Raw genomic sequence first — 57,044 nt, forward strand, 5'->3', positions numbered from 1 at the left:
TCAGGCCACTGGCGAATCCCGGCATGTAGTCCCGGTTGGCGGGGGAGGTCGGGACAGGACCAGGCACCGGACAGTTGGTGGTCAGTGCCCAGCACTGGCCTGAGGCTCGGGAGACAACGTCGAAGAGTGCCTGGTCGGTCAGCCCCAGCTGCTCGGCGAGCACGAAGGCTTCAGCCACTGCAATCTGGCTGATGCCGAGGATCATGTTGTTGCAGATTTTCGCGGCTTGGCCGAGCCCGTTCTCTCCGCAATGGACCACGCGCGCGCCCATGATGTCCAGGAGTGGATGCACCTCATTGAATACTTCAGCTCCAGCGCCCACCATGAATGCCAGCGTGCCGGCTTCAGCGCCGACCACCCCGCCAGAAACGGGTGCATCAGCTGCCCGGAAGCCGGCCTGCTGAGCCAGAGCTGCTGCCTGTTGAGCCTCGGAGATGTTGATCGTGGAGCAGTCCAGAAAAATCGTCCCAGGCTTGGCAGCGGAGAGTAGGCCCGGTGATTCTTCGTAGGCGGAGATCACGTGCCGTCCGGAGGGAAGCATCGTGAGCACGACCTCCGCCTGCACCACGGCGTCCAGGGGGTCGGTGACCACGTGCACACCGTTGCGGCGTGCGGCAGTCATCGCTTCGGGCACAACGTCGAAGCCCAGAACTTGGACTCCGGCTTTCACAAGGTTCGCAGCCATTGGCCCGCCCATATTGCCCAGTCCGATGAACGCCGTGACTGGATACTGGTATGGCTTCTCTACAGTGGTGCTCATGAGGCTTTCTCCTGGGGTGTGGCGCAGTGGGCGAGGGCCGAACGCGGTTCGTGGAGGACGCTCAGCTTCCCTCAGGCATCACGAAGCTCGCGCCCTCTTTGGTGCCTGACGGCCAGCGGGTGCTCACCGTCTTTGTCTTCGTGTAGAACTTCAGGCCGTCTGTACCGTGCTGATTGAGGTCTCCGAATCCAGATCCCTTCCACCCGCCGAAGGTGTAGTAGGCGATCGGGACGGGAATCGGGATGTTGATTCCCACCATGCCGACCTCAACGCGGGCGGTGAAGTCCCGTGCTGTGTCACCATCCCGGGTGAAGATCGCCACCCCATTGCCGTACTCGTGTTCGGTGGGCAGACGCAAGGCTTCCTCATAGTCCGCGGCGCGGACTATTGTCAGCACCGGCCCGAAGATCTCTTCGCGGTAGATTCGCATATCGGGTGTCACCCGATCGAAGAGGGTGGCTCCCACCCAGAAACCGTCCGGGTAACCCTCGACCTCGACGCCGCGGCCGTCAGTGACCAGCTCAGCGCCCTCCTCCACGCCGATGCCGATGTAGTCCTCGATCCGTTTCTTCGCATCAGCGCCCACCACTGGCCCGAAGTCGCTCCCCGGCTCCAGAGACGGGCCTACGGTCAGCGCGCCGATGCGCTCCACCAGCTTCTCCCGCAGCGCCTCTGCAGTGGCCTCGCCGACAGGGACTGCGACTGAGATGGCCATGCACCGCTCTCCAGCAGAGCCGTAGCCGGAGCCGATCAACGCATCGGCAGCCTGGTCAAGATCAGCGTCCGGCATGATCACCATGTGGTTCTTGGCGCCGCCGAAGCACTGAGCGCGTTTGCCCTGCGCTGCCGCAGCCGCGTAGAGAGACTGCGCGATAGGAGTTGAGCCGACGAACCCGATGGCCTTCACCCTGGGGTCAGCAATGAGGGCATCCACGGCCTCCTTGTCCCCGTTGATGACGTTCAGCGTTCCCGGAGGCATTCCGGCCTCGAGCGCCAGTTCGGCTAGTCGCATCGGCACCGACGGGTCGCGTTCGGAGGGTTTGAGTACAAAGGTGTTACCGGCCGCCAGAGCCACACCGGCTTTCCACAGTGGGATCATTGCCGGGAAGTTGAAGGGGGTGATTCCCGCTACCACTCCCAGCGGCTGACGCAGGCTGTGCACATCCACGCCGGTGGCCACATCCTGCGAGAATTCGCCCTTGAGCAGATGCGGTGCCCCGGCGCCGAACTCCACCACCTCAACTCCGCGCTGAATATCACCCTTGGCGTCGTCGAAGGTCTTGCCGTGCTCGTTGGAGAGTGTCTCAGCCAACTCATCGCGGTGGGTCTGGATCAGGTCGACCCACTTCAACAGGATGCGCCCGCGCCGCTGCGGGTTGAGTGCGGACCACTCCGTGAAAGCCCGCTCGGCGGAGTCCACAGCCTGCGCCACTTCACTGCCGGTGGCCAGCGGCACATGAGAGGAGACCTCACCCAGGACTGGATTGAACACTTCGCGGAAACGACCGGAGGTGCCTCTGACATGCTCGCCGTGGATAAAATGGGACAGGTCGGGCATCGTGGGGCTCCTTTGCGCACTGAACGTGATACAGCTCTCATGTGCTAGCCTAGGCTCGAGTCGTTGGACGTGCAACTAATTGCTACACACAGTGAGGTGTCATGGCGGAATCAGTGATCATTGCCGGTGCGCGGACCCCCATGGGGAAGCTGCTGGGAGGGCTTTCCTCTCAGTCGGCTGCTCAGTTGGGCGCAGTTGCGATCAAAGGTGCCTTGGAGCGCGCCGGTTTGGACGCAGACGCCGTGGACTACGTGGTCATGGGCCAAGTCATCCAAGCCGGTGCTGGCCAGAACCCCGCCCGCACCGCCGCTCTGGGGGCCGGCATCCCGGCTTCCGTTCCGTCCATCACCGTCAATAAAGTCTGTCTCTCCGGCCTCAACGCGGTGGCGACGGCCGATCAGATGATCCGTGCCGGAGAGTGCGACGTCCTGATCGCTGGCGGAATGGAGTCCATGTCCCAGGCCCCCCACCTCATGCCGCAGTCCCGGACGGGAATCAAGTACGGTGACGCCACTGTGGTGGACTCCATGGGCCACGATGCGCTTTTCGATCAAGCTACTCAGCAGTCGATGGGGGCCCTCACCGAATCATGCAATACCGACGACGTGCAGGTCAGCCGCCAGGAGCAGGACCAGATCGCGGCGACTTCCCACCAGCGAGCTGCCCATGCCGCTGAGACGGGGCTCTTCGCTGAAGAGATCGTCCCCGTGAGCATCCCGCAGCGTAAAGGTGATGACCTGCTGATCGAAACCGATGAGGGCATCCGGGCCGACGCTACAGCAGAGGCCCTCGGTGGGCTGCGACCAGCTTTCAGTCGTGACGGAACGCTCACCGCCGGTTCAGCCTCACAAATCTCCGATGGAGCATGTGCCATGGTGGTCATGTCTAAGCAGAAGGCCCAAGAGCTGGGACTGAACTGGATTGCTGAGATCGGGGCCCACGGTATGGTTGCCGGTCCCGACTCCAGCCTGCAGCTGCAACCAGCCCGCGCCATCGAGGCTGCCTGCGTGAAAGCTGGCCTTGACCCCAAAGACTTGGACCTGATCGAAATCAACGAGGCCTTCGCTGCGGTTTCTGCGGCATCCATGCGCCAACTCGGTGTCAGCGAGGAGAAGGTCAACGTCAATGGTGGCGCTATCGCTCTGGGCCACCCTGTCGGCATGTCGGGAGCCCGCCTCCTGCTGCACCTGGCCATGGAACTGGGCCGCCGCGGCGGAGGCACGGGCGCGGCCGCACTCTGCGGAGGCGGCGGACAGGGCGATGCCCTGATTCTTCACGTCAACAACTCATGAGCTGAGGGGAACCCGGGATATGGATCTCACCGCCGCTAGCGCCGTTGTCACCGGTGGAGCCTCCGGTCTCGGTTACGCCACCGCCAAGACACTGATCGACGCTGGCGCGAAGGTCGTGGTGGTCGACCTTCCGGACGCGGAGGGCTCCACGGACCGTGCTGACGCGGTAGCGGCACTCGGTGCTTCCGCTCATTTCCACCCCGGTGACGTTACTGACCCCGAAACCAGCGCCGAGGCGGTCGCGTCCGCCACCGCCGAGGCACCGCTGCGTGCGGCCGTCAGCTGCGCGGGCGTGGCGACCCCCGGCAAGCTGCTCGGACGCCGCGGGCCGCTTCCGGCTGAACAATTCATGAAGGTGATGGCCATCAACACCGGTGGCACCGTGAACCTCATGACCGCCGCAGCGCAGGCCATGCAGGGCAATGAGCTGGTAGACGGCGACCGCGGGGTGCTCGTCAACACCGCATCAGTGGCAGCCTTCGACGGCCAGATCGGCCAGATCGCCTACGCCGCATCCAAAGGCGCAATCGCCTCCCTCACCCTGCCGGCCGCCCGCGAGATGGCCCGGCATGCCGTACGCGTGGTGACCATCGCGCCCGGTCTTTTCGAGACACCCATGATGTCCGGCCTTCCGGAGGCCGCCAGAGAGTCATTGCGAGCGAAGGCGCTGCACCCGCCCCGATTGGGCCAACCAGGTGATTACGCCCAACTGGTCATGCAGATCATCGCCAATCCAATGCTCAATGGTGAGACGATTCGATTGGACGGTGCGGTGCGCCTGGAACCCCAGTGACTAGCATGTAGACCATGCTTGCCGGTCGATACGCTCCCAGTCCGTCCGGCGACCTGCACGTGGGGAACCTCCGCACCGCCATGCTGGCCTGGCTCTTCGCACAGGCCACCGATAGGGCGCTGCTGCTGCGCTATGAGGATCTCGATGCCTCCCGAACAGTTGCCGGTTCCGCCGAACGTCAGCGCTCCGATCTGGAGGCCCTCGGGGTCACCTTCCAAGGTGAGACGCTCTTCCAGTCACAGCGCAAACCGATTTACGACGACGCCGTTGCCGCCCTGCGGGATCAGGGTCGAGTCTACGAGTGCTACTGCACCAGGCGGGAGGTTCAGGATGCCCCTCGCGCTCCGCATGCTCCGCCGGGAGCCTACCCGGGCACCTGCCGCGCTCTCAGCGAGGAGGAGCGTCGACGTCGTCGTGTTCAAAGACCCGGGGCGCTGCGGCTGCTCTCTGACGTCGCTCGAACCAGTGTCGAAGACCGACTACTGGGAACCGTCACGGCCCCGGTGGATGACTTTGTGCTGGTGCGCAATGACGGTGCGGCCGCGTACAACCTCGCGGTCGTGGTCGATGATCACCTCACGGGCGTGGACCAGGTGGTCCGCGCCGATGATCTCGCGGATTCTGCGCCCCGCCAACAGCATCTGCGCCGCCTGCTCTATGGGGACGCCGCCGCCGAAGCCGTGGAGTACGCCCATGTTCCGCTGGTGATCAACCACGAGGGCCGTCGACTGGCCAAGCGGGACGGCGCGGTGACCTTGGCTGAGCTCCACGTGCAGGGCGCGGAGCCGGAGCAGGTTCGTGACACCCTGCTGGAGTCGCTGCAGTTGCCGAGAGGTCCGCTGAAGCAGGCCGTGAAGCACTTCGATCCAGAGCGCCTGCCCCGTAAGCCGTGGGAATGGAAGCCCCTGTTGACTGACCACCCCGCCTAGCTTCCTACATTCGCCCCGCTCTGGCAGAGCGTCTCCCGATGTGGGAAACAAGGTCCGAATGCGGCATTGTTTCCAACATCCCGAGACGCTGTGATTCGGGGTGGGAGCCACACAACGGCCAAGATCGCATATGACGGAATGTTGTGCCGCGACTTGCGCCGCGGAGCGACTTTCAGGAAACTTATGACATAGGTCAAGAGTGCCACTGCAAAACCCCGGTTTAGTGGCCGGCAACCCTCCAGTTCGCGGTGGGGTGCCCCGGGTGAGGACCTGGTCGGACGGAACACCCCGCACCGGCAAGCGCGGACCTCACTGGAGTCCAGTGCAGGTCTGGACGACCACTGGAGTGCCTTCAATGACTGACACCAGCACCAACCATCGCGGCGAAAGCCCGCAGCCGCGGTTCGAAACTCGGCAGATTCACGCAGGGGTGGAGCCGGACCCGGGATCAGGTGCCCGAGCCCTGCCCATCCAACAGACCACCAGCTTCGTCTTCCCCAGCACAGAGACTGCCGCCAAGCGGTTCGGGCTCGAAGAGCTGGGACCGATCTACTCGCGGCTGACCAATCCCACAGTAGAGGCTGTCGAAAACAAGATTGCCTCCCTCGAAGGGGGAGTCGGCGCGCTCGCCGTCGGGTCCGGTCAGGCAGCGACCACACTGGCCTTGCTGAATATCGCCCAGGCCGGGCGCCACATAGTGGCCTCGCCCTCGCTCTACGGCGGCACCCAGAACCTGTTTAAGCACACTCTTCCCAAGTTCGGCATTGATGTCAGCTTTGTGGAGGATCTCGATGACCCGGAGTCATGGCGCGCCGAAATCAGGGAAAACACGGTGGGCTTCTTCGCCGAGAGCGTCGCCAACCCGCGCGGAGACGTACTCGACATCGAATCCGTGGCCGGAATCGCCCACGAGTACGGGGCCCCACTCATTGTGGACAACACGCTCCCGACCCCCTACCTGCTGCGTCCCATTGAGTTCGGAGCTGATGTGGTGGTCCACTCCGCCACCAAGTTCCTCGGGGGGCACGGCACAGCGATCGCCGGAGTGATCGTCGATTCGGGCAACTTTGACTACGGCGCCTACCCGGAGCGTTTTCCCGGTTTCAGCCAACCGGATGAGAGCTACAACGGACTGGTCTTCGGCCGGGATTTGGGACCCGGCGGGCTGTTCGGCGTGAACATGTCCTACATCCTCAAGGCGCGGGTGCAGCTGCTTCGCGATCTGGGGCCTGCGCTGTCCCCGCACAACGCCTTTGAGATCAACCTGGGGTTGGAGACGCTGAGCCTGCGCCTGGAGCGCCACGTGGAGAACGCCGAGAAAGTGGCGGCATACCTGGAGGACCATCCCGCGGTGCGTCGCGTGTTCTACTCGGGCCTACCGTCCAGCCCCTGCTACGACCGCGGCAAGAAGTACCTCCCGAAAGGAGTGGGTGCGGTGCTGGCCTTCGAAGTCCACGGCGGAGCCGAGGCCGGGCAGGCGCTCGTGGACGCCCTGGAGCTGCACTCCCTCGTGGCCAACGTAGGGGATGTGCGCTCCCTGGCCATTCATCCGGCTTCCACTACGCACCGTCAGCTCAACGACGCCGATCAGCGCGCCGCCGGCGTCAAGCCCGGCCTGGTGCGGCTCTCGGTAGGACTGGAGCACATCGATGACATCCTCGCCGACCTGGACCAGGGTCTGGCTACGACGGCCTGAGACAGAGAGCACAGTGACCACCACCAGTACCAGTTCCAACGGACGCAGAGCCGCAGTGGAGTCCCCGCTGCGCGCTCCGACCCGTGGTGGGGTCCCTGGGCTGCCTGGTGGCGGTCAGGCGGGGAGTATTGAGAACGACTACGGGACGCGGCCCGATGGAGTGTTGAAAACGCACGACGCCGGCAGCTTCGCCTTTGAAACCGGAGGTTACCTACCTGCGGTCACCCTCGCCTACGAAACGTGGGGCGAACTCAACGCAGCAGGCGACAATGCAGTGCTGGTAGCGCACGCCCTCACCGGGGATACGCACGTCGCATCATCTGAGGCTGACCCGAGCATTGGTTGGTGGGAGGGCCTGCTGGGTCCGGGCCGTCCGATTGACACGGACAAGTGGTTCGTCATTGCCCCAGCCATGGTGGGTGGGTGTTACGGCTCAACTGGGTCGAGCTCAGTGGATGCTGACGGCGTCCCATGGGGTTCCCGCTTCCCCTTTGTGACGATCCGCGACGCGGTGCACCTGGAGAAGCGATTGCTCGATGCCCTCGGAGTCACTGCCCTGCATACCGTCATCGGGGGCTCTATGGGAGGCGCCCGCGCACTGGAATGGGCGGTCAGCTATCCGGACTTCGTCCGTGGGTTCGCAGTCTTCGCATGCGGGGCCGCGTCCACCGCGGAGCAGATCGCATTTGGCCAGACCCAGGTGATGGCGATTCGCAACGACCCACACTTCAACGGGGGCGACTACTACACAGGGCAGCGTCCGGAAGCAGGTTTGGGGTTGGCCCGCAGAATCGCACATGTGACGTATCGGACCGAGGCGGAGCTGCAGCTGCGCTTCGGCCGGGCTGCGCAGGGCGGAGAAGACCCCTTCGGCGGGACCCAGCTGGCTGGTGATCGTCCTCGGGCCGGTCGGTACCAGGTCGAGTCCTATCTGGACCATCAGGCGGCGAAGCTCGCCAAGCGGTTCGACCCCAATGCCTACATCACTATGGCCGAGGCGCTGATGAGCCACGATGTCGGCCGGGGTCGCGGGGGAGTGGAAGCTGCCCTGGCCGGTGTCACGGCCGCCCCGTTCCTAGCAGCGGTTGACACCGACAGGCTCTACTTCCCCGAACAGTCCCAGCAGATTGCGGACCTGATCCCAGGCGATCACCAGGTGCACACCATCACCTCGCACATCGGTCATGACGGTTTCCTCACCTCTGCCGAGCAGCTCGGCGACGCCATGCGTGGACGTCTCAGCCTATAGGGTGAGGACAATGACCAATAACCTCTCGACCGGTGAATGCCTCACCGATCGGAGCGTCCCTGCTTTCCCCAGTGGTCCAAGACGCTTTTGGGTCTCCAAGCGGAAAGCCGACTTCAGGAGTCCTGCCACATGAAGCCAGCTGACAGCATGACCGCCGTTTGGCGCACCAAGGCGACCCCATTAGTGCCAGGTGCGGGGCGCGGGCCCCTGCGTGGTGAGAGTGCGGCTGTCAAAGACCTCTTTGCGGTGGCAGGGGAGCCCATCGGTGCGGGCAACCCGCTGCGATTGGCACAGCAGCCAGTACAACCCCGGCACGCAGCTGTAGTTCAGGCGTTGATCGACGCCGGAGCGGACATTGCGGGCATCTCTCAGACGGACGAGTTCGCGTGGTCCTTGGCAGGCACCAACGCGCACTATGGGACCCCTCCCAATCCCGGCGCTCCCGGGCGGATCTCCGGGGGCTCCTCAAACGGTTCCGCCTCCGCGGTAGCGCTGGGTGAGGTGAGCATTGGGTTAGGCACGGACACCGGTGGCTCCATCAGAGTCCCCGCGGCCTACCAAGGGCTCTGGGGTATCCGCACCACGCAGGATCTGCTCCCGCTCACTGGAGTCCAGCCCCTGGCGCAGAGCTTCGACACGGTCGGATGGGTCACCAGGACTCATGAGCTGCTTGCCAGGGTGACCCAGACAGTGACGCCCACGCCGAAGAAGGTCGCACCCACCGCACCCTCCGCGTTGGGCGGCATGGGGACCGGATCAATTCCCACCGTCCCCAAGGGGCCCGTTGCGTGGGAGGCGGATCGTCCCCTCGGCGAGCTCCGTATGGTCCCGGACCTTTTCTCACTGGCTGACGAGGATGTCGCTGCAGCGTGCCGAGACCTGCTCATCCGGTTGGAGGCGCAGGCAGGCGGCAGCGTTGCTGTCCATGGGCCTGGCCTGGAGGCGCTCCGCGACTGGAGGCAGGCCTTCACCGTCATCCTGTCCCGGGAAGCGTGGGCGAACCACGGCGAGTGGGTCGCAGCTCACTGGGAGGACATGACTCCGGAGGTAGGCGCTCGGTTCCGCGCCGCAAGCGAATACACCAGCGAAGACGAAGCCGCCGCCCGCAAACAGCACTCCCGCATCCGCGAGATCGTCCGTGGATGGGTAGGCGACGGTGTGCTCGCGCTGCCGTCTGCGACTACGGTGGCGCCGCTGCTTGATTCCTCCGGGGAAGCAAGCAACGGCACTGACAGTCTGCGCCAACGCCATCTGCTGCTGACCACCCTCGGTTCGCTGGCGGGCCTTCCAGTGGTAAGCGTCCCCACTGTCACCGCAGGGGGCCTGCCCACGGGGCTGAGTCTCATGGGGCCCGCGGGAAGTGACAAAGCACTCATCGCCTATGCCGCACAGCTGGCCTGAGCCAGCACGCGGGGCCACAGTGGTGCAGTAGGGTCAGCCGCCAGCAAAGGGCGGCAGAACGTCGACGACGTCGCCGATCGTCACCTGCCCCCGGCTCACCGGGGCTCGGGTCCCGTTGATCAAGAAGCTCGACTGCGCGCACACCCGCTCCAGGCTGGGGACGCGGCCCGCGTCCGCCACTGGCGCTCTCCCCACGGAAGCGGTCTCGTTAAGCTCGGTGAGCAGCTGCTGCAGCGCCATCGGAGAACTGCTCAGCTCCACGCTCAGCTGATGCGTCCCAGCAGCTTCAGCAGCTGCTGCGTAGAGTCGCACGGTCACGGCGCCCATCTCAGCCTCCGATTGCCGACATAGAACGGTCCGGGCGTTCGAAGCCCGGTAGATCAAACCCTGGACGGTCAGTGCCGTGGGCGGCCGGTTTGGCCCACATGGCATCGGCCCAGCGTTGGGCGAGGGCCACGTCATCAGCCCCAGAGCGCAGCAGGTCCATCAGATCCACTTCGTCGCGGGAGAACAGGCAACTCATCACCCGTCCCTCGGCGGTGATTCTCGTGCGGGTGCAGGCGGCGCAGAAGGGCTCAGTCACACTAGCGATGATCCCCACCGTGCCCAGGGCGGGGGCTGCGGCTTCGTTCTGTGTCCACACATTGAAACGTTCAGCGGGTGCCCCTCCGCGTTCCTCCTCCGAAGGCTCCAGCCGGAACTGGTTCCCCAGAATTCGACGCGTCTCAGCGGCGGTGACAGTTGCTTCACGCTCCCAGGTGCGGTCTGCTTCCAATGGCATCTGTTCAATGAACCGCAGCTCGAAACCTGCCTCGAGCGCCCAGCTGAGCAGCTCCGGAGCCTGGTGGTCGTTCACCCCGCGGACCAGCACGGCGTTGATCTTCAACGGTGTCAAACCCGCTTCAGCCGCCGCGTGAACGCCTGTCAGCACAGCATCCAGCGAATCCCGACGGGTCAGCTGGGCAAAGGTCTCTCGGTGCACCGAGTCCATAGATATGTTCACGCGGGTCAACCCAGCGCGCCGCAGGTCCGCCGCCCTCCGCTCGAGTCCTATGGCATTCGTTGTCAGACCAATGGGCAGCTCGGGGTGATCAGCTCGGATCCCGGCAATGATCTCTTCGAGGTCTTTGCGCACCAATGGCTCCCCACCGGTCAGCCGCAACTCCCGTATCCCCAGCTGCTCCACGCCGATGCGCACCAGGCGGCGGACCTCGTGAGCAGCGAGCAGTCGCTCTTTGGCGAGCCAGGGGAGACCCTGGGCAGGCATGCAGTAGGTGCAACGCAGATTGCACTTGTCTATCAGGGAGAGCCTGAGGTCAGTTGCACGCCGGCCGAACCTGTCTATCAGCCCGGACGCCGGGTCACCGCCCTGGGGGACCGCACCACGGGCTGCCGTGGGGGTCGGGAGCGCTACCCTTGAACTCATGGCTGGTCATTCTACGTCCCCGACCTCCTCAGTCCCTGATCGGGTGAGCGTCGAGACTCACATTGAGCGCCTGCGCAAGGTCCTGGAGCCAGCCCTCAGGACGCGACAGACCGAGCACCTGCCACTGGACCCACAGTCGGGGAACGGCGATCAGGCGGTGACCGCCGGACGCATCAGCGCATCTGAGGTGATCGCACCCGTGCCGCTTCCCGGGTTCGACAATTCCCAGATGGACGGTTTCGCGCTGCGCTGCGAAGACGTCGTGGACCTGGGCCACTCCTTCTCGCTGCCCCTGGCTGGGACCGTCCCCGCCGGCACCGCCGCGCCGAACCTCCCTGCAGGGCACTGCGTGGCAATAATGACCGGTGCACCGATCCCCAGCGGAGCAGATGTGGTCGTCCCTGTGGAGAAGACCGCGCGGGGCTTCGACGTGCTGGATGCCATGGAGCGCGGTGGCGAGGTGCCGGTGCACTTCACCGGGATCGGCGCGGAGGATCTGCTCCCGGGTCGGTTCATCCGCCGTGCGGGCTCGGACGTCGCCGTCGGTGAGGTGGTGCTGCAGTCGCAGGAGGAGCTGACGGCCGCCAAGATGGGCCTCTTGGCGGCCTGCGGAATCGCCCAGGTGGACGTGTTGGAACGGGTGCGCACGCTGGTCATGGCCACGGGGCGGGAGCTTCGCCGGCCCGGGGAGCCACTGGGTTCTGGCGGACTCTATGACGCCAACGCCCCCCTGATCCGTGCGGTGTGCCAAGGGTTCGGGCACACTGTCCGCACTGCGATGATCGCCTCTGATGTCTCAGCCGATTTTCAGGCTGCGCTGGAGGGACTCCTGGTCGAGCACCATCCTCACCTGATCATCACCGCTGGAGGCATCAGCGCAGGCGCCTATGAGGTGGTGCGTCAGGCGCTCGCTGAACGCGGGGTGCAGTTCGGCTCCGTTACTCAGCAGCCCGGAGGTCCGCAAGGGTGGGGCAAACTGGAACACCCCGGCGGCTCCGCGGCAGTGGTGGCCCTTCCCGGTAACCCGGTGAGCTGCGCGGTGAGTTTGGAGACACTGCTGCGCCCGGCTCTGGTCAGCTTGGACCCGGGGTGTCCGGCGCAGCGCAGAATCTGGGTAGATGTAGGTGAGGATCTGAGCTCCCCGCTGGGAGTCCGCCAGTTCCGCCGCGTAGAGTTGAGAGCCCACGACGACGCCGTGCCCACAGCGGTGCCCATAGGGGGCGCCAGCTCGCACCTGCTCGGACACCTCGCCCGGGCACAGGCCCTCCTGGAACTCCGCGAAGAAGACACCGAGGTCCCCCAGGGGACCCGACGAGAGGCGATCCTGCTATGACAGAGCCCGAATCCGGTACTCAGCTGACCCACGTTCAGTCCGACGGCAGCGCCCAGATGGTCGACGTCTCCGGCAAACCCTCCACTGCGAGGACCGCACGCGCAGTGTCCACGGTTCAGACCACCCCTGAGGTGACGGAGCTGCTGGCGCAGAACGGCCTGGCCAAGGGTGATGCCCTGGGAACAGCCCGGATCGCGGGGATTATGGCTGCCAAGCGGACTCCCGACCTGATACCGCTGTGCCACCCGCTGCCGGTATCCAAGGTCACGGTAGACCTGCAGCTCAACGATCCTGCACCCGGAAATGTGCTCATCAGCGCCGAGGTCAAGACCAGCGGCCCCACCGGAGTGGAGATGGAAGCCCTGACGGCGGTATCGGTGGCCGCACTGACGCTCTACGACATGATCAAAGGGGTCGACCGGTCCGCAGTCATTGCTGAGACCAAAGTGATCACCAAATCCGGGGGCGCCTCCGGCGACTGGAGTCGCGCCTGATGAGGGTCGTGCACGCAGCCGTGTCCTCCCATCCGCTCAAACCCGCTCAGGCTGAGGCCGAGGTGTGGTCACGTGAGTGTGGCGGCGTCGTCGTGTTCTCCGGCATTGTGCGCGATCACGATGGGGGCAAGTCGGTGGCTGCGCTGAACTACACCGCTCATCCCACTGCGGAGCAGACAGTGGAGCAGGTGTGTCATGACTTGGCTGAGAACCATCCAGGAGTCCGTTTCTGGGCGGCTCACCGGGTAGGCCCGCTGCAGATCGGAGATCATGCACTGGTAGCTGCCTGCGCTTCAGCGCACCGTGCCGAGGCCTTTGCCGCCTGCGCGGACCTGGTGGAGACGATCAAGGCTCAGGTGCCCATCTGGAAAGAGCAGATCTACACCGACGGCACCAAGGACTGGGTCGGCATCGCCTGAGCTGCGCAGCCCCGCTCAGGTTTGGTCAGCCTCGGTCGCATCTCCACCGGGAGGCATGGAACCACCGAACAACGGTTCGAAGTCAGGGCGTTTGGCGGTGATGCCGTCGCCGGAGGAGCGGCCCCGCAGTCGGCGTATAACCCAGGGAAACAGGTGCTGCCTGGCCCAGATGGCATCGTCCACGCGAGCCTCACGCCAGGTGCGCTCAGCCGGAAGTTCTGGCTCCACTGGATCCAACTGGTGGGGGATGTTCAGAGTGTCCAGCATCATACGGGCGATCGTGTGATGCCCTAAGGGTGAGAAGTGCAGCCGATCCTTGTCCCACATTTTCTTTGCGGTGAGTTCGCGCAGGCTCCACATGTCGGCGACGACCGCATCATGCCGTTTGGCGACTGTGCGCACATTCTCGTTGAAGATCGCTACCTTGGCGCGGATGGAGCCCATGACTGGGGTATCGCGCACATCGGGGCCGTTGAACAGGACGATCGTCGCTCCGGTGGTGCTCAGCAGCTGCACCATGGTGTCAAGGATCCGTGCCGTCTCATCTGGGTCCGAGCCGGGCCGGATCACGTCATTACCGCCAGCGCAGAGGGTGATGAGATCGGGCCGCAACTCCAACGCGGGGGCCACCTGTCCGTCCCGAATCTGTTCGATCAGCCTGCCCCGAACCGCGAGGTTCGCATAGGCGAAGTTCTCTGTGCCGTTTGCGAGTTCCTGCGCCACCCGGTCGGCCCATCCGCGATGGGACCCGGGCCGGTCCGGGTCAGGATCGCCGATGCCCTCAGTGAACGAGTCTCCCAGTGCCACATACCTCAGCCAAGGGTGCTGAACCGTCGCCGGGGTGAGGCTCTCCGGAATGCCGGGTTCAGGCGTTTCCTCGCTGTGGGGTCCACTGGGGTTCACTCTGGCCATTGTTCACCACACCCTCAGCAACGTCCATCATCCTCTGGGATGATCCTGGCGTCTGCGGGGTCTCGGGTGGCACCGCACAATTCTGTTCCGGCAGCTACGTAGGATGTCCTTATGACTGCTGACTACACGGTGGAATGGACACGGCGGGAATCGGAGCGTGAGGGCACCCCGTTAGCGGTGTTGCTGCACGGCCATGGTGCCAACGAGCGTGACCTGCTCGGTATGGTTCCGGGGCTGCCCGATGAGCTGACCTATGCGTCAGTGCGCGCTCCGGTATCTATGGGTTTCGGCGCCTACACATGGTTCGACTTGGATGTGGAGCGGCTGGCGTACTCCTCGGCCGCCGCGCGCCAGGCTGTGGAGGACCTGTGGGAGTGGCTCGACTCGGTGCGCGGCCAGCACAGCTCGGTGACGCTGATCGGCTTCTCCATGGGCATGGCGCTGGCCACCAGTCTGCTGCGGATCAGACCGGAGGCGTTCCAAGCCGCAGTGGGGCTCTCTGGCTTCGCTGTGGACCCTCAGCGTGGAGAGGGGATCGAAGATTTCTTCAACGACGAGGCCCTCAGCAGCCACAAGATTCCGTTCTTCTGGGGGCGGGACCAAGCTGACCCCATCATCCCTGAGGAGATGGTCGAATACACCCACAAGTGGGCCAACTCAACGGTCAACTTGACGAAGGTGCTTTACGCAGGTGCGGGTCACGGCGTCGTGCCGCAGGAGATTTCCCATGTCGGCGAGTTCCTGCGGATGGAGGTTCTTGGGCGCCGAGTCAGTGCTCAGCGGTGACGCTGAGCACCGCCTGAGGAAGCCCGTAGTCCTCGCCGTGGAACTCCACCGTCTGGCCAGGGCGGATCTGAGCGCCGCGTCGGGTCTCCACCTCACCGTCCACCAGGACGGCGCCTTCGGCAATCAGCTCCCGGGCGACAACCCCGTTCTCGACCACTCCAGCCAGCTTCAGCAGCTGGCCAAGGCGGATCATACTGTCCCGGATCGGCACCTCTATGTTCTCGCGCATGGTTCCATCCTTCCACGAGGCCCGGTCTACGCTTAATTCCATGTCCTTCGACCGCTCCACGACGCCGCCGGCGCGCTCACCCTTGGCATGGTTGGGTCTGCTGTCTGCCATGATTCTGGCAGGGATGGCTATACCGGGGCAGGGACGTGTCAACGCGGCGTTGTCGGCCGAAACCGGGGACCCATACCTGGCGGCCCTGCTCAGCTTCTCCATCGGCTTCGTGGTGATGTGCGCAATCGCTTTCCTCACACCTGGCGGGCGGCGCACTATGGCCCGGGTGCGCCCGGCCATGCGCAGCGGTGCCGTCAAATGGTGGTACTTGCTAGCCGGGTGCGTGGGTGGGTACTTCGTGCTGACTCAGACGCTGACCATCGGGATGATCGGGGTGGCGGTGTTCACCGTAGCCGTGGTGACCGGCCAGACCGTCGGGGGTCTGGTCTGGGACCGGGTGGGACTCGGACCCACGGGGCGCAGACGAATCAGCCCCATGCGATTTCTTGGTGCCATTCTCACGGTTATCGCTGTGGCCTGGGCCGTGTCACCGCAGCTTTCCGGGACCGACCGTGAACTGGTCTGGCTGCTGCTGGTGATCCTCCCGTTCTCCGGAGGGTTTCTCAACGCTGGGCAGCAGGCTGTCAACGGTCGGCAGTCCGCGGCGTACCGCAGTCCCATTCCGGCCACCTTCTTCAACTTTGGGGCGGGGTCAGTGCTGCTGCTCCTTGTCTGGAGTGGCAAGTTGCTGTTCGCCGGTGGGGCACCCGGATCGTTGCCCACAGCCTGGTGGTACTACATCGGGGGACCGCTGGGTATTGTGTTCATCGCGGTAGGTGCCCTCCTGGTGACGCAGGTCGGGGTGCTGGTCGCGGCGATGGGCATGATCGCCGGTCAGCTCCTGGGGTCCCTCCTGCTTGATGTGGTGGTTCCCGCCCCTGGCTCAGTGGTGACAACCGCCACAGTGCTGGGCACTCTCATGACCCTCGTCGCCGTCGTCGTGGCCTCACTGCCGGATCTGATGCGCGGTCGCGGCAGATGACTGGGCACCCTTTCAACGCCCATCGGCGGTAAGCTGGCCTGCGTCGTCCCGATCACGTGTCCCTCAGGTTCCTGAGGCCAGAGCTCAACCACGAGGAGTTTCTCCCCACCATGGCCAAAGAGTCCACGCTCGACAAAGTCACCAACCTGGCCAAGCGCCGCGGTTTCGTCTTCCAGTCGGGAGAGATCTACGGCGGCTCCCGCTCCGCATGGGACTACGGTCCGCTCGGCACAGAGCTGAAGGAGAACATCAAGGCCGAATGGTGGCAGACGTTCGTTCGTGGACGCGGGGATATGGTCGGCCTCGACTCAGCAATCATCCTGCCAGCGGCAGTGTGGAAGGCCTCCGGGCACCTGGAGACCTTCACCGACCCGCTGGTCGAATCCCTGCACACACACCGGCGCTATCGCGCCGACCACCTCATTGAGGCCTACGAGGCTAAACACGGTCACCCCCCTGAGAACGGACTCGCCGACATCCGCGACCCGGAGACTGGGCAGCCCGGCAAATGGACTGAGCCGCAGCAGTTCTCTGGCCTGATGAAGACCTACCTGGGACCGGTGGACAATCAGGAGGGTCTGCACTATCTGCGCCCCGAGACTGCGCAGGGCATCTTCGTGAACTTCGCCAATGTGGTCACCTCCGCGCGCCGTAAGCCCCCGTTCGGCATCGGCCAAATCGGCAAGGCGTTCCGCAATGAGATTACCCCCGGCAACTTCATTTTTCGCACCCGTGAGTTCGAGCAGATGGAGATTGAGTACTTCGTTCCGCCGCAGGAGGCTGGCAAGTGGTTCGATCAGTGGGTGGAGGCCTGCGAAGCCTGGTTCACAAACCTGGGTCTGAACCCGGAGAATCTGCGCCGATTCGACGTGCCTGATGACGAGCGCGCCCACTACTCAGCCAGCACTATCGACTTGGAGTACCGGTTCGGTTTCCAGGGTTCGGAGTGGGGTGAGCTGATGGGCATCGCCAACCGCACCGACTATGACTTGGGCACACACATCAAGAACTCCGGCAAGGAGCTCAGTTACTTCGATCAGGCCAGCGGAGAGCGCTATGTGCCCTATGTGATTGAACCCAGCTTCGGTCTGACCCGGTCCATGATGGCCTTCTTGGTCGACGCCTACACCGAAGACGAAGCTCCTAACACCAAAGGCGGCACCGATGTCCGCACGGTGCTGAAGCTGCACCCCAAGCTGGCGCCGGTGAAGGCCGCCGTGCTTCCACTGTCGAAGAAACCCGCTCTGGGTGAACCTGCCCAACGCCTTGCCGATTCACTTCGCAGGCACTGGAACATCGACTACGACGACGCCGGGGCCATCGGTCGGCGGTATCGCCGTCAGGACGAGATCGGCACGCCGTTCTGCATCACCGTAGACTTCGACACCCTGGAGGACCAGGCGGTGACCATCCGCGATCGGGACGCGATGACCCAGGAGCGTGTCGCGCTGGATCAGGTCCAGCGCTACCTCGCGGACCGGCTGCTGATCTGATCCTGCTACCCGGCTCCACGGGTGCACATTGCGTTGCACGCTGAAACGGGTCTACGCTAGCTGGCGATGTTGCCGAACGCGCCCTCGGGCCAGCCCACACTGACTCTCGACTCAGGCCTCACCGTCCGGCCCTGGGCCGAAGGGGATGACTTGAAGCTCCTAGAAGTGTGGGGCGATCCTGAGAATCCCATGCACCACCGTGACCGGAGCTTGCTGCGGCCGTCCTCCAACGAGCCCTGGTCGCGGTGCATCGTGGCTGAGGACAACGGCGTGCCCCTGGCCGCGGCCACCATCTTCCGCTCTGCACTGCACCCGGACCGATTGTCCTTCTACGCTGAAGTCGCGCCCGAATACCGGCGCCGAGGAATCGCGGTGCAGCTGCTGCAGATTCTTGAGGCCGAGATCCCCAACTGTGAAGTCCAGAGCCTCAAAGCCCGTTGCGCCAAAGGCTCAGCGGCCCAGTGCTTCCTGAAGGACAACGGCTTTCGCAAGGTGCAGCACTCGCGGGAGGTCATCATCCAGCCCGGGAGCCTGCCCGTTCCGGACGTGGAGAACCTGGCGATTGACCTGGAGGAGATCGCCACCGGCTCCGTGGAGCTGACCCAGCTAGTGACCGATTTCTACAACGCGGTTCACGGGTGGGACCGCGCCGAGATGACCATAGGCCGGGCCCAGCAGATGCTGTTGGCACCCGAGTCCGGAGCGACGGGCGCCGTCGTGCTCCGCTCCACCGCTGATGAGCAGAAGAAGCCGATCCTCGCCTTCGCCATCAGCTACACGCCCGAGCGCACCGAGGATCCCGCTGACGTGCTGCTGGGCTGGGACCCGCAGCTGGGTCAGGAGCAGGCGGAGTACGCGGTGCGGCAGCTGTTGGGTCTGGTGGCCGCACGCTACCCGGTCTCAGTAGAAGTCGACGACTCGATGGTGCCGCTGAAGCGCGTCACCGACGAGCTCGCCGCCGACGATGAGGTCGAGGTGGACTTTGAAGCCCTCATCTACGCCAGGGACGCCAGCTGAGCCTGGACACCTGCACTGGCTGAATGAAGGTGCGGCGCGGGGTCATGCCGTCCTGGTGTCTCAGGGGTGGCACCGGCGCCCCGCCCCGATAGCCACGTGACATCGGCGCCCCGCCCCGATAGCCACGTGACATCGGCGCCCCGCCCCCATATTTTTACCCCGCCTTCCCGGTCTTACACCGCGCTGTAGGGTTTACACCGCGCTGTAGGGAAGGGGCAAGACCGGCAATGCGTGGTCATTCGAGACGATTGGAGATTTGCGGCGGAGGAGGCCGCGGTCTCCAACCCCCGGCCCGCTGCTCCAGGATCGGGCGCTTCACCACGCCACATGCGGTGGCTTGACCAGATACGGACAATGGAAACGTGACAGAGACTCTCAACAACCCCACGCGTCAGGCTCTGCTGCCAGCGCTCAAGCTGGGGCCAATCACCGTGGACACTCCGGTAGTCCTCGCCCCGATGGCCGGCATCACTAACACTGCTTTCCGCCGTCTGTGCCGGGAGTACGGTGGGGGACTGTACGTCAATGAGATGGTGACAGCCCGCGCCCTGGTGGAGCGCCGACCCGAGTCACTGCGCATCATCAAACATGAGCCCGATGAGGTTCCCCGGTCCGTCCAGCTCTACTCCGTGGACCCCGTGACCACCGGGCATGCGGTGCGGATGCTGGTAGAAGAGGACCGAGCCGATCACATTGACCTCAACTTCGGCTGCCCCGTCCCGAAAGTCACCCGCAAAGGCGGCGGCTCAGCACTGCCGTGGAAGATCCGGCTTTTCGAATCGATCGTTGCCACCGCTGTGCGCGAGGCTTCCCGGGCCAACATTCCGGTCACAGTCAAGATGCGCAAAGGGGTCGACGACGATCACCTCACTTATCGTGAGGCAGGTCGAGTGGCTCGTGATTCAGGTGTGGCGGCGGTGGCTCTTCATGGGCGCACGGCACGCCAGCACTACTCCGGGCAGGCGGATTGGGACGCCATCAGACGTCTTCGGGATTCTCTGCCGGACCTGCCGGTGCTCGGCAACGGTGACATCTGGTGTGCCGAGGACGCGGTGCGGATGGTGGAGCAGACCGGGGTGGACGGCGTCGTCGTGGGCCGTGGCTGCCAGGGCCGCCCGTGGCTGTTCGGTGATCTGCAGGCGGCGTTCGAGGGTCGCGAGGACCGGTACCGCCCCGGCGTTGAGATGGTCTGCCGCACCCTGCTCCACCACGCCCAACTGCTCATCCCGTACTTCGACGGTGACGAGCGCAAAGCGATGCAGGACATTCGTAAGCATGTGGCCTGGTACTTCAAGGGATACCCGGTGGGGTCAGCCTTGCGCACCCAGCTGGTCACGGTGGAGTCGCTGCAGCAGCTGCAGGACCTGCTCGGCCAGCTTGACCAGAGTCTGGGGTACCCGGGAGAGGCCGCGGAAGGTCCCCGCGGCCGCGCAGGGTCGCCCAAGAAGGTGCACCTGCCCCAGGATTGGCTGGCGTCCCAGGAGCTCAACGCCGACCAGCAGGAGATGATTCAGGCCGCGGAGGTGGACATCTCCGGGGGATAGGCTTGACGTCATGAGCGTGCGGAACGTAGAGCGTATCGAGGGTCAGTATTCGGCACTTGCCCCCGGATACTCCGAGGCCGATGAGGACCGCTGGGTCCCTGAGCACGGGAAATCGGTGTACCGCTCCAGCTTCGAACGGGACCGCGCGCGCCTTCTGCACTCCTCGGCCCTGCGCCGCCTGGGTGCGAAGACCCAGGTGGTCTCACCCAGCAGCGATGACTTCTCCCGCACCCGGCTGACACATTCGCTGGAAGTCGCTCAAGTGGGTCGCGAGTTGGGGCGGATGCTCGGGTGTGATCCGGATGTGGTCGACGCTGCCTGCTTGTCCCATGACTTGGGCCACCCGCCTTTCGGCCACCACGGAGAGAAGGTGCTCAATGGGCTGGCCGGTCACATCGGCGGTTTCGAGGGCAATGCGCAGACTCTGCGGATCCTCTGCCGACTTGAGACCAAACGCTTTCATCCGGACGGCAGGTCGGCGGGATTGAACCTCACCAGGGCCAGCCTGGACGCCGCGGTGAAGTACCCCTGGCGGGCCCATGAGGCGCCGCTGGCCCCAGATGGCACCCGCAGCCAGAAGTTCGGGGCCTACGAGGACGACCTGGACGCCTTCACCTGGATGCGCGCCGGGGTGGTGGGCACGCGCAAGTCCATGGAGGCCCAGGTGATGGATGCCGCTGATGACATCGCCTATTCGGTGCATGACGTCGAGGACGGCATCGTCAACGGACGCTTCCAACTGAAGTTTCTCCAGGACCGGGTCCAACGGGCTCGCGTCATCCAGACCGTGCAGGAGTGGTACCTGCCCGGGACCCCGGAGGACCAGGTCGACGCCGCCATCGGCCGCCTGGAGGCCAACGAGAACTGGGTGAGGGAGTCCGACGGATCCCGGCGCGCCCTCGCAGCGCTGAAGAATATGACCTCAGAGCTGATCGGGAGGTTCTGCCACGACTTCTGGTCAGCCACTCGCAACATTCACGGGGAGAAACCCCTGGTGCGGCACGAGGCCGATCTGGTGCTCCCCGATCAGACACTGCAGGAGATCTGCGTGATGAAGGGGATCGCCGCACACTACATCATGGCCTCCCGTGAGCAGCTGCCGGTGTACAAGCGGCAGACCGATGTGCTGGAGGCCCTTCATGGGCTCCTGATGGAGACGGGGGACCGGTTCCTGGAGCCGCCCTTTCAGGCAGACTTCCGTTCCGCGGTCGACGACGCCGGCAGGCACCGCGCCATCATCGACCAGATCGCCTCGCTCACCGACGGAGCGTGTCTGGAATGGTATGCGACTCTGGTGAAGGGGCAGCCTGTCACCAATGCACTGTTCGTCTGAATTCGTAAGCGTGAGCTGTTTCATGCTCGAAACACGCTGCAGGGTAGTCTTGGGTTTGGTCGCCACAACGGGGTGGTGACTGTTGAGACAACCTCGGAAGGCATTGATTGATGTTCTCAAAGATCCTGGTGGCCAACCGCGGCGAGATCGCCATCCGCGCACTGCGCGCAGGTGTGGAGTTGGGGGCTCGCACTGTCGCCGTCTATCCGCATGAGGACCGCAACTCTCTGCATCGGCAGAAAGCTGACGAGTCCTACAGAATAGGCGACGAGGGCCACCCGGTGCGCGCGTATTTGGATGTCGAGGAGATCATACGCGTGGCCCAGCATTCCGGTGCTGAGGCCATCTACCCCGGGTACGGTTTTCTCTCCGAGAACCCCGATTTGGCGCGTGCAGCAGAACGGGCCGGAATCACCTTCGTGGGACCGCCAGCTGATGTGTTGGAGTCCACCGGAGACAAAGTGAGGGCGCTCAGGGCCGCCAAAGCCGCAGGGATCCCGGTCCTGGAGAGCTCCGAGCCGTCCAAAGATGTCGACGAACTTACTGCCGAGGCCGAACGGATCGGTTTCCCGGTGTTCGTCAAAGCCGTCGCAGGCGGCGGTGGTCGCGGTATGCGCCGCGTCGAGCGCCGTGAAGACCTTACCGATGCGTTGAAGGCGGCTATGCATGAGGCGGATACCGCATTCGGCAACCCCACTGTTTTCATCGAGATGGCAGTGGGTCGGCCCAGGCACATCGAAGTGCAGGTGCTGGCTGATGCGCAGGGTAACGTCGTCCACCTCTTCGAACGAGACTGCTCGCTGCAGCGCCGCCACCAGAAGGTGGTGGAGATAGCTCCGGCGCCGAACCTCGATGAGGAGGTGCGGCAGGCTCTGCACCGTGATGCTGTCGCGTTCGCCAAAGCTATGAATTACCGCAACGCTGGCACTGTGGAGTTCCTGCTGGAGACCGTCGGTGAGCGTGCGGGACAGCATGTTTTCATCGAGATGAACCCGCGGATCCAGGTGGAGCATACGGTCACTGAAGAGATCACCGATGTGGATCTTGTTGCTTCCCAGATGCGCATCGCTGCCGGTGAGTCCCTGGAGGATTTGGGGATCCGGCAGGAGGGGCTGCGAGTACGCGGTTCGGCTCTCCAGTGCCGAATCACCACCGAGGACCCGGCCAACGGCTTCCGGCCCGACGTCGGCACGATCACGGCTTACCGGTCCGCCGGTGGTTCAGGAATTCGGCTCGACGGCGGCACCGCGTATGCGGGGGCGGAGATCAGTCCGCACTTTGACTCGATGTTGGTGAAGCTCACCTGCCGCGGCCGGGACTACCTCACTGCGGTGGCACGGTCCCGCCGGGCACTGGCCGAGTTTCGGATCCGCGGAGTCGCCACCAATATCCCGTTCCTACTCAATGTGCTCAGCTCTGAGGAGTTCTTGGCGGGTGACACTGCCACCGACTTCATCGACAAGCACCCTGAACTTGCGAGAGCCAACCGCTCTCAGGACCGTGGTTCCAAGGCGCTCCAGTACCTCTCGGACATTACGGTGAACCAACCTCACGGGCCCCGGGTCCATGGCTTGGACCCGCGCGACAAGCTCCCAAAGTTCCCCGGCGACAAGCAGGAGGAGCCAGACCGCTCACCCTTCGACGGGCCTTCGGAGCAACCGAAGCCGCACGGGTGGAGAGACGTGCTGCTGGCCGAGGGACCGGAAGGTTTCGCCAAGACGTTGCGCGGGACCAAGGCTCTGGCCGTGACCGACACTACCTTCCGCGACGCCCACCAGTCGTTGTTGGCCACCCGGGTACGCACCCGTGATCTGCTGGCCGCGGCACCGGCTGTGGCTCACGTGACGCCGGGCCTCTTCTCCGCGGAGGTCTGGGGCGGTGCCACCTACGATGTCGCTCTGCGGTTCCTCTCCGAAGACCCCTGGGATCGGCTGGCCTGGTTGCGCGATGAGATGCCGAACATCCCTCTGCAGATGCTGCTGCGTGGTCGCAATACCGTCGGTTACACCCCGTACCCGCTGAAGGTTACGGAGGCGTTCGTCGAAGAGGCCGCCGCCACGGGTGTGGATATTTTCCGCATCTTTGACGCGCTCAATGACGTGAACCAGGTCATACCAGCCATCGAGGCGGTTCGGTCCACCGGCACCGCAGTGGCAGAAGCCGCTCTGTGTTACACCGGTAACCTGGCTGATCCGCAGGAGACTCTCTACACACTGGACTACTACCTGCAGCTGGCGCAGCGGATGGTCGACGCCGGTGCCCACATCTTGGCCATTAAGGACATGGCAGGACTGCTGCGCCCACAAGCGGCGAAGACCCTTGTCACCGCGCTGCGGGACGAGTTCGACCTCCCAGTTCACCTGCACACTCACGACACGGCTGGGGGCCAACTGGCAACCCTGCTCGCTGCCGCTGAAGTGGGAGTCGATGCAGTCGACGTGGCGACAGCGTCGATGGCTTCGACCACCTCGCAGCCTCCGGCGTCAGCGCTGGTGGCGGCCCTGGAGAACACTGAACGAGACACTGGCCTGGGATTGGACGCAGTGGCGTCCCTGGAGCCGTATTGGGAAGCGGTGCGGGGCATCTATGCGCCGTTCGAATCCGGTCTTCCCGGGCCCACAGGTCGGGTGTACCGGCACGAGATTCCCGGAGGGCAGCTTTCCAACCTGCGTCAGCAGGCGATGGCGCTGGGCCTGGGGGAGCGTTTCGAGCAGATCGAGGATATGTACTACGCCGCGGATAAAATGCTCGGCAGACTCGTGAAGGTGACCCCGAGCTCGAAGGTGGTGGGTGACCTCGCCCTGCAGCTGGTAGGCCTGGGAGCAGATCCAGCAGAGTTTGAGCAGAGCCCCGGCGAATATGACCTGCCCGATTCGGTGATCCAGTTCCTGGCCGGACAGTTGGGAGACCCACCGGGCGGCTGGCCGGAACCATTCCGCACCAAGGCGTTGGAGGGCCGGACCCTCAAGCCGCTGGCCGAGGATCTCGCCGAGGGCGACGCCGCGGCACTGGACTCCGATTCGGCGACCCGACGAGCTGCTCTGAACCGGCTGCTCTTCCCCGGCCCCGCAGATGATTTCTTGGCGGCTCGGGAGAAGTACGGCGATATCCATGTCCTGCACACTCGTGACTACCTCTATGGGATGACTCCTGGACATGAGCACGTGATCTCCCTGGGCAAGGGTGTCCGTCTCCTGGTGACCCTGCAAACAATCTCGGAGCCGGACGAGAAGGGAATGCGTACGGTGATGTGCACCCTCAACGGTCAAGCCCGTCAGGTGATGGTCCGGGATGAGTCTGTGGAGTCTAAGGTCGCTGCCGCTGAGAAAGCGGATCCGAAGAACCCATCTCATGTGGCGGCACCCTTCGCAGGTGCAGTCTCAGTTCAGGTGGATGAGGGCGATGCGGTGGAGGCCGGTCAGACGATCGCCAGTATTGAGGCGATGAAGATGGAGTCCGGCATCACCGCACCCTCGGCCGGCACAGTGGCCCGCCTCGCCGTCAGCGGCGTGCAGCAGGTGGACGGAGGGGACCTCATTCTTGTCTTGAAATAGCGGACGTCGCCTCCACCGAAGGGTCAATGTGGTTTCAACAGTCATGAAAAACACACTGAAACCTCTACTTAGGTGCGGGCACCACCAATACCGGACACACCGAGCGATTCAGTACCGCCTGGCTCACTGACCCCAGCATCAGCCCGGCGAACCCACCATGGCCACGCGTTCCGACCACGACGAGCGCAGCCGTTCTGGAAGCTTCTGAGAGCACTCCGGGAGCTGAGCCGTCGAAGAACTGCCATCTCACAGTGACTGTGGGAAACTCATCCGCAACCCGTTGGGCCGACTCGCGAAGATGTGCGGCATACGGCTGACGAAGATTGGGGACTTTTAGATTGTGCTCAACACTGTCTGCATACCAGTGACCAGCTGGATTCAACGGCGCCGCTGATAGCAGGGTGAGAGGGCGATCCAGCAACGCAGCGGCCTGGCCCGCCGCGTGCACGACTTCTGCGGTGCTGTCGCTCACATCAACCCCCACAACAACCTCAGAGTCGAAGTTCAGATCGCTCGTCACGTTGGCAAACTCGCGGCGCTGGTAGCGACGGGGGCCGGACTCCTCTACTTGGGAGACCGGCTCTGCTGCGGCAGCATCGTCATGAGGGAGGTCCTGAGGCTGAGCCAACAGCTGATCTGTCGATTCGCTTTCCCACTTCTGCGGGACGACCAACGTTGGACAGTGTCCATGGGCGGCAAGCTTGGACGACACACTGCCCAAGAAGCGGCCTGCGAATCGGTTGCGACCACGCTTGCCCACAACCGCCAACTCGGCCGAATGGCTCTCCTCGACCAACGTGCCCCCAGGGTCACCTTCGCTCGCCCGGATGGTGACTTCGACCCCTGATTGCTCGGCTCTCTCTGCATAGCCGGTCAGCATCTTCTCGGTCTCTTTCATGGACGTTTCGAGGTATTCGGTCATTATTGGCACAAAGTAGGCGTCCGTGACCACAAGTTTCGGGAAGGTCCCCACCAAGCGCAATGGCAAGTTCCGCTGCTTCGCGATCCTCATGCCGGCTCGGAATGCGCGCTCACTGTCCGCTGAGCCATCAATCCCGACCAGAACTCCAGGGACATGGTCGCTGCCAACTTCATGTGAAGAATCCATAAGCTAATGATACCTCTATTACGATGTTGTATGCAGAAAATCCAGGTCAGAATAAAAGAGTCTCAACCATCAAATAATTTAACTTTGATGGTGCATCAACCTACAGTGAGCGCCTGGCAGGCCGTTCACGAGAAAGTCTCTGGCTGATCACTGAGCCTCTTGTCCTCCATGTCGGGGACAACCATGACAGGTCCGGCGGCGCGCAGGAGCACCTCACGAGAAACCGACCCCAGCAGTGCTCCAGCAAACCCGCCGCGGCCGCGGGTCCCCATCACTGTCAGCTGGGCCTGGGAAGTTGCCCTGCTGAGCAGCGTGACGGGTTCTCCCGGCTTGACTGCCGCCGTAATGACCAATGATGGGTAGTGTCTGGCCATCCAGTGCACTTCGGCTTGGAGGTTTCTGTCCAACTGCGAGTGGCGCCGACCTAGCATCCCCCGATCTGTGGTGCTGAGTTCCGGGTACCAATCCATCCAACCTTCGAGAGACGGAAGAGCCATCAGCATGTGCAGATTGGTTCCGCAGTTCTCCGCCGTCTGTGCCGCGTGCAATGCTGCGACTCTGCTACGCTTCGACCGGTCGATACCGACGATCACAGGACGTTGATCCGGCGGTGGCACGAAGCGAGCAGCTCCTTCTGCATCACTGATCCCGTACTGCCGGTGCACCACCACAGTGGGGCAGTGAGCATGCGCGGGTAACGCTGAAGCGACCGACCCCATGATCCGACCAACGAATCCGCCGCGGCCGCGTGACCCAATCACCACCACTTCAGCTACAGCGGAAAGGTCCACCAGGACTCCGGCAGCGTCTCCACGCTCAACCCGGTAGAAGACCTTGCCGGGGTAATCGCGAAGGTAGGTGCGCGCTTTGGCAAGCACGGACTTGGCCGAAGCGGCCGCTGCTTGGGCCTCCGAGTTCTCAGAATCCTTGGCGAGGAAAGAGTAAGCGGGGGACGACACGGTGTATGCGGTCACCACCGTCAGCGCCCGTCCACTTCTTTGGGCGGCCAGGGCGCCGTAGTGCAACGCCTGGAGGGCCTGGGTGGAGCCATCGAAGCCCACTAGCACGGCGGCATCGCGCAATGCCGGGTCGAAGACAATGGGTTGCTGCGATGCATGAATCTCGCTCATTATGGGATCACCACCGCCCGGCCGCGTAACTCGCCATCATGCAGCTTCCGGTAAGCCTCCGGCCCCTGATCCAGGCTGAAGGATTCAGTCTCCACTCGAAGCTGGTCGGTGCGCGCCAACTCGAAGACCTCCATCAGCTCGGGCCGCGAACCCCAGTAGGGGGCTCGGAAACGCGACCCGAAAGGTTGGCCTAGGAGACCCACGGTGGTCTCCACCGATCCGGCCCCGACCAAGACGAGGTCAGTGAGGGGGCCGCTGAGCGATCGAGCAATCTTCAGCACGGGTTCATTGGTGACAAAGTCGAACACCGCGGCAACTGGCCCCGGCCCCACCGCGGCAGTGATTCGTGCCCCAGCTTGATCATCAGAGAGGAAGGCGTGGTGAGCCCCGACCTCTCGAGCGAAGTCGAGCTTGGTCTGACTGATGTCTAGCGCGATCACGGTCGCTCCGGTCAGCGTGCGCAGAAGCTGCACAGCCATGTGCCCAAGACCGCCGACACCGATCACCACCGCCACACTTCCTGGGATCAGCACATCCAGTGACCCTTTTATCGCGTGGTAGGGCGTCAACCCCGCGTCAGTCAGCGCCACGGTGGCCACCGGATCGAGCTCCCCCAACGGGATCAGCAACCGGGGATCCTCAACGATCATGTACTCCGCCATGGCGCCGTCTTTGCCCAGCCCCGGAGGATAGATTTGGAGATCAGCGGCGTGTGGACAGTAATTCTCCACACCTCGGGCACAGCTGTGGCAACGCCCGCACCCCTGGGGGCCGTAGACCGCCACAGGATCACCTACACTGATTCCCGAGGCGCCGCTGCCAAGCTCCTCGACCACTCCCACCGCCTCATGCCCCAGTGTCATAGGCAACGGATATCCAAAGGCCGAATATTGGTCCTCTGTCAGCCCCATGACGAAACTGTCCGAGTGGCATGCGCCTGCAGCGGTCACCCGCAATAGGACCTCTCCGGGACCAGGTGCAGGAATCGGCACATCACGCACCTCCGGCGGTTGACCGACAGAGACATATTGCAGTGCTTTCATAAACAAAGCCTCCTTAGAGCCACCTTCCTCGAATGAGACCCACAGGTCTAGGGCCATAGGTCCTATAGGTCAGACGCGGGATCATGCTTGTGGCCCTAGTTTCACAGGGTGAAGCGGAGTAGTGTGGCGCCCATGGACACCTCGCCATCGGTCCCCAGAACAGAAATTCTGGATGCGCAAGATTGCTGGGATCTGCTGCGAAGCGTTTCGTTGGGTCGGCTGGCTGTGTGGTCAGAAGATCATCCCGAGATTTTTCCACTGACGTATCTCATCGATCGGCAGACAGTTGTTTTCCGCACCGGGACTGGAACTAAGTTGACTGCGGCCCTCCGGGGGGCGCCGGTCGCATTGGAGGCCGACGGTGTGGATCCCCGAACTAATGTCGCCTGGAGCGTTGTTGTGAAGGGCCCGGCAACAGCGATAGATAAGGGCGGCAGTTTTCTGGCCAGTTCGGCGCATCGACTCGTGCCCTGGGAATCCGGGTCAAAGGACCATTTCGTGCGCATCACGCCCGAAGCCGTCACTGGTCGGCGTTTTTCCGTGGCACCGCCCCACGCTTGGGATATTTCGTTGGATGATGCCACGAGGTCAGGCCTGGAATAGCAGAGACACACACAAAGGACCGAGGGAACATGGTCACTCCAGCAGTGCCGAATGTGTCTGTGTTTTTCGTCTCGGATCATACCGGCATCACCGCCGAGACGCTCGGCGCTGCTCTGCTGGGACATTTCACCGGCGTCATATTCGATCGCCGGACCTTCTCCTTCGTGAATACCCCGGCGATCGCACAGGCGGTGCTTCGCGAGGCCCTCGCAACGGGCTCGAGAACTGTCCTGCTCACGACGGTGAGTGCCCCTGACGTCGCGGCAGAACTGACCACGGGCGAGTGCGCCGTCGTGGACCTCCTAGCCGGACATCTGTCTCAACTGGAGAGAAGTATTGGCGTGAAGAGGAACCTGGCGCCGGCTAATCCTCATGGGGTCGGAGACCCCGGTCGCTATCACTCGCGGATGCAGGCGGTCGAGTACACCATGGAGCACGACGACGCCCAAAGCGTGCGAATGTTGGATCTTGCGGATCTCGTCATTCTTGCCCCCTCACGATGCGGCAAGACCCCGACGGCGCTCTACTTGGCCCTCCACCACGGGTTGCGGGTGGCCAATTACCCCCTCACTGAGGACGATTATCCCGAACTGGAGCTGCCGAAGGCGGTCGCGCCCCATGCCGCACGCTGTTTCGGCCTCACCAGCACGCCGCAACGACTTAGTCAGGTGCGTCAGGAACGCCGCCCGGGCAGTGTGTACGCAAGCCTGCCTCAGTGCCGTCAAGAACTGCGCTGGGCAGAGAATCTCTATCTTAGGCACCGCATTCCAAGCCTGAACTCCGAGGCCATGAGTGTCGAAGAGATCGCAGCAATCATCCTGCAAACGATGAACCTGCGCTGCAGCACCCCTATGAGGACTCAGTGAGGAGAAACAGGTGAAAGATCTACTATGGCTCAACGAAGTATCCCTGAAGGACATCGCCCAAGTCGGCGGGAAGAATGCCTCGCTCGGCGAGATGGTGGCCCACCTGTCTGAGGTAGGCGTTCGGGTCCCAGGTGGTTTCGCGACCACGGCGGACGCCTACCGGCAATTTCTCGCCCACAACGGACTTGATCGAAGGATCCAGGAGGCGCTTGGGGCACTGGATATCGAGGACGTTGCGGAGCTCGCCCGTGTCGGTGCGCAGATCCGGTCATGGATCCATGAGCAGCCATTGTCCAGTGAGTTGGAGCATCAAGTCCGGCACGCTCACGAGATTCTTATCGCAGAGGATCCTGAGCCTGACTCAGTGACGTGGGCGATTCGTTCAAGTGCCACGGCAGAGGACCTCCCGGACGCGTCCTTCGCGGGTCAGCAGGAGACTTACCTGAACATCGGGGGAGTCGAGAACGTTTTGGCCGCCCTGCACAGTGTCTTCGCTTCTCTCTACAATGATCGTGCCATCGCGTACCGCGTTCATCACGGCTTTGCTCATCAAGAAGTTGCTCTCTCGGCGGGTGTGCAGCGCATGGTCCGAGCTGACGTGGGGGCCTCGGGCGTCATGTTCACAGTCGATACAGAGACTGGATTCGACCGTGCGGTGTTCATCACCAGCGCCTATGGCCTGGGCGAAGCTGTGGTTCAGGGGGCAGTCAACCCTGACGAGTTCTACGTCTACAAGCCGGCTCTGCGCGGGGGGCATAAAGCCATCCTGAGCCGATCGCTCGGGGAGAAGGCTGTGGCAATGCGTTATGCCGCTGGCCGTGGGGTGGAAAGCAGCACGGTGTTTGAAAGAGTGGATCCCGCAGACCAGTCCAGATTCTCGATCACCGATGCTGAGGTCGCCGAGCTCGGTCGCTACGCTTTGGTGATCGAGGACCACTACGGCAGACCGATGGATATTGAGTGGGCACGGGATGGGATAGACGGCAAGCTTTATATCCTGCAGGCACGTCCGGAGACGGTGGTGTCTCAAGAATCAAGTCACGTGGTGCGCCGTTTCGTGCTCCACGAGCGTGGTGAAGTGCTGACCAGCGGTCGCGCAATCGGCCAGCGCATCGGAACGGGTCCGGTGAAGGTCCTCAAGTCGGTGGCCGATATGGAACGGCTGCAGCCAGGGGACGTGCTGGTTGCTGAGGTCACAGACCCAGACTGGGAGCCAATAATGAAGCGCGCCTCGGCGATCGTCACCGAGCGTGGTGGACGCACCTGTCACGCGGCGATCCTCGCGCGCGAACTTGGTGTTCCAGCGGTGGTGGGAACGGGGGATGCGACTCATGCGCTCACCGATGGCGAGCCGGTGACGATCTCCTGTGCGGAGGGGGACAGTGGCATTGTCTACGCTGGCCAGCTCCGTTTCGAGGAAGAAGTGACTGACCTGAAGCGTATGCCGGAGGCGCCCGTGAAGGTCATGATGAACGTGGGCGCCCCGGAGCGTGCGTTCTCTTTTTCCCAGCTTCCGCATCACGGAGTGGGGTTGGCCCGTTTGGAGTTCATCATCAACCATCAGGTAGGAATCCATCCACGAGCACTGTTGGAACGTGACAGCCTGCCCGGGCAGTTGCGTCACCGGGTCGACGATAGGATCAGCGCGTATGCGTCACCGAGGGAGTATTTTGTGGGCAGGGTCGCCGAAGGTGTGGCAACTATCGCTGCCAGTTTCGCCCCCGAGCAGGTAATCGTACGATTCAGCGATTTCAAGACAAATGAGTACTCCAATCTGCTCGGCGGAGAGCTCTTCGAGCCGCAAGAGAGCAATCCGATGCTCGGATACCGTGGCGCGTCCCGGTATGTCTCCGAGGAGTTCCGGGAGAGTTTCGCGATGGAATGTGAGGCGCTCCGTTTTGTCCGTGAGGATATGGGCCTGGACAACGTGTCCATCATGGTGCCTTTCGTGAGGACCGTCCAGGAAGCCCACAGTGTCATTGAGCTGATGGCCAGGAACGGGCTTCGCAGGGGGCAACGAGGTTTGAAAATCATGATGATGTGCGAGCTGCCCGGTAACGCCCTGCTGGCAGAGGAGTTCTTGGAACACTTCGATGGGTTCTCCATCGGATCCAACGACATGACCCAGCTGATACTTGGCGTCGACAGGGATTCGGACCTTGTGGCCCACCTATTTGATGAACGTGACCCAGCTGTGCTCAAGGTCCTCGCCAATGTCATCGCAGTCTGTCGAGCGCGGGATAAGTACGTCGGCATCTGCGGCCAGGGACCCTCAGACTATCCGGATCTGGCCCAATGGCTCGTGGAGCAGGGCATTGATTCAGTGTCGCTGACCCCGGACACTGTGGTGCAGACGTGGCTCTCCTTGGCGTCGGAGGGCCAGTTGAATTAGGCGGTTTTCACCTTGCAGCTAACCCAGCCCCAACTTCGCCGGCGTCCTGAGCGAATCATATTGAGGTGCAATGTGTGCAGGCTCACGCTCCAACTCATCCACAGTCCATCCCGCGTATCTCAAGACGCCGTCGATCCCAGCTTGCTGAAAGACTGCTCGCTGCCGGGTGGCTCCGTTGCCGTGAGTCAGCAACAGCTTCAGCCCGGAGTGGACGCGGTCGGCGTCACCGAACTCTTTGAGGTAGGGCCACGCGTGATTGAGTGCCTGCCACACCACCACCTCGGCGGGACGCGGTGCGCCTGTGAAAGGGTCAAGAAGCCGAGCGTCCAAGCCATACTTCGCGGCCTGCCAGTGGGCCACGTCGAGCAATTCAGCCTCGGGTTGTTGGCGAGGAGGCCGGTCGATCGCCGCGCACACCAGGGCGCGGATGAGCGCAGCGAGCACCACCGCCTCCGGAGTCTGCAGCTGCACGTCACAGGCACGGACTTCGATGGTGGGGTGACTCCTCGACAACCGGGCAAGCCAACAGATGCCAGCGTGCTCGGCCACCACATCGGTCGCCAACAGGGCCTCAACCCGAGTCTGGTAGTCCGTGAAATCGTGAAAAGGTGGGGGCACACCGTTGACCATCCAACGCCGGTAGTGGATGCCTCGCCAGCTGGCGAAACCCGAGTCGCGGCCGCGCCAGAAGGGTGAATTTGCTCCGAGGGCGGTGAGGAGCGGAAGCCAGGGACGGATGCCGTTGAGTGCTTGCACCCCGGTCTCCGGGTCGGGGACGCTCACGTGGACGTGCATACCGTTGATGTATTGGTCTGCAGCGATTGCTGGTGCCAATTCGGTCAACTGCAGGTACCTGGCCTCCTCGCTCACAGCTGCATTGGGTTCGCCGATGCTGGGTGCGGTTCCCAAAGCAGCAGCGATCATGTCGAATTGTCCTGCCACGGACGCCAGTTTCCTCCGAAAGGTCAGCAGCGCCGAGGTCGCGGTGCCGACGTTCTCAAACACGCCGGAGGCGTGTTCGACCTGGCAGGAAAGCCACTCCCGAGAGGCGACCCCGCCGTGGGCTGTGATTCCTTGGAGAATGTTCGTCTCGTGGTTGGTAGGTGTTACTGGCAACATGAGGCGCCGACCCACCAAGAGGAACTCCTCCTCTATACCGATCGAGGTCATGAGGTCGGCGTGCCCTCTGCTTCGAAGGGCTCCGGGAGGTGTCGGGTGAGCCAAGCCGTCCCCGCGGTTGGGAGCGTCATCGAAGTCCTTTCACTCTCTGCCCACGGTCGTACGGGCTGACTCCACTGTGGGCTCCAGGTTCGGTAACGCCAAGGGCCATTGGTCCCACCAGTCCTACGAGACCTCATTCGGGGCTAGGCGAGGAGATTAGAGCGCCAGCAGCCCATCAACCACTTCGATAAGGTCCTCACCACGGACATCAGCGGCATGAAAGATCTCTCCGGGTTCCCCTTCGAGCCGAGAGCACCAACCGGCTAGTGCACCAACTTTCTTGGCGCCATGGCAGTCCCAAGCGTGCACCGCCACCAGCGCCATACGGTCCAATTCGCAGTTCAGAACCTTAGCTGTGTGATGGTACACATCAGGTGCAGGCTTCCAGACACCTACCGCATCGGAGGTCACCACGTGGTCGACGTAGTCCTCCAGCCCGGCTCCGGAAAGAAACGAGCGTGTGTTGTCCGGGTCCCCAACGGTAAGGCAGCCGATTATGACCCCGGCTTTGGAGAGTCTTTCCATCGCAGGGCCCGCATCCGGGAACGCCGGGACCTCGGCGAAACCCTGCAAGACGTAGTCAATAGCGTCCTCAGACATCTTCTGCTTGGTCTCAGTGCGGAGCGCCTGGCGGGCGGTTCGGGTGAAGTCCGGGTTGTCGCCGGCAAGGCTCAGCGCCATAGCGTCACGCTGGAATCGCATGAAGAACGGTCCCAGTACCGCAGCCGACTGCCCGACCTCCTCAAGTCTGACCCCGATGGGGTCAAGGTCGAGCAGAGTCTCTAGGACATCGAAGACAACGGCATCCACGCGACGAACCATGCGAGGCTCCTTCTCCACAGAGGCGGCGGACCTGCTAGTTGCCACAGTTTACCTCTAGCGCAGGTGACATTGTCGAATAGCATGGTGAAAAATGTGTGCTTTCGGTCAGTACGCATGGTGTAGGCGTACTCGCGAGGTGAAGACATGACTCAGGCTCAGAGCCAGAGGGTTCAGCAAGTGGATCATCGTCGATCCGTCTGGGTGGCAGCGCTTCTGGGTGCGGCTATCATGGCAGCGGTTGACCAAATCGTCTTTCATCAGATTCTCGCTTGGCACCATTTCTATGACCGCAGCACCTCTGATATCGCTTTGCTGTCAGACGGTGTACTCCACGCCGCCGAGCTCGTCATGCTCGTAGCGGGGATCTTTCTCATGGCTGATCTCAGCCGTCGCCAGGCTCTGCACAAGGCCTCAGCGTGGGGCGGGTTCTTCCTCGGGGCGGGAGCGTTCCAGATTTTTGACGGCGTCGTTAACCATAAGATCCTGCGCCTCCACCAGATCCGGTACGACGTCGACAACCTTCTCCTATATGACCTGGTATGGAATCTCGCCGGCGCCGCGCTCCTCATGATCGGCGCGATGATCACCTGGCGAGCCGGACGACGATTGAAAAAGGCGCGTCACTCCCATGTGTGAACCTGCCTGCTCGAACCTAAGCGCATCATGACGGGGTGGTGGGTACCGGCTCTGCTCGGTGGGGCACTCATTGGCGGGTACGGCTGGGCGCTGTTCCTTCGCCCCAGTACGCTGCCGAAGTGGTCACTGTGGCGGACGCTAGCCTGGACGGCCGGGGTGCTTGCGGTTGTCATCGCTCTCAGCCCGCCGTTAGTTGAGCCCGCCCACCACGATCACCGCTATCACATGGCCCAACATCTATTTCTGGGAATGTACGCACCGCTGGGTCTGGTCCTTGGTGCCCCACTCACCTTACTGCTGGGTGCCCTGCCCCGGCGCGGTCAGCTCGGGCTGACGCGACTTCTCCGGAGTGGACCCGTACATGCTGTCTCTCATCCCATTTCAGCTGCGGTGCTCAATATCGGCGGGATGTTCGTCCTCTATCTCACTCCGCTCTACACCATCAGCATGGAACGGCAGGAGATCCATTGGTTGGTCCTGGCCCACTTTTTGCTGGCGGGTTACCTCTACACGTGGTCGATCGCCGGGCCTGATCCGGCGCCTCGCCGCCCAGGCATGGCCACGCGGGTAACGGTGCTCATTCTTGCCGCGGGTGCCCACGCGTTTCTCGCCAAGTTCCTCTATGCCAATTCAGCGCAGTTCGCCGACGGCCACGGTCATAGTCATAGTCACGATGAAGCCGCATCAATGGAGGCTGCCGCCCAGTGGATGTATTACGGCGGGGACATCGCAGAGGTCGCACTAGCTGTGATGCTTTTCTCCTGGTGGTATCGCCGTCGCAAGTCATCGCAGAAGCCTGCGTCTGCACTCGCTACGGCCTCTACAAGATAGCTGGGATCATCCGCCCGCCTCGCGCACTCAGGTGTCGAGGGCCGAGAGAGTCGCACGCAGTAGTGACGCAGCGCAGTCAGGCTCTCATTGGGAAAGTGCCTGTAGGACCAATGGCCCTACTCGGCACAGTCTTCGGCCATTCACAATGAATTGAGCCCAGAGAAGGGCCCGAGAGCTGCCAAGCGTCAGAGTCTCAGGCGAGCACACTTCTGCTATCGAGAACCTGATCACCCTCAGGAGATAACCATGACACAGTCCATGTCACGTTTCGACCCCTTCGCCGGCCTCGACAGTCTGCGTCGCGAACTGTTCGACGACGGGCTCCTGCGCGGCACCCGAGAAAAACTTCCCACCACAGATGTGTACACGAATAACGACAATGAACTAGTGGTGGAGGCCCACCTGCCTCATTTCAAGGAAGACGACATCACTATCAGCGTTGATAGGGGCTCACTCGTCATTCAAGCCGAGCGCCACGAGCGCGAAGACGACAAGAACAAGAAGTACGTGATGCGGGAGAGCAGCAGCAGCTTCTACCGAAACATTAGATTGCCGGAGGGAGCGGAGATGAGGGACGCCGAGGCTTCATTCCACGAGGGTGTTCTCGCCGTGAAGGTCCCTCTCAGAGAAACGACCGTGCCAACCAAGATTCCAATAGCAAGTAGGCACGAAAGCGAGTGACCCCGCGGCGCGCGGGGTAGGCCGGTCTTAGTCACAGGAGGAGCGTGAGACATGTTTGCGGGGACTTTCTACTTAGGACTCTTCGTCACCATATTCTCTGTCCTGCTGACCGTTTTCATATTGACGGTCACCCTCCTCATGCTGGTCCTGACATATAAGCCCAAGCGGCGGCTTGGCACTGCTGCGGAGAACCTCAAACGTCTGAGCGTCCATAGGAAAGATTGACTTCTCCAGGTGCGGGTTGGAAAGTCGACTGGATGATTCGGGCGACTGCGTGCTTTGTTCGGCGTGCTGCCGCCTCATGATGGCAGGTTCATCGGCGTTCCTCAGCGCCGACAGCGGGTTGCACGATCTCTGACTCGGGTGGGCCAGCGTCCATCTCGCGGTGAGTCTTACGTGGCCACTTGTCATAGAAGTCCAGAAGCTGCGCGCCGAGGCCGAAGAGCACCATTGCTAGCCATACTGCAATGTTCAGCCAGGGAACGTGCAGGGCAGTGATGAGGATGACTCCGCCAACCACAGCTTTCAGCGCGGGTCGTTGTGCGCCGCGGAATATCAGCCGTCCGATGAAGTAAGAGCCATAGATGAACGTCGCCAGTGTCAACAACAGCCATATCAAGATGCCGACCAGACCCAGGGGTGCCCCAATGATGGTGATGAGAAGGATCACCAGCACAACCGGAACCGCGATTGAGGCGATGAACCCCACCAGCAGTGCTTTCCACGGGGAACGCATGAGCTGATCCGTCACCCGCGTGAGCCTGCCTGGGAATAGGAGCCCTGCGAGCAGGGTGATGAGGCTTAATGCGACGAGTGCATAAAGCAGGCCAAAGAGCCAGACCAGGAACATCCCCCCGGGAGAGGACTCTCTTTCGGGTGCCGGAGTGGCGGCGATCCGCTCCACGGAGCCGTTGACGGAGCCATCAGCGACCGCTGCCTCCCGGTTGCTGTAGTAGGTGACGTCTCTCCCGACGGTGCCGCCGATGGTCAGAGCATCCACGCTGGCTACGAGATCTCGACCAATGTCTCCACCGATTTCCACCTCGCCGGCAGCGCCGACGAGGTCCTCGCCGACTGATCCTTCTCCGGTGAGGTTCAGGGCCGCAGCGAATACGGACGCGCTGCGTCCAATATCACCACTGATGAAGACGTCTTGCGCCGCGAGGCGCACATTGCCGTCGATGTCACCGGTGATGGTGATGGTCTGAGCGGCTGCGATGATGTCACCAGAGACGTCGCCGCTTACGTTAACGCTCCTTCCGGCGACATAGACATCACCTTGAATATCCTCTGATACGTCAATGACGGAGCCACTCAGAAACTGTGGGCCGTCCTCCTCGCCTGCTCCGGAGCCGGCGGTCGCAGTGGTCGACGTGATTGAGTTCGGGGAGGCCCCTGACATCCCGTCGAAACCCCCTGCATTTGCAGCTGAGCCCACGAGAAGAACTCCTGCCACTGCCGATGTGGCTGCATATAACAAGCTTCGAGACAGTCCTCGCATGGACGGTTCCTCCCTCTGTGGATCTTCGAACGGGCGTCTGCAGAGTTGCCGGACACCAAAGCGGATGCCGTATGACGATGAGCCCAGTGGCTTTCACCTGGACTCATTGTGTGGTGAGACGGGCGAGGCTGGTAGAGGCAAAGGTCCTGTCTTCCGGTGCCTCGGCGCGAACTAGCTCAAGGGCATAGTGATTCGTAGGGTGCCGTTGCGAAAATCTGCTCTGAGCAAGTGAGTTTTCGCCTCCGGAGGGAGGGTGAGACTGCGGTGGAAGCTGCTGTTGCCTCTTACGAGGTACTTCTGATTCTCGCTGTCCTCTGTGAACGTGAGTCTGCCCAAAATTTGGGTGAGTCGCGGCTTGATAGAGATCAGCTTGAAATGCGCACAAACGTCGGAACCAAACACATACGGAAATTCCCTAGACCGGGGGGTCTATGCGGAGTATCTTGAGTCCATGAATCACACATCTGCGGTGAACGGTGAACGTCCTTCAATCGTGCTAGTCGGAATGGATGGTTCAACAGGCAGTGAGCGGGCGTTCAGAGTGGGGCTGAAAATCGCCAGGCGCCGAGGCTTTGCTTTGCGCCTGGTGGGAACTTTTCTACGACCTGTGATGACGGACTCATCCTACGTCCCCCTGATGAACCAGTACCTCGACACTGTCGTGAACGAGATTCAGGAGATGCTCAGGGGTTACGCTTCCCAAGCCGAAGAAGCCGGGGTGCGCACCACCACTCGAGCTCTCGTAGGAGACCCCGGCGGGACGCTGGTGGACGAGAGCAAGTCGGCTCGGGTCGCGGTTGTGGGCAAACGGGGACGGAATCGCTTCGCAGGACGATTCTTAGGAAGTGTTTCGGCACACCTGGCCGCCCATGCGCACTGCCCCACGTTGGTGGTTCCTGAAGAATGGGAGAGTGACACTTCGTCAGAGCTGCAAGCCCCGGCACAGCAGCTTGCTCATGGCGATGATGCCGCCGATGAGCCTTTGTCGCTCATAGAAGAGTCGAAACCGCGGGCGCATAAACGTCGGGTGTTCGCCAATGTCTCGGACCAGCTGAACTTCGACTCCGAAGTCGTAGTCGGTGTGGACTTGGGCACGAAAGCAGATGAGATGTTGCGCGTGGCTGGAGAAGCTGCGCACATGGTCAATCGTCCCCTGGCACTGGTCTCCGCTTCGCCTCTGAATGCCGACGGGCATTGGGGCCCCAATCCTGTGGAGCACAATATTGAAATACCGAACCTGCGCCGCCCCTACATCGAACAACTTCAAGAGTCCGCACACTACATGTCCGAGCAGTTTCCCGACCTCACCGCCAGATGGCAATTTTTCGACGGCACCCCCGCTGGGGTGCTCTCAGAAGCCTCCAGAACAGCCGAACTCATCATCATCGGCACCCGCGGCCACGGTGGGTTCCCCGGTCTGCTGCTCGGCTCAGTGAGTCAGGCAGTGCTGAACCGAGCGGTGTGCCCTGTTCTGGTCGTTCCCACGCCAAAGCACTGACTGACTACGTCGAGTCCGGTTATCCACAGGTCCGGGACGGCATCGTCCCCCGCCCGGTAGATTGGTGCTATGGCAGGACTGATTCGGCGCGAGGACATCGACGCGGTGCGCGAACGCGCTGACCTGCGGGAAGTGGTGGAGCAGTACGTCACGCTCAAGAAGGCCGGGATCGGCTCATACAAAGGTCTGTGTCCCTTCCACGACGAGCGAACTCCTAGTTTCCACATCCGCCCACAGGTAGGCAGCTACCACTGCTTCGGTTGCGGGGAGTCGGGTGATGTCATCGCGTTCCTCCAGGCCATGGAGCACACCACCTTTCAGGAGACCGTGGAGCGTCTGGCGCAGCGGCACGGTATAGATCTGCGTTACGAGGACGGTGGGACGGGCCCGGACAAGGCTGAGGCCGGTCGGCGGCAGCGGCTGCTGGACGCGCACAAGATCGCAGACGAGTTTTTTCAGCGCTGCCTCGTCATCCCGGAGGCGCAGATCGGGCGGGACTTTCTCACTGCCCGCGGTTTCACCCGTGCCCACGCCGAACAGTACGGCGTCGGTTACGCACCCAAGGGGTGGAACAATTTGCTCGGACACCTGCGTGCCAAAGGCTTCCGGGATGACGAACTCCAGCACACCGGTATGTTCGCCGACGGTCGCCGTGGAATATATGACCGTTTCCGCGGTCGGTTGATGTGGCCTATTCGGGACATGACCGGCAACACGGTGGGCTTCGGCGGTCGGCGCCTCTACGAGGACGACCCCGGCCCGAAGTACCTCAATTCGCCCGAGACCACCGTCTACAAGAAATCTCAGGTGCTGTATGGGATTGAGCACGCCAAGCGCAACATCGCAAAGAACCGGCAACTGGTGGTCGTCGAAGGGTACACCGATGTCATGGCCTGTCATATCGCCGGTGTGGACACCGCTGTGGCGACCTGCGGCACCGCATTCGGGGAGGGCCACATCAAGATCGCCCGCAGGCTGCTCTCCGATGACGGGACGCCGGCGGAAGTGGTATTCACCTTCGACGGTGACGAGGCCGGTCAGCAGGCCGCGGTCAAAGCTTTCAACGAAGCCCACCAGTTCAATGCCCAGACTTTCATCGCGGTCGGCCCGGAAGGAATGGACCCTTGCGATGTCCGCCAGCACCGTGGAGATCAAGCGGTCCAAGCGTTGATAGCTGCGAAGACACCCTTGGTGGAGTTCGTCATCCGCCGCAGGCTTCGGGACTGGGACCTCAATGCAGTCGAAGGGCGCATCGGGGCACTCCGCGCGGCTGCCCCGGTAGTTGCAGAGATCCGGGACGACTCCCTTCGCGCCGCCTACACGCGCGAACTCGCCGGATGGCTGGGCACTGACGTGGATGAGGTCAAAGCTGCTGTGAGCAGCGCGCTCAGATCAGGCGCCCGGCGCAGTGGGCAAGGACAGCAGAACATGACGTCGCCCCAGCAGTCTTCGCAGCGCCGTGCGGCGAGAACCGGTCCGCAGGGCAGCAGAACCCAGACCCCGGAGGCGGGCCGCGGGGGCCCGGCGCCCCAGGAAGCAAGCGGCGTGGGCGGGTTCGCATTCTCGCGGCCTGATACTCGGGACCCAGCGGTGATGATGGAACGCCAAGCTCTCGAAGTCATCCTTCAACACCCCACACGGCTGACAGCCGAGCAGTGGGAGGAAATCTTCTCTGTGAGGTTCACCGCACCAGCACATGTGGCGGTGCATGACGGGATCAGGATAGCCGCCGCGGAAGCTTCAGATCCCAGAACCTGGGTGGAGTCGGTGCGGCAAGAGGTGCCCGAGCCGCTGCGGGGTTTCGTCTCCGAATTGGCGGTCACCGCACTACCTGCCCGGGACGAGGAAAACTTGGACAGATACTGCCAAGAAATTCTCAACCGGCTGGTCGAGCTGCAGATCCAGCACGAGAAGGCCAACCTGCTGGGCCAGCTGCAACGGATGGACCCCGCAGACTCGCCAAAGGACTACCGGAAGGTGAACGCGGACCTGATGGAACTCGAACGCCGTCGCCGCACTCTCCGCAGCGCCGAGTAGGGGTGTCTCCGGCGGGCAGACGCAACTCCTACTTGGCAATATCCCCTCGAGTGATGTTGAAGGCGCTGAGCAGGTCCGCGGCGTCGACAAAGAGGTTCAGGTCCGGCTCCCCGGCGCCCATGCAGACCCGGCCGGCGATGGACTCATCTGCGAAAATCGGCAAGTCTTCGCCCACAGCTGCTCCGGCACCGAAGGGCGTGATGGTGCCCGGCCGGTACCCGGTGGCCTGATAACCCTCGTCAGGTGCGGCCATAGACGCCTTCTTCACACCTGCGATCCGGCGCAGCTTAGCCCAATCCACCTGCTGGTCACCGCGGATCAGCACCACCAGGTAACTGTGCGACTGCGCAGTCTGAGTGAGCCTGACCTTGGCTACCAGCGTCTTGACGATCTCACGTGGCTCAATGCCCAGGTTCGCTGCCGCCTCCTCCAGGGAGCTGGCGGGTCCTCGATCCGCGAACTCGATCATCACCCCGCGGCTTTGCGCATCCTCCAGCACCCGCTCACGTCCCGACTGCTCAGTCATGGGCATCAGCCTAGTGCAGCTTAGATCGGGTGCCGGCTGCGGCCGGAGAGTACTGGGGCCGCTGTCCCAGCACGGTCGATTGATTGATACGGTGTTGCTCACCGCACATCTCGCGTGACGACGAGGTCCCGCCTGGTTCCAAGCGTGCACCACGTTTGACGATCGAGGAGGACACTGCACCATGACACAGCGCATTCTGACAGAGGACCATTCGCGCCGCGCCGCCGAGCACGAAATTCCGGAGGCCATGCGTCGGGACGTGGGGTTCCTGGGTGGCTTGCTCGGCACGGTCCTCAGCGAATACGGGTCCGAAGGGTTGCTGGAAGACGTCGAGACGCTGCGCTCGCTGACCATCGCCGCAGCGGAGCCCGACTCGGAGGAGGCACTCACCGAGGCAGAGACATTCGTGGAGGGACTAAGTGCGGAACGAGCCAAGGAAGTCGCTCGCGCCTTCACCTGTTACTTCCTGCTCGCCAACCTCGCAGAAGAGCAGCACCGCGTGCGCAAACTCCGCTCACGGGACGGCGAACGACCCCTCAGTGAGCAGAAGCCCTCCGATTCCGTGGCGGCAGCATTCACCCACCTGGCCGAGGAGGTTGGACATGAGGAGGCAGCGCGCCGGCTCAAAGATCTGCGCTTCCACCCGGTGCTCACTGCCCATCCCACGGAGGCCCGCCGTAATGCCATTACCGCGAGTGTGCGGCGTATCGGCAATCTGCTCGATGAGCGCGACGACCCGCGGATGGGTGCCGCCGCGCTAGCGCGCAACACCCGCGATCTGACAGAAGAGATCGACAATTTGTGGCGCACCGCCCAGTTGCGGGTCTCCAATCCTTCCCCGCTGGACGAGGTCCGGACTGCGCTGGGCGTTTTTGAATCCTCCTTCTCCTCCGTGTTCACTGAGGCCTACCGGCGTATGGACGACTGGCTCCAGGGGGAGGACTCTGGACGAGCGGCACCTAAGGCTCCGGCGTTCATCCGGCTTGGTTCGTGGATCGCAGGAGACCGCGACGGCAATCCGAACGTCACCGCGTCCATCACCCGCCAAGCCGTAGCGCAGGCAGCGGACCGGATCTTGGAGAACCTCGAAGCCCAGACCCGCAAAGTGGGGCTCTCCCTCACCCTGGACGATCGGTACACCCCGCCCCAGGAGGAGCTGCAGAGGCTATGGAATCATCAGCGGCAGCTCTCCGATGAACTGACGGAGCTGGCCGCACAGCACTCGCCCGGTGAGCCACACCGGCAGGTGATGTTGGCCATCGCTGGCCGGGTTCAAGCTACCCGGGAGCGTAATGCCGACCTTGCCTATCGTGTGCCCGAAGAATTGCTGGGTGAGCTCAGGACCGTGCAGGACTCACTCGTGGCTGCAGGGGCGCAACGAGCAGCCTACGGCGATCTTCAGGAGCTGATCTGGCAGGTGGAGACCTTCGGCTTCCATCTGGCAGAGCTGGAGGTGCGGCAGCATTCGGCAGTGCACCTCCAAACTCTGAAGTGGTTGGAGGATCCTGCCTCGGCAGAGCAGATGTCCGTCCCGGGTGATGAAGTTCTGGAGACTTTCCGTGCAGTGGCTTCCCTGCAGCAACGCTACGGGGTCAACGCTGCGAGACGTTACATCGTGTCCTTCACTCATAGCGCGCAGAACCTCGCGGACGTCTACATTCTTGCGGAGAAGGCTCTGGGCGGCCCCGAGCGGGCACCAGTGCTGGACGTAATTCCGCTGTTCGAGACCTACGATGACCTGCAGAATGCTCCCCGGATCCTCGAAGAAGCGCTGCAGAACCCCCACTTGCAGAAACGACTGGAGGAAACGGGACGTCGCATGGAGGTGATGCTGGGCTACTCCGACTCCTCCAAAGACGTCGGCCCGGTCGCAGCTACCCTGGCGCTGTACCAGGCGCAGGAGCGGATAGCCGCCTGGGCGGCGACGCATGGCATCCAGCTCACTCAGTTCCACGGCCGCGGCGGAGCGCTGGGCCGCGGTGGTGGACCGGCGAACCGAGCCATTCTCGCTCAGCCTCCTCGTTCGGTGGACCTCCGGTTCAAGGTCACCGAACAGGGTGAAGTGATCGATGCCCGGTACGGCAATCCTGAGATAGCTCTGAGACACATTGAACAGGTTGCCGCCGCTACCCTGATGGCTGGTGCGCCCTCGACCGAGAAGCGTAACGCCGCCGCTGCCGAGAAGTACGCCGAGCTGGCCACACAGCTTGACGACGCCTCCCGCGCACGCTTCCTCGATCTGGTCAGAGCCGAAGGATTCGCCCCATGGTTCGCCCAAGTCACCCCCCAAGATGAAATCGGTCTGCTGGCCATCGGCTCGCGCCCGTCTAAACGCGGACTCTCCGTGGAGTCTCTAGAAGATCTGCGCGCTATCCCGTGGAATTTTGCCTGGGCACAGGCCCGAATCAACCTGACCGGGTGGTACGGCCTCGGGACCGCGCTGGAAACAATCGACGACCTGGACCTACTGCGGAGGGCTTACAGTGAATGGCCGCTCTTCGCCGCCATGATCGACAACATCGAGATGTCGTTGGCCAAGACGGACGAACGCATCGCTCGTCGCTATCTGGACCTCGGGGACAGAACTGAACTCGCCGAGGCAGTCCTGAGGGAGCTTCACCTGACAGAGAAGTGGGTCTTGGCGATCACCGGACAGGCCCGACTGCTTGCCGACCGCCGCGTGCTGGGCCGCGCGGTGCAGCTGCGCAATCCTTATGTGGATGCGCTCAGCCTCATCCAGCTGCGCGCCCTGCGGCGACTGCGTTCGGGGGAGCTGACCGAGGAGGAGGTACACGATCCACGGAATCTCCTCCTCATCACGCTCAAGGGAGTTGCTGCTGGTCTGCAGAACACTGGGTAGGGTTGAGCCATGATGCCGCACGTGAGTAACCCGGACAGTGACTCCTTTCAATGGCTGGAAGATGTAGAGGGGGAGGACGCGCTCGCGTGGGTGGAGCAGCGCAACCGCCAAGCTGAGGCTCAGCTCCAGGATGAGCACTACGATCCCCTCAGAGATGCCCTGCGGGAAATACTCGATGCCTCTGACCGCATTCCCGGTGTCACGGCGCGTGGCGAGTGGCTCTACAACTTCTGGACCGACGCGGAGCACCCCCAGGGGCTCTGGAGGCGCACCACTCTAGAGTCTTACAAGTCCGACGCCCCCGATTGGGAGATCCTCCTGGACCTCGACGCGCTTTCCGAAGCTGAGGGCACCACCTGGGTGTGGCACGGCGCCTCAGTGCTCCGTCCCGAACAGTCCTCTGACGATGTCCCGGGCTACTCGCGAGCCCTGATCGATCTCTCGCCCGGGGGATCCGATGCCGATGTCACTCGCGAGTTCGATCTCCATACCCGCCGCTTCGTGGACCCTGAGGAGGGCGGGTTCTACCGGCCGCAGGGCAAAGGTGGACTCGGTTGGATCGATGCTGACACCGTCTACGCCTCCACCGACCGCGCTGGACCTCAGGAGGACACCCCGGTCACCAGCTCCGGATACCCCCGGGTGGCCCGCCGGTGGGCCCGCGGCACGGAGCTGGAAGATGCTGAACCGATCATCTCTGTGGCTGAAGACGACATGGTCGCCTCCGCCGGGTACGACTCCACTCCCGGGTTCGAGCGGCATGTGGCTACTCGCATGCTGGGGTTCTACGACTCTGAGACCTACCTCATCGAATACCATGACGAAGGCAGAAGGCGCGGCGGAGGTGCGGAGGACTCCGCCGGGTCTCTGGGCAGTGAGCCCGAAGCCACTCTCACTCTGATTGACGTGCCCACCGATCTCCGCATTGGCTTCCACCGCGATCTGATCTTCTTCGCTCCCCGCACAGAGGCGACTGTGCGCGGCGTCGTGCTGCCGGCGGGCAGCCTCTACGTCGCTGACGCCGCGGAATTCCTGCACAGCCACGTGCATGAAGATGGCGCAGGGCTGCTCACACCACTGTTCACACCGACAGATTCCACCTCCCTCCAGGGCATCACCGCCACCAGGAACCTCTTCGCGCTGACGGTGATGGAGGACGTCGTCGAGCATGTCCAGGCGCATTGGCGCGACGACGCTGGGACCTGGCAGTCACGGCGAGTGCTCAGTGCTATCACCGGATCACTGTCGGTGGCTGCTTATGACGCGCGGGAGAACGACGACGTCTGGATCACCGCACAGGATTTCCTCACCCCCACCACCCGGTACCTGGGCTCGCTGGCGCCGCTGCTGGAGGGGAATACAGAGACCTATGAACTCATCAAGCAGGCGCCGGAGCGCTTCAACGCTGAGGGTCTGGCGGCCGTGCAGAGCTTCGCGACCAGCGCCGACGGCACCCGTGTTCCCTATTTCCTGATCGGTCCTGCTGAGACGGTCCAGTTCGCCGCCGACGGCGCACCGCGGGAGTCCATCGCCGGCCCGGAACCGCAGCCCACCGTGCTCTACGGATACGGCGGGTTCGAGATCTCCCAGAAGCCCAGCTACCTTCCGCTGGTGGGCAAAGCCTGGCTGGAGCGCGGCGGCGTCTTTGCTGTGGCGAATATTCGCGGGGGAGGCGAGTACGGGCCCCGATGGCACCAGGCGGCGTTGAAGGAGAACCGCGGCAGAGCATTCGAGGATTTCGCCGCAGTCGCCCGCGAACTGGTATCTACCGGTGTCACTACCACGGAACAGCTGGCCTGCCGCGGTGGGTCCAATGGTGGGCTCCTAACCGGGAATATGCTCACCCAGCACCCGGACCTCTTCGGCGCTGTGGTCATTCAGGTGCCGCTGCTGGACATGAAGCGTTACTCGCACCTCCTAGCCGGCGCCTCCTGGCGGGCCGAGTACGGGGACCCGGACACGGCGGACTGGGAGCATCTCCAGGCCTTCAGCCCCTACCATCAGCTGGACAAAGAGGCGGACTATCCTCCGGTGCTCCTGACCACCAGCACCAAAGATGACCGGGTCCACCCCGGCCATGCACGGAAGATGACTGCCGCCCTGGAGTCGGTCTCCGCCGATGTCACCTACTGGGAGAATACGCAGGGAGGTCATGGAGGAGCCGCGAACCCCGAACAGCAGGCGACAATGAACGCGCTCATTTACCGGTTCCTAAGCCAACGGTTGGGATTGGACTGACCCGGCTTGCAGTCAGCCGGAGGGCACAGGGGCGAACATTAACCCTAAGGTGTAAGATTTTGAGGCACTGACGGTTCTGTTGAGAGGTGCCTGTGGCTGAGTCTCCTTATGCCGTCGAGGCCCGGGGTCTGGTGAAGTCTTTCGGCAGCAACGTGGCCGTCGACGGAGTGGACCTCACGATCCCCCGCGGGGGGATCTACGGCGTGCTGGGGCCCAACGGTGCCGGAAAGACTACCGCCATTCGTATGCTCGCCACTCTGCTGCGTCCCGACGCAGGGGAGGCCTGGGTGCTCGGGCGCGATATCTTCACCGAGCCGAAGGCGGTCCGAGAGCGCATTGCGCTGACCGGCCAGTTTGCCTCTTTGGATGAGGACCTCACCGGTATGGAGAATCTCATCCTCCTTGGCCGACTCCTGGGATTCACCAAGCAGGATGCGCGGCGCCGCGGCAAAGACCTGCTCACCGCCTTTGGTCTGGCAGAGGCAGCAGACCGTCAGGTGAAGAAGTACTCCGGAGGCATGCGACGCCGCCTGGACATCGCCGGCTCGCTCATCGTCACCCCGGAGATGATGTTTCTTGACGAACCGACCACCGGAATCGATCCGCGCAGCAGGAATCAGGTGTGGGATATCATCCGCACCCTGGTGGCAGGCGGCACTACCATCCTGCTCACCACCCAGTACCTGGAGGAAGCGGATCAGCTGGCGGACCGAATCGCGGTAATCGACCATGGTCGCGTCATCGCCGAAGGCACTCCGGGACAGCTGAAGGCCCAGGTGGGGGCCGGCGCGCTGAAGGTTCGACTGGCCGATCAAGCCCAGCGAGAACGGGCCGCTGAGGTGTTGGAACGCAGACTTGGCAGCGTCGTCATCCGGGAGAAGGACGCCGTTGCACTCACCGTGCGGCTCGGTGAGGGCGCAGGGACCACACCGGCGCTGAACGCACTGGAGGAGCTCGGTCTTGAGGTGGAGTCCTTCTCCTATGGACAGCCCAGTCTGGACGAGGTCTTCCTCGCGCTGACGGGCAAGCCGGCAGAGACGCAGAACGACGACGCCGAACCAGATGCGGAGCGTGTTGCGTGATGAGCCAGACGTCCATCAGAAGCGAGCACGGGGGTTCAGCAGAGGCCGCCAGGATCCAGCGCGTGCTCCTACCTGCTGACCAGCGACCGTCGCCCTCGGGGCCGATCAGTGGCTCAGTCACGTTCGGCTGGAGGGCACTGCTGAAGATCAAGCACATTCCCATGCAGCTCTTCGATGTCACCATCTTCCCGATCATGATGACGGTGATGTTTACGTTCATCTTCGGCGGTGCCATGGGCGCCATAGTCTCCGGCACTGGTCAAACCGGAGGTCCGGCGGTCAGCGAGTACGTCCAGTTCTTCATCCCCGGGATCTTCGTCCAGACGCTGATCATGATCACCATGTACACAGGCGTCACACTCAATAAGGACATCTCCAAGGGGATCTTCGACCGGTTCCGATCACTTCCCATTTGGAGGCCTGCTCAGTTGGTCGGGGCGCTTCTGGGGGACCAGGTGCGCTATGGCTTGGCCGGGACCATCATCCTGACAGTGGGATTCCTCGTCGGGTTTCGGCCGGTGGGAGGGCTTCTTGGAGTCCTGGCAGGTTTCGTCCTGCTGCTGGTATGTAGCTTCTGCCTCTCCTGGGTCTGGACCATGGTCTCGCTGCTCATGCCCAGTGAGGAAGCCGTGATGGGTGTCTCGATGACTATCATCTTTCCCCTGACCTTCGCCTCCAACATCTTCGTTCCAACTGAGACGATGCCCGGATGGTTGGAGGGGATCGTGGAGGCCAATCCGGTCAGCGTGCTGGTTTCTGCCATTCGGGAGCTCATGGACGGGACGTTCGACCCAGGAAGCATCGTGTCCGTGCTGATCTACAGTGCAGTGGTGGTGGCGGTTTTCGCCCCGGTCTCCATGTATCTCTACAATCGGAAGTCCTGACCGGCACCGGCTGTGGCCGGTACGCTGAGTCCCGTGCAGGTACTCAGCCATGTGACAGACGAACTCACTGACCTGATCCGGTCCGCTACCCGGGTCGCCGTGCTCAGCGGAGCCGGTATTTCCGCGGAGTCGGGCGTCCCGACTTTTCGAGAGGCTCAAACCGGGCTTTGGGAACAGTTCTCGGCAGAGGACCTCGCCACGTCTGACGCGTTCCATTTTGCTCCGGCCTTGGTGTGGACCTGGTACCGCTGGAGGCAGTCGCTGATTCTGCAGGTGGAGCCCAACCCCGGACACACGGCCTTGGCCCGGTGGCAGCAGGGTCTCAGGGCAGCTGGGGGAGACCTCAGCATCGCCACACAGAATGTTGACGACCTTCACGAACGCGCTGGCGCCCACGTGCTGGCGCATCTGCATGGCTCCATCTTTGATCACCGCTGCGCGGAGTGTGGGGAACCGGCTGAGCTGCCGGTTCCCGGATACGACGGATTCGCCGCCCCACCCGAGCCGGAAGACCCGCCGACTTGTACCGCCTGCGGCGCACTTGTGCGCCCCGGGGTGGTCTGGTTCGGGGAGATGCTCCCCATGGAGGCGTTCGACGCTGCGTCTGCTGCCGTCCGATCGGCAGATGTGGTCGTGGTTGCCGGAACATCAGGTATTGTTCAGCCGGCAGCATCACTGCCCCTGCTGGCACTTGAACGGGGCACCCCGTTGATAGAGATCAACCCCGTGGAGTCCGACATCAGTGACGCCATGGATTACTGCCTGCGCGGGCCCTCGGGGACCATGCTGCCCGCACTTGCTGATGCTGCCCTCTGACACGGCAGCCCATCGACCCGAAAAAGTGAGGACTCGTCTGTGACGTTGTGGGAAGCGGCGCTTCTAGGCGCCATCCAGGGGTTATTCATGTTCATCCCGGTGAGCTCGTCCGCACACCTGGTGATTACTGAGCACTGGCTCATGGATACCGGATCGCTGATCCCGGCACCCGACACGCCAGAGATGATCTTCTTCAACCTCGTGGTCCATCTCGGCACCATGGTGTCGGTAGCGGTAGTCATGTGGCGCCCCCTGGTTAAGCTAATATCCGGCACCGTGCGTGAGCTGGGTGCCGTGTGGAGGCGTCGTACTCTGCGGCATATGATCCACTTGAAGCTTATGCTGTTGGGTGTGATCGTCGTGGGGATCACTGGGGTGCTCGGCCTCGTCATCCGCGAATACGGCACTGATGCCTTCGCGACCCCCTGGATCGTCGCCGTGTTTCTGTTTCTCACTGCGGGCATACTGTGGTGGACCGACAGCGTCACTTACACATGGCGCGGTGCAGCCCAGATGACGATAATGGTCGCCGTGGTGATCGGTCTGGCCCAGGCGCTGGCGCTCTTCCCTGGAATCTCGCGATCCGGGATCACAATCGCCGCGGCGCTTGCGCTCGGAATGCACCGCAGAATAGCGGCTCAGTTCAGCTTCTTTGTGGCGATCCCCACCATCCTCTCCGCCACCGCAGTCCAGTCACGCAGTCTGCTTGGGCATCAGGGCGGGTTCAGCATCGGCGCCGATGCTTACTGGGCGGCATTCATCGTCGCAGCTGTGGTGGGAGCTTTCGCCCTGTGGATGGTGCTCACTCTCCTATATCGGGCTAAGTTCCGCATCTTCGCAGTGTATGTAGTGCTCTTCGCCATCTTTATCCTCATCTTCCAGCCCGACCTCTCTGAGCCGCCTCCGTTGGATGAGACACCCATCGAGGAGGAGCAGGACGCTGAAGCTTCAGCGAACCGGACCTAGCGTTAGGCTGGTAGACATCCGGGGTGGCTGGGACTCCCGGCTCACAAGCGACCTGAGGGGAAACTGAGACTCGTGATGTGGCTCTACGTCGTGGCGCTGCTCATCCTGTGCGTCATTGTGGTGCTGCTGGTGGGGAAGTGGGACGGCGCGGCAGCTCCCCGTGAGGAACCCCCGGCCGGGGGGCCCAGTGCCGTGGACAATCTGCTCGCTCAGCGCGTCGAGCGGGACCTCAGCGCAGCGGATCTTGACCGGGTGGAGTTTGACACGGCCGTCCGCGGATACCGCATGGACCAAGTGGATCAACTTCTTGACGCCCTGGCCGAACAGCTGCGGGGCTCTGCAACCGCGAATGGGGGCTCCGATGAGCGTGATCGTCGTGACATCCCCCCTGAGTGAGAGATAATGGTGAGGTACGAGCTGACCGGCACGACGATGGAAAGAGGAAATCCAGATGGCTGCTATGAAACCGCGTACAGGCGACGGTCCGATGGAGGTCTCTCAGGAAGGACGTAGCTTGATTATGCGTGTCCCGATCGATGGTGGCGGTCGCCTCGTACTCGAGATCAATAATGAAGAAGCGGAGTCGCTTAAGCAGTGCCTGATCCAAGCCGTCGGGGAGTAGTCATCGCTTCACAGCAACGAGCAAGCCGGTTCCGGTGCTGAACATGGCGGTCACTACCTCATCGTCGTCCCGTAGGGTCGCCTCGACTCGTCGCATCGCCTGCGTTGATGCCTCACGCACAGCAGGCTTGGGGACCCGGTCAGTGTCTAGCGCGTCGTTGAGGATGAGGGTCCCGCCAGCGTGCAGTAGACGCAGCCCCTGAGTCACATATTCCACCGCTGATTCGCCTGCGGCGTCAATGAACACCAGATCGTAGCCCTTCGGCGTCAGCCGGGGCAGCACCGCGGCCGCTTTGCCTGTGATCAGTCGGGTGCGTGAAGGTGTGACCCCGAGACTGCCCAGCAGTTGCCGTGTGGCGCTCACGCAGTCAGCATCAGCGTCGATACCAGTCAGCACCGCTCCAGCGGCCGCACCTCTCATCAGAGCAGCCCCCGCCAAGCCGGCACCCAGTCCGATGGCCACGATGCTGCGTGCGCCACAGGCTGCGGAGAATGCCGTCAGTGCCGCGGCCGTTCCATCGGATATGGGGTCGGTCCCCACGTCTGCGCTGACCTCACGCGCACGTTCCACCAACTCGTCTGGCGCGCGGTGTTCCTCCGCGTATGCCCAACTAGCGTGCTTGCTCTTCTCCGGCGTACTCATGTGTGAAGCATATATTGCTGCGAAGGGCCCCTAGGCGCACAATCATTTCCAGCGAAAAATAAGGTTAGTCCCAGCCAAAATGGGCACAATATGTGCGATGCCTCAGACGACTCCCCGCGCTACGAGCAGCACGCGCACCCCCTTCTACCGGCAAATAGGGTGGGTGGTCGCTGTCCTCATGTCGTCTGCATCAGTTGTGGTCTGCGTGATCGTGGCGGCTGCATGGGTCATCGGGGGCCGCTCAGAACCAGTGACCGGTTCAGTTCAAGATTTGCTGCCACCGGAACCGCGGCAGAGCCCACCTGTTTCCTCAGGTGATGCCGAAACAGTCTCCGGGTCTGCGCTGCAGCCACCTGAAGCGCAGGAGCACGACTACGTGTCCAGTGAAGCGGCCGCTGTGCAACCAGGGGATTGGGAGAACACTGCTGTCAAGGAGATTCCGCGCGAAAGGCTCAATGATCTGAAATCCTTGGGTTGGGCTGTGCCGTTCCTCGACCGCTCCGGTTTCAGTTACGACGTCGTCCGGACCAGCTCAGCCGGAAGCGAGCGGACCATCCAAGTCCACCTGACCGACGGCACGGACTTCATCAGTGTGGCCGAGACCCGGGCTGAATCCGAGGAGACCAACCTCAGCCCCCTGCGTGAGAAGCTTGATGGTCCGGTGGATTTGAGCAAGGTCAGGGCTGATTCCCTTGAGCTCAGCACCGGTCATGAGTCCACGGTGTATACCTCTGAAGAGTCAGCGGTCTGGACTGCTGCGGTGGAGACCCCTCACGTGCAATACCTGGTGTCCGCGAGCCTGCATCCTGCGTCAGCTGAAGACGTCGCCTCCTGGGTGATGGTCACCGACCGTTCGCGCGTTCATATCTCTGACTCTGTTCCCGGGCCCGCGGACAGGCTGGAGCGTGGTTTCGATGAGATGCTCACCTGGTTCAGCCCGGAGTAGCACACGGTAAAGTTGAGCTGTGCCCGGCTTCAATATCTACGAGATTTTCATTCTCATCGTGCTGGCCCTGGTGCTCCTGGGCCCCGAAAGGCTGCCGCTGTACGCACAGTCCCTTGCCAGGTGGGTGAGGAAAGCCCGGCACTGGGCCGATGATGCGAAGGTTCGGTTCAAAGAGGAGACAGGCGCCGATTTCGACGACGTCGACTGGCAGAAGTACGATCCCCGGCAGTACGACCCCCGCCGGATCATCCGTGAGGCTTTGGCCGATGAGCTCGACGATATTTCGCTCAACGGCCCGGCTCACGCTCCCCAGCGGACCCAGCGTTCAGTGAGCGGGGCCGCCGCGAAGCCGATCGACCCGCTGGAGTTGTTCGGCGGCGGTTCCGGCGCTCGGGGCGCTCTGGCCGCCGGCGTCGCCGGGGCTGCCGCAGCGGGTTCGGGCACAGCCGAGGGACAGGAGGGTGACTCCCCACCTGCAGAGCCCGCTCCTTTTGACACCGATGCGACCTGAGGGGCATCACTAGCCCGCCAAAGCCTGAATCCCCATCGCCAGGGCCAGGACTCCGCCCAGTAGGGCCACCACGGTCACTGCGCGGCGCAGCGCGAACTCGTTCATATGCCGCTGGACCCACTCTCCGGCGTACATGCCACCTATGATCGCGCCCACCGACCCGAGCCACGCCCACCAAGGCAGGTCGGGCAGCTGGCCGGCGTCGATCGCCCACTTGCTGCCAAATGAGACCAGGGACACCACCAACCACAGCGGCTGCACGGTGGCGATCATGACCGGGATTGACCAGCGGGAGAGCACTGTGTAGATGGCCGTGGCCGGAGCACCCACTGCCGCGAGGACGGTGCCTGCACCTACGGCGGCACCGGTGACCGTCCGGGTCAGCGGTCCATCTACGGTAAGTCGGATGCGGTGAATGACCAGAGAGACCATGATTCCGAAGATGACCAGGGAACCCACCGTCACATAGAGCGCACCTTCCGGCGCGTGCACGGACACCCACGCCGCCGGGGGCATGATGGCGAGGGCGGGAATCAGGATCCATGCCAACCGTGGCCAGTCAATGAGTCGCCAGGTACGCCACATGATGAAGATCGGGGCGAAGATGGAAAGGAAGTTTGCCAGCATCACTCCCTCGTGGGCCCCGATGAGCAGCACCACGAAGGGCGAGAGGATCAGCCCGAAGCCCGAACCGGTGACGCGCTGGATCCCCGATGTGGCGAACACCAGAGCCAGAATGGCCAGCGAGATCCACGTCAGCTCCGCCAATCAGCATCCTTTCAACAAGCCCCGGGGTGCATACCTCCGGCTTGTGCGGTGAAATGTCTTGCACGCCGGTGGTCATCAGGGCGAAATAGAATCCTATCCGCTCAGGCTAAGCTCAGGGGCAGCTGCCGGCCCGCAATACCTCTTGAGCGGCTTGCCAGCCGGTCGGCAACCTCCCGCAGGGCCTGTCCGGCGGGGGAATCAGGGGCGGATATCACCACCGGGGCGCCGTCGTCACCGGACTGCCGCAGGGCAGTGTCCAAAGGGACCGAACCCAGCAGAGGCACTGCGGTGTCCAACTGAGCACTTAGCCGATCGGCGACCAGCTGCCCTCCGCCGGAGCCGAACAGGTCAAGGACCGTCCCGTCAGGCAGTGTCAGGGGCCCCATATTTTCGATGACGCCAGCGACGTGCTGCTCCGTCTGGGTGCTGAGCGCACCGGCTCGCTCAGCGACCTCGGCTGCGGCATTCTGCGGGGTGGTGACTACCAGCAGCTCAGCCCCGGGCAGCAGCTGGGCCACAGATATGGCAATGTCGCCGGTGCCTGGGGGGAGATCCAACAGCAGTACGTCAAGGTCCCCGAAGTGCACATCAGTGAGAAACTGTTCCACCGCCCGGTGGAGCATGGGTCCCCGCCACGCCACAGCCTTGTTGCCGTCGACAAACATGCCGATTGAGATGGTCTTCACGTCGTAGGCCACCGGCGGCAGGATGAGCTCGTCAATGCGTGTGGGTTTGTCGGTGATTCCCATCAGGCCCGGCACCGAGAACCCGTGCACATCGGCGTCGACGATTCCCACCTTGAGTCCCTGGGCGGCCAGCGCGCAGGCAAGGTTGACGGTGACCGTTGATTTTCCGACCCCGCCCTTTCCGGAAGCCACGGCGTAGACCTGGGTAAGCGAATCCGGTTGGGCGAACCGGTTCACCTTCTCCCCGTGGCCGTCGCGCAGCTGTTCCTTCAGCGCAGCGCGCTGTTCCGGGGTCATCACATCCAGGTGCACCTGAGCTGTGCTGATTCCCTCGGCGCGCACCGCGGCCGCACTGACGTCCTCGACGATCCGGCTGCGCATGGGGCACGCCTCAGTAGTGAGCTTCACCGTGATCTCGGCGGTGCCGGCAGCGTCAACCTTGACCTCCCCGACCATGCCGAGCTGCGTGATGGGGACACGGAGCTCAGGGTCTAGGACGTCGTCGAGCCGGCGACGGACTCGTTCGGCAGCAGCTGATTCTGACACCTCTCCAGTCTAGTAGGGGGACAATGGGGACTATGGCAACTCTCCCTATACACACCGGTGCCCTGCCCCGAGGCGAACTGCTGGGGCGCTACCGCTCCTACGAGGACGCGCAGAAGGTCGTGGACCATTTGGTCGCGGACCATGATTTCGACGTGAAGGCGCTGACGATAGTCGGCAATGATCTTCGGTCAGTGGAGAAGGTCCGGGCTCGGCTCAGCTATCCGCGGGTGGCAGGTACGGGAGCGCTGCAGGGCGCACTCTTCGGCGCCTTCATGGGTTTGCTGCTGATGCTGTTCGCCCCGGAGGCTCCGCTGCTGAATCTGGCGATGGCCGTGCTGATGGGTATGGCGATCTGGATGATCATCGGGGTGGTGAGCTTCGCCGCCCGACGCGGCACCCGTGGGTTTGTCTCCGCCTCCCAGCTGACCGCGACCACCTACGACGTCGTTTGTGATTTCCAGGTGGCGCAGCGGGCGCGCCAATTGGTGCCCGGAGCAGGGGTCACCAGTCTCAACGCTTTGAATGACCCCACTGGGCAACGTTCTGCGCTCTCAACACCAGCGCGGGACGCCAGTACACATGAGGCCGCTGCGCAGACCAGGGGGCAGCCCACAGCGCAGCCGCTTGGGCCGAATTCGACCTCGCCGCCTGCAGAGGCACCCTCGACCCAGGTGCAGAGTCACGAGAAGCAGGCACAGTCATTGGAGGAAAACGCGGCATCCCCCGGAAGGTCTGAGACGGCCGACCACGCTGAGCGCACCGGCGCTGCCCAGCAGTGGCAGCAGCCCGACGGAAGACCCCGCTACGGCGTTCGACTGGACGATGCACAGCAGCAGAGCCAGAGGGTTGCAGAGGAGCCGGACCCGGACCCCGCCGAGGGATCCGCGGATCGCCAGTCGGAGCGCACGTCCGCTCCTGACGAGGAGAACACCCGAGCCTGAGAGCAACGCAGGTGTGGGATAAATTCCTGTACCTTTGAGCTATGACAACATTTCCTTCGGCAGAGAGTGCCTCATGCGCTGATTCTTTTGGTGGGTCTGCCGCGCCGGTCACTGTGTTCGGGCCAGACTTCCCCTTCGGTTATGACGCGTGGGTGAAAGCCCCCACAGGTCTCGGCGTTCTCCCGGCGGAGGCCCTGGGTCGAGAAGTGGCCGTCATCGGCGGCGGGATCGCTGGATTGGTGGCGGCCTACGAGCTGATGCGGCTAGGACTGCGACCTGTGGTCTACGAGGCCGAGCGGCTGGGCGGGCGACTCAGGTCAGAGCGCTTCCCCTTGCCGACAGCGCACGACGACGGAGCGAGCTCCGACGGCAGCAGTGAAGCCGTTGCTG

General features: G+C 63.1%; 54 protein-coding genes and 1 riboswitch (2 of these 55 only partly in view). Of the genes, 37 read left to right on the forward strand and 17 right to left on the reverse strand.

The window, feature by feature from the left end; genetic code table 11:
• Together mmsB and D3250_RS03220 are read right to left on the reverse strand one after the other, a co-directional pair.
• A protein-coding gene (gene mmsB, locus D3250_RS03215; RefSeq protein WP_119901882.1) for a 3-hydroxyisobutyrate dehydrogenase crosses the window boundary here: on the reverse strand, positions 1-760 show its 5' portion. 179 nt of this gene lie to the left of the window's left edge; the window shows 760 of its 939 coding nt (coding positions 1-760); it begins with the start codon at positions 758-760; the stop codon falls past the left edge of the window.
• A 61-nt stretch (positions 761-821) separates the two neighbouring features.
• Positions 822-2,318, reverse strand: a complete 1,497-nt coding sequence (locus D3250_RS03220) for a CoA-acylating methylmalonate-semialdehyde dehydrogenase (protein ID WP_119901883.1) — start codon at positions 2,316-2,318, stop codon at positions 822-824.
• A gap of 101 nt (positions 2,319-2,419) precedes the next feature.
• On the opposite strand from D3250_RS03220, the gene D3250_RS03225 reads away from it, so the two are divergent.
• The 6 genes from D3250_RS03225 to D3250_RS03250 all read left to right on the forward strand — a co-directional run bounded on the left by D3250_RS03225 (position 2,420) and on the right by D3250_RS03250 (position 9,678).
• Complete coding sequence (locus D3250_RS03225) at positions 2,420-3,610, forward strand: acetyl-CoA C-acetyltransferase (RefSeq protein WP_119901884.1); 1,191 nt, start codon at positions 2,420-2,422, stop codon at positions 3,608-3,610.
• Between the two features lie 19 nt (positions 3,611-3,629).
• Entirely contained in the window at positions 3,630-4,403 is a 774-nt protein-coding gene (locus tag D3250_RS03230; RefSeq protein WP_119901885.1) for an SDR family NAD(P)-dependent oxidoreductase, read from the forward strand.
• Between the two features lie 14 nt (positions 4,404-4,417).
• On the forward strand, positions 4,418-5,332 hold the full coding sequence (gene gluQRS / locus D3250_RS03235; protein WP_119901886.1) for a tRNA glutamyl-Q(34) synthetase GluQRS: 915 nt from the start codon (positions 4,418-4,420) through the stop codon (positions 5,330-5,332).
• A 191-nt stretch (positions 5,333-5,523) separates the two neighbouring features.
• Positions 5,524-5,641: riboswitch (SAM riboswitch) on the forward strand.
• Positions 5,642-5,687: 46 nt separating this feature from the next.
• The gene (locus tag D3250_RS03240; RefSeq protein WP_119901887.1) at positions 5,688-7,028 is read left to right on the forward strand and encodes an O-acetylhomoserine aminocarboxypropyltransferase/cysteine synthase family protein; all 1,341 of its coding nucleotides are present in this window, start codon (positions 5,688-5,690) and stop codon (positions 7,026-7,028) included.
• A gap of 13 nt (positions 7,029-7,041) precedes the next feature.
• On the forward strand, positions 7,042-8,277 hold the full coding sequence (gene metX, locus D3250_RS03245) for a homoserine O-acetyltransferase MetX (RefSeq protein WP_438830125.1): 1,236 nt from the start codon (positions 7,042-7,044) through the stop codon (positions 8,275-8,277).
• A 129-nt stretch (positions 8,278-8,406) separates the two neighbouring features.
• Entirely contained in the window at positions 8,407-9,678 is a 1,272-nt protein-coding gene (locus tag D3250_RS03250) for an amidase family protein (protein ID WP_119901889.1), read from the forward strand.
• Between the two features lie 33 nt (positions 9,679-9,711).
• On the opposite strand, the gene D3250_RS03255 is transcribed toward D3250_RS03250, so the two are convergent.
• Complete coding sequence (locus tag D3250_RS03255; RefSeq protein ID WP_119901890.1) at positions 9,712-10,005, reverse strand: MoaD/ThiS family protein; 294 nt, start codon at positions 10,003-10,005, stop codon at positions 9,712-9,714.
• Position 10,006: 1 nt separating this feature from the next.
• Positions 10,007-11,104 (reverse strand): GTP 3',8-cyclase MoaA, encoded by a 1,098-nt coding sequence (moaA, locus tag D3250_RS03260; RefSeq protein ID WP_119901891.1) that lies wholly within the window; start codon positions 11,102-11,104, stop codon positions 10,007-10,009.
• On the opposite strand from moaA, the gene D3250_RS03265 reads away from it, so the two are divergent.
• From D3250_RS03265 to D3250_RS03275, 3 genes are read left to right on the forward strand one after another with little or no spacing between them, the layout of a single operon-like run.
• On the forward strand, positions 11,103-12,437 hold the full coding sequence (locus tag D3250_RS03265) for a molybdopterin molybdotransferase MoeA (RefSeq protein ID WP_119901892.1): 1,335 nt from the start codon (positions 11,103-11,105) through the stop codon (positions 12,435-12,437). The genes moaA and D3250_RS03265 overlap by 2 nt on opposite strands.
• Positions 12,434-12,931, forward strand: a complete 498-nt coding sequence (gene moaC, locus D3250_RS03270; RefSeq protein WP_119901893.1) for a cyclic pyranopterin monophosphate synthase MoaC — start codon at positions 12,434-12,436, stop codon at positions 12,929-12,931. The genes D3250_RS03265 and moaC overlap by 4 nt, the downstream gene beginning before the upstream one ends.
• Entirely contained in the window at positions 12,931-13,350 is a 420-nt protein-coding gene (locus D3250_RS03275; RefSeq protein WP_119901894.1) for a molybdenum cofactor biosynthesis protein MoaE, read from the forward strand. The genes moaC and D3250_RS03275 overlap by 1 nt, the downstream gene beginning before the upstream one ends.
• 15 nt (positions 13,351-13,365) lie before the next feature.
• On the opposite strand, the gene D3250_RS03280 is transcribed toward D3250_RS03275, so the two are convergent.
• Complete coding sequence (locus D3250_RS03280; protein WP_225973151.1) at positions 13,366-14,208, reverse strand: SGNH/GDSL hydrolase family protein; 843 nt, start codon at positions 14,206-14,208, stop codon at positions 13,366-13,368.
• A gap of 165 nt (positions 14,209-14,373) precedes the next feature.
• On the opposite strand from D3250_RS03280, the gene D3250_RS03285 reads away from it, so the two are divergent.
• Positions 14,374-15,048, forward strand: coding sequence for an alpha/beta hydrolase (locus D3250_RS03285; RefSeq protein WP_119901896.1), 675 nt, complete (start codon positions 14,374-14,376; stop codon positions 15,046-15,048).
• On the opposite strand, the gene D3250_RS03290 is transcribed toward D3250_RS03285, so the two are convergent.
• Positions 15,032-15,277, reverse strand: a complete 246-nt coding sequence (locus tag D3250_RS03290; protein ID WP_119902275.1) for an RNA-binding S4 domain-containing protein — start codon at positions 15,275-15,277, stop codon at positions 15,032-15,034. The genes D3250_RS03285 and D3250_RS03290 overlap by 17 nt on opposite strands.
• A 40-nt stretch (positions 15,278-15,317) precedes the next feature.
• On the opposite strand from D3250_RS03290, the gene D3250_RS03295 reads away from it, so the two are divergent.
• The 6 genes from D3250_RS03295 (at position 15,318) to D3250_RS03320 (ending at position 25,251) form a co-directional block, all read left to right on the forward strand.
• On the forward strand, positions 15,318-16,310 hold the full coding sequence (locus D3250_RS03295; RefSeq protein WP_192892549.1) for a DMT family transporter: 993 nt from the start codon (positions 15,318-15,320) through the stop codon (positions 16,308-16,310).
• 110 nt (positions 16,311-16,420) lie between these two features.
• Positions 16,421-17,803: a glycine--tRNA ligase gene (locus D3250_RS03300; protein WP_119901898.1), complete on the forward strand. Its 1,383-nt coding sequence runs from the start codon at positions 16,421-16,423 to the stop codon at positions 17,801-17,803.
• Between the two features lie 66 nt (positions 17,804-17,869).
• Positions 17,870-18,820: a GNAT family N-acetyltransferase gene (locus tag D3250_RS03305; protein WP_119901899.1), complete on the forward strand. Its 951-nt coding sequence runs from the start codon at positions 17,870-17,872 to the stop codon at positions 18,818-18,820.
• A 362-nt stretch (positions 18,821-19,182) separates the two neighbouring features.
• The gene (gene dusB / locus D3250_RS03310) at positions 19,183-20,364 is read left to right on the forward strand and encodes a tRNA dihydrouridine synthase DusB (protein WP_119901900.1); all 1,182 of its coding nucleotides are present in this window, start codon (positions 19,183-19,185) and stop codon (positions 20,362-20,364) included.
• Between the two features lie 10 nt (positions 20,365-20,374).
• Entirely contained in the window at positions 20,375-21,697 is a 1,323-nt protein-coding gene (locus tag D3250_RS03315) for a deoxyguanosinetriphosphate triphosphohydrolase (RefSeq protein ID WP_119901901.1), read from the forward strand.
• 110 nt (positions 21,698-21,807) lie between these two features.
• Entirely contained in the window at positions 21,808-25,251 is a 3,444-nt protein-coding gene (locus D3250_RS03320) for a pyruvate carboxylase (protein ID WP_119901902.1), read from the forward strand.
• Positions 25,252-25,315: 64 nt separating this feature from the next.
• Here D3250_RS03320 and D3250_RS03325 read toward each other — a convergent pair whose 3' ends face one another.
• The 3 genes from D3250_RS03325 to D3250_RS03335 form a co-directional block, all read right to left on the reverse strand.
• Positions 25,316-26,359: a universal stress protein gene (locus tag D3250_RS03325; protein ID WP_119901903.1), complete on the reverse strand. Its 1,044-nt coding sequence runs from the start codon at positions 26,357-26,359 to the stop codon at positions 25,316-25,318.
• Positions 26,360-26,484: 125 nt separating this feature from the next.
• Complete coding sequence (locus tag D3250_RS03330; RefSeq protein ID WP_119901904.1) at positions 26,485-27,489, reverse strand: universal stress protein; 1,005 nt, start codon at positions 27,487-27,489, stop codon at positions 26,485-26,487.
• The gene (locus tag D3250_RS03335) at positions 27,489-28,532 is read right to left on the reverse strand and encodes an NAD(P)-dependent alcohol dehydrogenase (RefSeq protein ID WP_119901905.1); all 1,044 of its coding nucleotides are present in this window, start codon (positions 28,530-28,532) and stop codon (positions 27,489-27,491) included. Before D3250_RS03335 ends, D3250_RS03330 begins: the two co-directional genes overlap by 1 nt.
• A 132-nt stretch (positions 28,533-28,664) precedes the next feature.
• Here D3250_RS03335 and D3250_RS03340 point away from each other — a divergent pair, with 132 nt between their 5' ends.
• From D3250_RS03340 to ppsA, 3 genes are read left to right on the forward strand one after another with little or no spacing between them, the layout of a single operon-like run.
• Positions 28,665-29,135, forward strand: coding sequence for a pyridoxamine 5'-phosphate oxidase family protein (locus tag D3250_RS03340; protein WP_119901906.1), 471 nt, complete (start codon positions 28,665-28,667; stop codon positions 29,133-29,135).
• Positions 29,136-29,164: 29 nt separating this feature from the next.
• The gene (locus D3250_RS03345) at positions 29,165-30,001 is read left to right on the forward strand and encodes a pyruvate, water dikinase regulatory protein (RefSeq protein WP_119901907.1); all 837 of its coding nucleotides are present in this window, start codon (positions 29,165-29,167) and stop codon (positions 29,999-30,001) included.
• A gap of 10 nt (positions 30,002-30,011) precedes the next feature.
• Positions 30,012-32,393, forward strand: coding sequence for a phosphoenolpyruvate synthase (ppsA, locus tag D3250_RS03350; RefSeq protein ID WP_119901908.1), 2,382 nt, complete (start codon positions 30,012-30,014; stop codon positions 32,391-32,393).
• A gap of 18 nt (positions 32,394-32,411) precedes the next feature.
• On the opposite strand, the gene D3250_RS03355 is transcribed toward ppsA, so the two are convergent.
• Both D3250_RS03355 and D3250_RS03360 read right to left on the reverse strand, forming a co-directional pair.
• Positions 32,412-33,563 (reverse strand): carboxylate-amine ligase, encoded by a 1,152-nt coding sequence (locus D3250_RS03355; RefSeq protein WP_119901909.1) that lies wholly within the window; start codon positions 33,561-33,563, stop codon positions 32,412-32,414.
• Positions 33,564-33,770: 207 nt separating this feature from the next.
• Complete coding sequence (locus tag D3250_RS03360) at positions 33,771-34,436, reverse strand: HAD-IA family hydrolase (protein WP_119901910.1); 666 nt, start codon at positions 34,434-34,436, stop codon at positions 33,771-33,773.
• A gap of 144 nt (positions 34,437-34,580) precedes the next feature.
• Here D3250_RS03360 and D3250_RS03365 point away from each other — a divergent pair, with 144 nt between their 5' ends.
• From D3250_RS03365 to D3250_RS11765, 4 genes are all read left to right on the forward strand, one after another.
• Entirely contained in the window at positions 34,581-35,072 is a 492-nt protein-coding gene (locus D3250_RS03365; RefSeq protein ID WP_119901911.1) for a DUF2243 domain-containing protein, read from the forward strand.
• A gap of 27 nt (positions 35,073-35,099) precedes the next feature.
• The gene (locus D3250_RS03370) at positions 35,100-35,903 is read left to right on the forward strand and encodes a cytochrome c oxidase assembly protein (RefSeq protein WP_119901912.1); all 804 of its coding nucleotides are present in this window, start codon (positions 35,100-35,102) and stop codon (positions 35,901-35,903) included.
• A 246-nt stretch (positions 35,904-36,149) separates the two neighbouring features.
• On the forward strand, positions 36,150-36,584 hold the full coding sequence (locus D3250_RS03375) for an Hsp20/alpha crystallin family protein (RefSeq protein ID WP_119901913.1): 435 nt from the start codon (positions 36,150-36,152) through the stop codon (positions 36,582-36,584).
• Positions 36,585-36,635: 51 nt separating this feature from the next.
• On the forward strand, positions 36,636-36,809 hold the full coding sequence (locus D3250_RS11765; RefSeq protein WP_158583056.1) for a hypothetical protein: 174 nt from the start codon (positions 36,636-36,638) through the stop codon (positions 36,807-36,809).
• Between the two features lie 88 nt (positions 36,810-36,897).
• Here D3250_RS11765 and D3250_RS03380 read toward each other — a convergent pair whose 3' ends face one another.
• A complete protein-coding gene (locus D3250_RS03380; protein ID WP_119901914.1) occupies positions 36,898-38,022 on the reverse strand; it encodes a DUF8173 domain-containing protein in 1,125 nt (374 codons plus the stop codon).
• Positions 38,023-38,256: 234 nt separating this feature from the next.
• A complete protein-coding gene (locus D3250_RS12175) occupies positions 38,257-38,487 on the reverse strand; it encodes an Hsp20 family protein (RefSeq protein ID WP_119901915.1) in 231 nt (76 codons plus the stop codon).
• Positions 38,488-38,590: 103 nt separating this feature from the next.
• Between D3250_RS12175 and D3250_RS03390 the strand changes: the two genes are divergently transcribed.
• Positions 38,591-39,583, forward strand: a complete 993-nt coding sequence (locus D3250_RS03390) for a universal stress protein (RefSeq protein WP_225973152.1) — start codon at positions 38,591-38,593, stop codon at positions 39,581-39,583.
• 69 nt (positions 39,584-39,652) lie between these two features.
• A complete protein-coding gene (gene dnaG, locus D3250_RS03395) occupies positions 39,653-41,620 on the forward strand; it encodes a DNA primase (RefSeq protein WP_119901917.1) in 1,968 nt (655 codons plus the stop codon).
• A 28-nt stretch (positions 41,621-41,648) separates the two neighbouring features.
• Here the strand turns inward: dnaG and D3250_RS03400 are convergent, their stop codons facing one another.
• On the reverse strand, positions 41,649-42,146 hold the full coding sequence (locus D3250_RS03400; RefSeq protein ID WP_119902276.1) for an aminoacyl-tRNA deacylase: 498 nt from the start codon (positions 42,144-42,146) through the stop codon (positions 41,649-41,651).
• A 181-nt stretch (positions 42,147-42,327) separates the two neighbouring features.
• On the opposite strand from D3250_RS03400, the gene D3250_RS03405 reads away from it, so the two are divergent.
• The 8 genes from D3250_RS03405 to D3250_RS03440 all read left to right on the forward strand — a co-directional run bounded on the left by D3250_RS03405 (position 42,328) and on the right by D3250_RS03440 (position 51,614).
• Positions 42,328-45,006: a phosphoenolpyruvate carboxylase gene (locus D3250_RS03405; protein WP_119901918.1), complete on the forward strand. Its 2,679-nt coding sequence runs from the start codon at positions 42,328-42,330 to the stop codon at positions 45,004-45,006.
• Between the two features lie 9 nt (positions 45,007-45,015).
• Positions 45,016-47,244, forward strand: a complete 2,229-nt coding sequence (locus tag D3250_RS03410; RefSeq protein WP_119901919.1) for a prolyl oligopeptidase family serine peptidase — start codon at positions 45,016-45,018, stop codon at positions 47,242-47,244.
• A gap of 92 nt (positions 47,245-47,336) precedes the next feature.
• A complete protein-coding gene (locus D3250_RS03415) occupies positions 47,337-48,326 on the forward strand; it encodes an ATP-binding cassette domain-containing protein (RefSeq protein ID WP_225973105.1) in 990 nt (329 codons plus the stop codon).
• Positions 48,326-49,210: an ABC transporter permease gene (locus tag D3250_RS03420; RefSeq protein ID WP_119901921.1), complete on the forward strand. Its 885-nt coding sequence runs from the start codon at positions 48,326-48,328 to the stop codon at positions 49,208-49,210. Before D3250_RS03415 ends, D3250_RS03420 begins: the two co-directional genes overlap by 1 nt.
• A 33-nt stretch (positions 49,211-49,243) precedes the next feature.
• Complete coding sequence (locus D3250_RS03425) at positions 49,244-50,026, forward strand: SIR2 family NAD-dependent protein deacylase (protein WP_119901922.1); 783 nt, start codon at positions 49,244-49,246, stop codon at positions 50,024-50,026.
• Positions 50,027-50,065: 39 nt separating this feature from the next.
• A complete protein-coding gene (locus tag D3250_RS03430) occupies positions 50,066-50,992 on the forward strand; it encodes an undecaprenyl-diphosphate phosphatase (RefSeq protein ID WP_119901923.1) in 927 nt (308 codons plus the stop codon).
• 75 nt (positions 50,993-51,067) lie between these two features.
• A complete protein-coding gene (locus D3250_RS03435) occupies positions 51,068-51,388 on the forward strand; it encodes a DivIVA domain-containing protein (protein WP_119901924.1) in 321 nt (106 codons plus the stop codon).
• Between the two features lie 55 nt (positions 51,389-51,443).
• A complete protein-coding gene (locus D3250_RS03440; RefSeq protein ID WP_119901925.1) occupies positions 51,444-51,614 on the forward strand; it encodes a DUF3117 domain-containing protein in 171 nt (56 codons plus the stop codon).
• On the opposite strand, the gene D3250_RS03445 is transcribed toward D3250_RS03440, so the two are convergent.
• Positions 51,615-52,256 (reverse strand): O-methyltransferase, encoded by a 642-nt coding sequence (locus tag D3250_RS03445; RefSeq protein ID WP_119901926.1) that lies wholly within the window; start codon positions 52,254-52,256, stop codon positions 51,615-51,617. It lies immediately after the preceding gene.
• Between the two features lie 97 nt (positions 52,257-52,353).
• On the opposite strand from D3250_RS03445, the gene D3250_RS03450 reads away from it, so the two are divergent.
• Positions 52,354-53,202: a hypothetical protein gene (locus tag D3250_RS03450; RefSeq protein WP_147383470.1), complete on the forward strand. Its 849-nt coding sequence runs from the start codon at positions 52,354-52,356 to the stop codon at positions 53,200-53,202.
• A 19-nt stretch (positions 53,203-53,221) separates the two neighbouring features.
• Entirely contained in the window at positions 53,222-53,713 is a 492-nt protein-coding gene (locus D3250_RS03455; RefSeq protein ID WP_119901928.1) for a twin-arginine translocase TatA/TatE family subunit, read from the forward strand.
• Positions 53,714-53,722: 9 nt separating this feature from the next.
• Here the strand turns inward: D3250_RS03455 and D3250_RS03460 are convergent, their stop codons facing one another.
• Positions 53,723-54,481 (reverse strand): sulfite exporter TauE/SafE family protein, encoded by a 759-nt coding sequence (locus tag D3250_RS03460; RefSeq protein WP_225973106.1) that lies wholly within the window; start codon positions 54,479-54,481, stop codon positions 53,723-53,725.
• Between the two features lie 101 nt (positions 54,482-54,582).
• On the reverse strand, positions 54,583-55,713 hold the full coding sequence (locus D3250_RS03465) for an Mrp/NBP35 family ATP-binding protein (protein WP_225973107.1): 1,131 nt from the start codon (positions 55,711-55,713) through the stop codon (positions 54,583-54,585).
• Positions 55,714-55,745: 32 nt separating this feature from the next.
• Here D3250_RS03465 and D3250_RS03470 point away from each other — a divergent pair, with 32 nt between their 5' ends.
• Together D3250_RS03470 and D3250_RS03475 are read left to right on the forward strand one after the other, a co-directional pair.
• On the forward strand, positions 55,746-56,654 hold the full coding sequence (locus D3250_RS03470; protein WP_119901929.1) for a general stress protein: 909 nt from the start codon (positions 55,746-55,748) through the stop codon (positions 56,652-56,654).
• A gap of 41 nt (positions 56,655-56,695) precedes the next feature.
• Positions 56,696-57,044, forward strand: the beginning of a protein-coding gene (locus D3250_RS03475; RefSeq protein WP_119901930.1) for a flavin monoamine oxidase family protein. It continues 1,427 nt past the right edge of the window; the window shows 349 of its 1,776 coding nt (coding positions 1-349); its start codon is at positions 56,696-56,698; its stop codon lies off the right edge, out of view.

It is taken from the genome of Nesterenkonia natronophila, from assembly GCF_003595215.1.
In the GTDB taxonomy this organism is placed as follows: domain Bacteria; phylum Actinomycetota; class Actinomycetes; order Actinomycetales; family Micrococcaceae; genus Nesterenkonia; species Nesterenkonia natronophila.

Excerpts from the sequence above, each read along its gene's own strand:
- D3250_RS03355 (WP_119901909.1), bottom strand. The coding sequence starts at position 33,563 with ATGACCTCGATCGGTATAGAGGAGGAGTTCCTCTTGGTGGGTCGGCGC.
- D3250_RS03370 (WP_119901912.1), top strand. The coding sequence starts at position 35,100 with ATGACGGGGTGGTGGGTACCGGCTCTGCTCGGTGGGGCACTCATTGGC.
- D3250_RS03250 (WP_119901889.1), top strand. The coding sequence starts at position 8,407 with ATGAAGCCAGCTGACAGCATGACCGCCGTTTGGCGCACCAAGGCGACC.
- D3250_RS03400 (WP_119902276.1), bottom strand. The coding sequence starts at position 42,146 with ATGACTGAGCAGTCGGGACGTGAGCGGGTGCTGGAGGATGCGCAAAGC.
- D3250_RS03390 (WP_225973152.1), top strand. The coding sequence starts at position 38,591 with ATGGATGGTTCAACAGGCAGTGAGCGGGCGTTCAGAGTGGGGCTGAAA.
- D3250_RS03285 (WP_119901896.1), top strand. The coding sequence starts at position 14,374 with ATGACTGCTGACTACACGGTGGAATGGACACGGCGGGAATCGGAGCGT.
- D3250_RS03255 (WP_119901890.1), bottom strand. The coding sequence starts at position 10,005 with ATGGGCGCCGTGACCGTGCGACTCTACGCAGCAGCTGCTGAAGCTGCT.
- D3250_RS03445 (WP_119901926.1), bottom strand. The coding sequence starts at position 52,256 with ATGAGTACGCCGGAGAAGAGCAAGCACGCTAGTTGGGCATACGCGGAG.
- D3250_RS03325 (WP_119901903.1), bottom strand. The coding sequence starts at position 26,359 with ATGGATTCTTCACATGAAGTTGGCAGCGACCATGTCCCTGGAGTTCTG.
- D3250_RS03405 (WP_119901918.1), top strand. The coding sequence starts at position 42,328 with ATGACACAGCGCATTCTGACAGAGGACCATTCGCGCCGCGCCGCCGAG.
- D3250_RS03305 (WP_119901899.1), top strand. The coding sequence starts at position 17,870 with ATGTTGCCGAACGCGCCCTCGGGCCAGCCCACACTGACTCTCGACTCA.
- D3250_RS03230 (WP_119901885.1), top strand. The coding sequence starts at position 3,630 with ATGGATCTCACCGCCGCTAGCGCCGTTGTCACCGGTGGAGCCTCCGGT.
- moaC (WP_119901893.1), top strand. The coding sequence starts at position 12,434 with ATGACAGAGCCCGAATCCGGTACTCAGCTGACCCACGTTCAGTCCGAC.
- D3250_RS03300 (WP_119901898.1), top strand. The coding sequence starts at position 16,421 with ATGGCCAAAGAGTCCACGCTCGACAAAGTCACCAACCTGGCCAAGCGC.
- D3250_RS03450 (WP_147383470.1), top strand. The coding sequence starts at position 52,354 with ATGCCTCAGACGACTCCCCGCGCTACGAGCAGCACGCGCACCCCCTTC.
- D3250_RS03295 (WP_192892549.1), top strand. The coding sequence starts at position 15,318 with ATGTCCTTCGACCGCTCCACGACGCCGCCGGCGCGCTCACCCTTGGCA.
- D3250_RS03420 (WP_119901921.1), top strand. The coding sequence starts at position 48,326 with ATGAGCCAGACGTCCATCAGAAGCGAGCACGGGGGTTCAGCAGAGGCC.
- D3250_RS03345 (WP_119901907.1), top strand. The coding sequence starts at position 29,165 with ATGGTCACTCCAGCAGTGCCGAATGTGTCTGTGTTTTTCGTCTCGGAT.
- D3250_RS03440 (WP_119901925.1), top strand. The coding sequence starts at position 51,444 with ATGGCTGCTATGAAACCGCGTACAGGCGACGGTCCGATGGAGGTCTCT.
- moaA (WP_119901891.1), bottom strand. The coding sequence starts at position 11,104 with ATGAGTTCAAGGGTAGCGCTCCCGACCCCCACGGCAGCCCGTGGTGCG.
- gluQRS (WP_119901886.1), top strand. The coding sequence starts at position 4,418 with ATGCTTGCCGGTCGATACGCTCCCAGTCCGTCCGGCGACCTGCACGTG.
- D3250_RS03410 (WP_119901919.1), top strand. The coding sequence starts at position 45,016 with ATGATGCCGCACGTGAGTAACCCGGACAGTGACTCCTTTCAATGGCTG.
- D3250_RS03225 (WP_119901884.1), top strand. The coding sequence starts at position 2,420 with ATGGCGGAATCAGTGATCATTGCCGGTGCGCGGACCCCCATGGGGAAG.
- D3250_RS03360 (WP_119901910.1), bottom strand. The coding sequence starts at position 34,436 with ATGGTTCGTCGCGTGGATGCCGTTGTCTTCGATGTCCTAGAGACTCTG.
- D3250_RS03265 (WP_119901892.1), top strand. The coding sequence starts at position 11,103 with ATGGCTGGTCATTCTACGTCCCCGACCTCCTCAGTCCCTGATCGGGTG.
- D3250_RS03330 (WP_119901904.1), bottom strand. The coding sequence starts at position 27,489 with ATGAGCGAGATTCATGCATCGCAGCAACCCATTGTCTTCGACCCGGCA.
- D3250_RS03220 (WP_119901883.1), bottom strand. The coding sequence starts at position 2,318 with ATGCCCGACCTGTCCCATTTTATCCACGGCGAGCATGTCAGAGGCACC.
- D3250_RS03290 (WP_119902275.1), bottom strand. The coding sequence starts at position 15,277 with ATGCGCGAGAACATAGAGGTGCCGATCCGGGACAGTATGATCCGCCTT.
- D3250_RS03340 (WP_119901906.1), top strand. The coding sequence starts at position 28,665 with ATGGACACCTCGCCATCGGTCCCCAGAACAGAAATTCTGGATGCGCAA.
- D3250_RS03435 (WP_119901924.1), top strand. The coding sequence starts at position 51,068 with ATGTGGCTCTACGTCGTGGCGCTGCTCATCCTGTGCGTCATTGTGGTG.
- D3250_RS03315 (WP_119901901.1), top strand. The coding sequence starts at position 20,375 with ATGAGCGTGCGGAACGTAGAGCGTATCGAGGGTCAGTATTCGGCACTT.
- dnaG (WP_119901917.1), top strand. The coding sequence starts at position 39,653 with ATGGCAGGACTGATTCGGCGCGAGGACATCGACGCGGTGCGCGAACGC.
- D3250_RS03240 (WP_119901887.1), top strand. The coding sequence starts at position 5,688 with ATGACTGACACCAGCACCAACCATCGCGGCGAAAGCCCGCAGCCGCGG.
- D3250_RS03365 (WP_119901911.1), top strand. The coding sequence starts at position 34,581 with ATGACTCAGGCTCAGAGCCAGAGGGTTCAGCAAGTGGATCATCGTCGA.
- D3250_RS03470 (WP_119901929.1), top strand. The coding sequence starts at position 55,746 with ATGGCAACTCTCCCTATACACACCGGTGCCCTGCCCCGAGGCGAACTG.
- D3250_RS03375 (WP_119901913.1), top strand. The coding sequence starts at position 36,150 with ATGACACAGTCCATGTCACGTTTCGACCCCTTCGCCGGCCTCGACAGT.
- D3250_RS03275 (WP_119901894.1), top strand. The coding sequence starts at position 12,931 with ATGAGGGTCGTGCACGCAGCCGTGTCCTCCCATCCGCTCAAACCCGCT.
- D3250_RS03320 (WP_119901902.1), top strand. The coding sequence starts at position 21,808 with ATGTTCTCAAAGATCCTGGTGGCCAACCGCGGCGAGATCGCCATCCGC.
- D3250_RS11765 (WP_158583056.1), top strand. The coding sequence starts at position 36,636 with ATGTTTGCGGGGACTTTCTACTTAGGACTCTTCGTCACCATATTCTCT.
- D3250_RS03335 (WP_119901905.1), bottom strand. The coding sequence starts at position 28,532 with ATGAAAGCACTGCAATATGTCTCTGTCGGTCAACCGCCGGAGGTGCGT.